The following is a 55,370-nucleotide window of genomic DNA, read 5'->3' on the forward strand; positions in this document are numbered from 1 at the left end:
GGGGTGTTCCAGCGGAGTGAGACGTCGGCTTTCCCTGGAGCACCCCTCATCCGGCCGCTTCGCGGCCACCTTCTCCCACAAGGGGAGAAGGGGAAGTCGGCGCCTCAGAGCGCCGCCGTCACAATGATCTCGACCAGATATTCCGGCGTGGCGAGCTTGGCCTCACCCGTGGCGCGGGCCGGTGTGTGGCCCTGCGGCACCCACTTGTCCCATTCGGCGTTCATCTCGGCGAAGGTCTTCATGTCGTCGAGCCAGATGATCGCCTGGACGATCTTGGTCTTGTCGGTGCCGGCCTTGGCCAGCAATTCGTCGATGGTCTTGAGGATGTCGCGGGTCTGCGAAGCGACATTGCCGCCGGGCTCGCCGACCTGGCCTGCCAGATAGACTGTGTTGCCGTGAATGACGATCTGGCTCATGCGCGGGCCGACATCTATGCGACGAATGCTCATTCGAGAGGTTCCTTCGTTTTTGGAGTCGCTGCTCTTTAGAGTCCGGGCCGGCTCCGGGCAAGGCCGGTGGGCGCGAAACCAATTGAGCCAATTGTATGACCGCTTCGGTATGCAACCGAGCTTTCCGCTGTGCCCGGTTGGAATTTCCGGCATGTCGGGCCTATTTGGCAGAGGATTCCTTCAATGCGGATTGCCGCCTCTCTCCCAGAGTGGCAAGACTGCCGCCAGAGAGATTGCGAGGACCACACCATGGAATACCGCCAGATCAGCGACGACTATTCGGTCTCCGGCCAGATTCAGCCGCAGGACATTGTCGCAATCAAGGATGCCGGCTTCAGAAGCGTGATCTGCAACCGGCCGGACGACGAACAGCCCGGCCAGCCTTCGGCAGACAGCGTCAAGGCGGCAGCCGAGGCTGCGGGGCTGGCATTCCGCTACATCCCGGTGATCAGCGGCCAGATCACGATGGACAATGTCGAGGACCAGGCGGCCGCGCTCCACGAGCTGGAAGGGCCGGTGTTCGCATACTGTCGGTCAGGGGCGCGGTGTACGAACCTTTATGGGCTGATCCAGCAGCAGAGAGGCTGAAGATTTGCGGCGAAAGTGTACCGAGATTCAGGTCAGGCCGACCTCACCTGAATATCGGCACACTTTAAATCGGCAGCGCGCCGGTTTCCTTCAGCGTCTCCAGCACTATAGCCGTCTTCACATGCTGCACGGATTCGTGCGGCAAAAGCACGCCGTTGACGAATTCCGACAATGATTTGAGATCGGGCGTCACCACCTTCAGGATGTAATCCATCTCGCCGGTCAGCGCATGCGCCTCCTGGACTTCGGGCAGCCGCGCTACCAGTTCGCCAAAGCGGCGGGCATTGTCGCGGTTGTGGGTGGCGAGCGTCACCGAGATGACATTGACCAGCGAAAAGCCGAGACGATCGCGGTCGAGCACGGCGCGGTAGCCCTTGATGTAGCCGTCGTCCTCCAGCCGCTGGCGGCGGCGCGAGCATTGCGAGGGCGACAGGTTCACGCGCTCCGAAAGGTCATTGTTGGTGTATCGCGCATCATCCTGCAGAAGCGCCATTATCTTGCGATCAAATTGATCAAGGCGCTCATCATTCATAAATTTTCCTCCAACCATGCACGATTTGCGCGCATGATGCGCATTTCAAGCGGTTGAATGCAAGCACCGTGCGAATGCTTCGCGCTATCTTGGTGGAAGTTGGCCAAGCACGGCCACAACCGCTTTCGGAGAACCGCAATGGGTCCCTTCCCGCACGACGCGCCGCCCGCCCGCATCAGCAAGCAAAACCCCGCCGGCACCGACGGTTTCGAATTCGTCGAATTCGCGCATGCCGAGCCTGCCAAGCTCGCCGAGCTGTTCACCCGCATGGGCTATGTCGCGGTGGCGAAGCACCGGAGCAAGGACATCACCGTTTGGCGGCAGGGCGACATCAACTACGTCGTCAATGCGGAGCCCGGGTCGCATGCGATGAAGTTCGTCGAAAAGCACGGCCCCTGCGCCGCCTCGATGGCCTGGCGCGTGGTCGACGCCAAGCACGCTTTCGAGCATGCCGTGTCGAAGGGCGCCACACCCTATGAAGGCGCCGACAAGGCGCTCGATGTGCCGGCCATCGTCGGCATCGGCGGCTCGCTGCTCTATTTCATCGACGCCTATGGCGAGAAGGGCTCGGCCTATGACGCCGAGTTCGAGTGGCTGGGCGAGCGCGACCCGAAACCCGAAGGCGTCGGCTTCTATTTCCTCGACCACCTCACCCACAATGTCTATCGCGGCAACATGGACAAGTGGTGGGATTTCTATCGCGACCTGTTCGGCTTCAAGCAGATCCACTTCTTCGACATCGACGGCAAGATCACCGGCCTGGTCAGCCGCGCCATCACCTCGCCCTGCGGCAAGATCCGCATTCCGCTGAACGAGTCCAAGGACGATACCAGCCAGATCGCCGAGTATCTGAAGAAGTACAATGGCGAGGGCATCCAGCACATCGCCGTCGGCACCGACGCGATCTACCAGGCGACCGACAAGCTTGCCGCCAACGGCCTGAAATTCATGCCTGGACCGCCGGACACCTATTACGAGATGTCGCAGACCCGTGTGAACGGCCATGACGAGCCGACCGAGCGCATGAAGAGGCACGGCATCCTGATCGACGGCGAAGGCGTGGTCGACGGCGGCATGACCAAGATCCTGCTACAGATCTTTTCCAAGACGGTGATCGGCCCGATCTTCTTCGAGTTCATCCAGAGGAAGGGCGACGAAGGTTTTGGTGAAGGCAACTTCCGTGCGCTGTTCGAATCGATCGAGCAGGACCAGATCAAGCGTGGTGTGATCAAGCTGGACGGCAAGGCGGCTTAGCCAGCGGAAAGAACAGACCGCCGGCTAGTCTAAAGGCCGGCGGCCTTCCGCAGAATATCGTTAATCCGGCTCTGCCAGCCGGGTCCGCCTTCACGGAAACGGGCGACCACATCGCCGTCGAGGCGCAGCGTCACCTGCTTCTTCGGATTATCGAGCGCCGGCCGACCGCGCGAGCGGCGAATGCTTTCTGCAAGATCCGGAAACACCTCGGCGAAGGGGCGGGCGTCTCTGAAATCCCCTTCAGTCCACTCAGGGTTGTCCGAGACGGCGTCCCAATCTTCCTTGGTGAAGCCTTTGCCTGACTGGAACCCCTTGTCAGGTTTCGCGACCTTCGGTTTTGCCATCGAACAATCTCCTTTCCGTCTGGTTGGCCGGCCGCATCGAAACAATCGAAATGCCCTCGGAGCCAAGCCGGGCAAAGACCACGGCAACGACACCGCCGACTATCCGGCCGATGGCCATGAAGCGGCCGGCCTTGGCTGGCCGGATTGTCGAACCAAGGAAGAATTCCTCGTCCAGCGCTGCGAAGTCCAGACCGTGCTTCTCAATGTTGGCCAACCGCTTTGGTTCATCCCAAACGATCTTCATCAGAATTTATGTACCTACAATAATTGAGTCAAGAATTTTCGTAGCTACAATAATTAGCCTTTACCGCTGATTGCCTGTCGCTCAACCTCCTCCTTCCTCACCTTCAAATCATAATCGAGCAAGAACTCATCCAGTTGCGGCGGCGGAACGGAAGTGCCCGACAGCATGGCGTGTACCTGGCCGCGATGGTGGATGTCGTGCAGGAAGACATGGGCGAGGATGTCGCCGATCTTTTCGGGGATCATGCCGTCCTCGCGACGGTCGGTGATGACGCGGCGGTCGAGGTCGGCTTCCGGCAGGCCGTCGCAGAAGGCGATCAGCTTGCGGTCGAAATCGGCCTGTGCCTCGGCCAAGCTTGCCGCATCGTCGAACGGTATGAAGTCGTCATGAGCCGCGGCGCCCAAACCGCCATCGGTCAGGAAATCGAGATAGAGATGGTCGACCGCGAGGATGTGGTTGAGCGTTTCCTTGATCGACGGAAAGAAGCTGACGCGCGCAGCCTCGAACTCGCCGGGCTGCAGCGCGAGCACGGCACGGTAGAGGCGGTCGTTCGACCACAGATTGTTGCGGGCCATACGGCGCAGATGTTCCAGAAGGGTCATGGCGCCATCCTGCCGGCTAGGCCGATGCCTGCCGCCGTCACAACGAAGCCGGCCACGACTATGAGCAGCAGCCGGATCATGCGCCACCGCATGACTTGCGTCTCCTCGTCAGGCGCGACGTTGATGTTGGCAATGGTGTGAAACAACATCGCCTTGCGCGGGTAGCCGCTGCGGTTGACAAGGCCGGGCGAGCGCGCCTCGATGCGATAGCTCAGCCGGACGGCCTGGACGAAGACCACCAGAATGGCGATCGCCCAGAGCCCGAACAGCATATAGACCGCTTCGCCCGGCATCGCCTCAGCCTGCGTATTTCTCGACCTTCTGCTCGATGGCGCCGAAGATCGAGTGCCCCGTCCTGTCCTTCATCTCGATGCGCACCGTGTCGCCGAAATGCAGGAAGGGCGTCTTCGGCTCGCCGCTCTCGATGGTCTCGATCATGCGCAGTTCGGCCAGGCAGGAATAGCCGGCGCCGCCGGCCGAGACCGGCTTGCCCGGCCCGCCGTCAAGCTTGTTGGAGACGGTGCCCGAGCCAATGACGGTTCCGGCGGCCAGCGGCCGGGTTTTGGCGGCATGCGCGATCAGCGCCGGAAAGTCGAAGGTCATGTCGAGGCCGGCGTTGGCGCGGCCGAACGGCTTGCCGTTGAGGTCGACCAGCAGCGCCAGGTTGACCTTGCCGCCGTCCCAGGCGTCGCCCAGTTCGTCCGGTGTCACCGCAACCGGCGAGAAGGCCGAGGACGGTTTCGATTGGAAGAATCCAAAACCTTTGGCCAATTCCGGACCGGTGATAGCGCGCAGCGTCACGTCGTTGACCAGCATGATAAGCCGGATCGCGTCCCGCGCCTCCTCCAGCGAAGCGCCCATCGGCACGTCGTCGACAATGACGGCGACTTCCGCTTCCAGGTCGATGCCAAAAGCTTCGTCGGCCATGCGGATCGGGTCGCGCGGCGGAAGGAACGAATCCGAGCCGCCCTGGTAGATCAGCGGATCGGTCCAGAAGCTCGCCGGCATCTCGGCGCCGCGCGCTTTGCGCACCAGCTCGACATGGTTCACATAGGCCGAGCCGTCCGCCCACTGATAGGCGCGCGGCAGCGGCGAATGGGCGTCATGCTCATGGAAACGCGCGGACGGCACAGCGTTGGTCTCGAGCGACTCCGCCATCGCCGCCAGGTGCGGTGCAATCCGACGCCAATCGTCGAGCGCAGCCTGCAGCGTCGGCACCAGGAAGGAAGCATCGGTGAACCGCGTCAGATCGCGCGAGACCACGACCAGTTTTCCGTCGCGCGTCCCGTTCTTCAATGTGGCAAGCTTCATACGGTTTCCTCTCCTGACGCGGCCTTCTGACCGCTTAGCCCCACAACAAGGCCGTCGCGGGCAATCGTCAAGTCGCCGGCCCAAGTTTTCCTCACCGCGGCAACCCAGTCCGCCTCGCCGATCGCCGGATCGTCGGCGGGAATGAGGTGGTTGAGCACCAGCCGCTTCACGCCGGCATCGCGGGCGATGTGGCCGGCTTCTTCAGCCAGGCTGTGACTGGCGAAGAGGTGCTCGCGCAGCCGCGCGCCATTGCCAGTCCTGGCGACCAGCCTTTCCACGCCTTCCTCCAGCATCGCTTCATGGACGAGGATGTCGGCTCCTTTGGCGAAGCCGGCCAGCGGTTGAAAGAACGCCGTGTCGGCGGAAAATACCACGCCTCTGCCGCCATGCTCGAAGCGCAGCGCAAAACAGTCGTTCACCGGTGGATGGTCGACGCGCAACGCCGTCACCGTGAGGCCGCCTTCCGCCAGGACGGTTCCCTCGCCGAACTCCTTGACGGAGACGAGGTCGCGGATATCCGGCCTGCCTTCGTCGACGATGCGGATCTCGATGTCGAACTCCATCGCCCGGCAAAAATGCAGCCAGCAATCGTTTGTGCCTGGCGGTCCATAGACCGTTACCGGCGTCGCCAGGCCCGCCGTCCAGCATGTGTGGATCAGCGGCCCGAGTTCCAGAACGTGGTCGGAATGAAGATGCGTGACGAAGATCAGGTCGAGCGCCTTGAGGCTCATGCCGGCATCGACCAGGCCGCGCGTGACGCCCAGCCCGCAATCGACGACGATTGCGCGGCCACCGAGTTCCAGCAACGACGAGCTCGGCCAAGGTCCACCCGGCCGCAACGCCGGGCCGCCCTTGGAACCCAGAAGCACCAGCCTGTCGCTCATCGGACGAGCCTCAAGACCAGTCGCCCTCGGGCGTGCCGTTGAAACGCTTCTTCAGGTCGGTCCAGCAGTCGATGTAGTTCTCCTGCAAGGTGCCGAGTTCGGCGGCGTAGCGCGTCAGCATCTGCGGGAATCGGGTCTCGAACATAAAGGCCATGGTGTTGTCGAGCTTGACCGGTTTCAAGTCCGCCCGCGTCGCCTTCTCGAAGCCGGACGCGTCCGGCCCATGCGCCAGCATCTGGTTGTGCAGGCTGATGCCGCCGGGCACGAAACCCTCTTCCTTGGCATCGTATTGGCCGTGGATCAGGCCCATGAACTCGCTCATGATGTTGCGGTGGTACCAGGGCGGTCGAAAGGTGTTTTCCGCCACCAGCCAGCGCGTCGGGAAGATGACGAAGTCGACATTGGCGGTGCCCTCCTCGCCGCTCGGCGCCGTCAGCACGGTGAAAATCGACGGATCCGGATGGTCGAACAGGATGGCGCCGACAGGCGAAAACGTCGCCAGATCATATTTGTAGGGCGCATAGTTGCCGTGCCAGGCGATGACGTCGAGCGGCGAATGGCCGAGTTCGGTGACGTGGAAGGCGCCGCACCATTTGACGATCAGCCGGCACGGCGTCTCCTTCTCCTCGAACCAGGCGCAGGGCGTTTTGAAGTCGCGCGGATTGGCCAGGCAATTGGCGCCGATCGGGCCGCGATCGGGCATGGTGAACTTGGCGCCATAGTTCTCGCAGACATAGCCGCGCGCTTCCTTGTCGGCGAGCTCGACCTTGAAGACTAGGCCACGCGGCAGCACGGCGATCTCGCCGGGCTTGAGCTCGATCACGCCCATCTCGGTGACGAAGCGCAGCGCGCCCAGTTGCGGCACGACCAGCAACTCGCCATCGGCGTTGAAGAAATGGTCGTCGACCATCGAGCGGTTGGCGACATAGACATGCGCGGCCATTCCGGACTGGCCGACCGCGTCGCCGGCCGTGGTGAAGGTGCGCATGCCGGAAATGAAGTCGGTCGGCTCGGCAGGCATCGGCGTCGGGTTCCACCGGTATTGGCCGAGCGCCAGTTCGTGGTCGCCAATATGGGGTCCGGTCTTCCACAAGGGATAGCTCGCGCCCTTGAAGCGGCCGGTGTGTTTCACGCTCGGGCGGATGCGGTAGAGCCAGGAGCGCTCGTTGGTGCCGCGCGGCGCGGTGAAGGGCGAGCCGGAAAGCTGCTCGGCATAGAGACCATAGGCCGGCCGCTGCGGGGAGTTGCGGCCCTGCGGCAGCGAGCCCGGCAGCGTCTCGGTCTCGAAATCATTGCCGAAGCCCGGCATGTAGGAAAAGCCCATCCGATCCTCCCTGATCCCGGTAAATCGGCCTCGCTAGGCGCGGCTTGCCGGTGATGTTGACCAAACTGGTTTCATTTGTAACCATCGAAAATGTAACTATCAACGGCCACGGTGTGCCCATGGAACAGGATATCCTCGTGCTGGAAAGCTTCCTGCCCTACCGGCTCTACCGGCTGGCCGACACCGTCAGTCGCGAATTCTCGCGCATCTACAAGGAGCGCCATGGGCTGACGCGGCCGGAATGGCGAACGCTGTCCGGCCTCGGCCAGCGCGGCACGATGACGGCGACGGAGCTCGGCGAGCAGTCGGCCATGCACAAGACCAAGGTTTCGCGCGCGGTGGCGGAGTTGGAGCGGCGGCGTTGGCTGGTGCGGACGGCTGACGAGAAAGACCGCCGTGTAGAGCATCTGGAACTGACCAAGGCGGGACTTGCCGCCTATCGCGAGATGGTGCCGTTCGCGAAGGCGTTTGAAAGGGAGTTGCTGGCGAGATTGAGCGCGGAGGAGCGCGCGGCTGTTGTCGGCGGGGTGGCGGCGCTGGAGGGGGCCTTGGAAGAAGAGAGCTGATAGGCTGGCGCGAGGCGCCCCTCTCTGTCCTGCCGGACATCTCCCCCACTTGGGGGGAGATCAGCCGTCGGCTTTCGCCAATCGCCAAGGTCGCAGGATTGAGCGGGGCGCCGAAGCTGCCAATCTCCCCCCTCGCGGGGGAGATGTCCGGCAGGACAAAGGGGGCGCGAAGCAACTCGACATCTCTATAGACAAAGACGCGGCTACCAATCCATCACCACCTTGCCCGAACTCCCGCTTCGCATCGCGTCGAATCCCACCTGGAAATCATCGATCCCGATCCGATGCGTGATCAGCCCCGACACATCCAGCGGGCCCTGCACCAGGGCGATCATCTTGTACCAGGTCTCGAACATCTCGCGACCGTAGATGCCCTTGAGATGCAGCATCTTGAAGATGACCTTGTTCCAGTCGATCTCGAAGCCGGTCGGGGCGATGCCCAAAATGGCGATCTTGCCGCCATTGTTCATGGTGTCGATCATGTCGCGGAAGGCGGGCGCTGCGCCCGACATTTCCAGGCCGACATCGAAACCTTCGGTCATGCCGATTGAAGGCATCACCTCGCGCAGCTTTTCCTTCGACGCATCGACGACATGCTGGACGCCGAGTTTTCGCGCCAGATCGAGACGAACCGGGTTGATATCGGTGATCACGACTTTTCGCGCACCCACGCATTGCGCCACCAGCGCACCCATGATGCCGATCGGCCCGGCCCCGGTGACCAGCACATCCTCGCCGACCAGGTCGAAGGACAAGGCGGTATGCACCGCATTGCCCAGCGGGTCGAAGATCGCGGCGATCTCGTCCGGCACATCGTCGGGGATCGGCACGACATTGTGCTGCGGGATGACCATGTATTCGCCGAAGGCGCCGGGGCGGTTGACGCCGACGCCCAGCGTGTTGCGGCAGAGATGTCCCCGCCCGGCGCGGCAGTTGCGGCAATGTCCGCAGACGATGTGGCCTTCGCCGGAGACACGCTGGCCGACCTTGTATTCGGTGACGGCAGCACCAAAATCAGCGACCGTACCGACGAATTCGTGGCCGGTGACCATCGGCACCGGCACAGTCTTCTGCGCCCACTGGTCCCAATTGTAGATATGAACATCGGTGCCGCAGATCGCCGTCTTCTTGACCTTGATCAGCACGTCGTTCGGGCCGATCTCCGGCACCGGCACCTCTTCCATCCAGATGCCCGGCTCGGCCTTGGCCTTCACCAGCGCCTTCATCATGTTCGACATTCTGTTGTTCCTTGAATCTCTTGATCCGGAATCGCTTTTCGCTGTCGGTCGTTCAGGAAATCACGCCCAGTTCCTTGCCGATCGCGCCGAACGCCTCGACCGCGCGGTCGATATCTTGTGTCGAATGGGCGGCCGACATCTGCGTGCGGATGCGCGCCTGGCCTTTCGGCACCACCGGGAAGGAAAAGCCGATGACATAGATGCCGCGCTTCAGCATGCGCGCGGCCATCTCCTGCGCGAGCGCCGCATCGCCCAGCATCACCGGGATGATCGGATGGTCGGCTCCGGCCAGCGTGAACCCGAGCTTGCCCATCTCAGACCGGAACCGCTCCGCATTGGCATATAGGCGCTGGCGCAACGCGTCGCCATGCCGGATCAGGTCGAAGACCTTGATCGAGGCGCCGGCGATGGCCGGCATCAGCGTGTTGGAGAACAGATAGGGCCGTGAACGCTGGCGCAGCCAGTCGACCACCTCTCTCTTACCCGAGGTATAGCCGCCGGAGGCGCCGCCCAGCGCCTTGCCCAGCGTGCCGGTGATGATGTCCACCCTGCCCTCGACGCCGCAATGCTCGGCCGAGCCACGGCCGTTTTTGCCAACGAAGCCGACCGCGTGGCTGTCGTCGACCATGACCATCGCATCGTATTTCTCGGCGAGGTCGCAGACGCCCTGCAGATTGGCGATGATGCCGTCCATCGAGAAGACGCCGTCGGTGGCGATCAGCCGGAAGCGGCAGTCCTTGGCTTCCTTCAGCCGGGCTTCGAGGTCGGCCATGTCGTTGTTGGCATAGCGGAAGCGCTTGGCCTTGGAGAGCCTGACACCATCGATGATCGAGGCGTGGTTCAACGCATCGGAGATGATGGCGTCCTCTTCGCTAAGCAGCGTCTCGAACAGGCCGCCATTGGCATCGAAGCAGGAGCCGTAGAGGATGGTGTCGTCCATGCCGAGGAAGGACGAGATCGTCGCCTCCAACTGCTTGTGCTCTTCCTGCGTGCCGCAGATGAAGCGCACCGAGGCCATGCCGTAGCCGTAGCGGTCGAGCGCCTGCTTCGCCGCCTCGCGCAGATCCTCATTGTCGGCAAGGCCGAGATAATTGTTGGCGCAGAAGTTCAGCACCTTTTGCCCGCCGACCTCAATCTGCGCCGACTGCATCGAGGAGATGACCCGCTCGGACTTATAGAGCCCGGCCGATTTCAGGCCCTGGAGCTCGCTGTCGATATGGGAGAGGAATGCTGCGCTCATGGTCCGGTCCTGTTCGGTTCGAGACCGGACTGTCGCGCCGCGCCTGAGAAAAATCCATCGCAAAAACGACCGCTTCGGTGGCGTCGCGAAAGCTTGCGCAATCCATCACGGCGGCGATGCGCGCAAAAATCCGCGCTGGGGAAAGGACATGATAACCATCTTGCCAGCTTTGTCGCGCCGGCGCAGTCGCCGCCTTGCCTGCTTGCCGACCTGTTAACCCTTTCAAGGCAAGCGTTTTCCCACAAAGAAACTCAGCAGGAATCCGTCTCCCGGAGGGGTCGCCCAGTTATGTCGCAGCAGCCAGTGCATAGCGTTTCGCGCAAGCTGATCCTGCTGATCAAGAGCGGCTACTGGCTGGCTCTGACGATCGTCGCCGCCATGGTGATGGCCTCCTTCCTGCTGCTGCAGCAATTGATGGCGCAGCAGCAGCATAACGACGCGCTGCTCGACATCGTCTCGACGCAAAAGGCGCTGTCGCAGCGTATCGTCTTCCTGGCCAGCGCCACGGGGGCCGCCTCGCGCGACAAACAGCTGGCGCTGGTCACCGCGCTAAAGCAGGCGACGCAGGAGTTCGAGACCAATTACGACCGGCTGCTCGACGAGACCGGCGCCGACCCGCTGTCGCCGGCGCGCAACGATCCCAAGTCGATCGAATATGTGCTGTTCAGCAAGCCGTTCCATCTCGACTATTTCTCCGTCGGCCTCGTCGCCAACGGCCAAAGGCTGATCTCGTCCTTCGAGTCGCAGCTCGGTATGCCGGGCGAAGGCTACAAGGGCGGCGGCGAGCGCGTCGGCCTCGACGCCTCCGTCGCCAATGCAACGATGTCCGGCTATGCCGCGCTTGGCCAGCGCATCAGCGCCTTCGCCGACGAGAAGTCGAACAATATGCTCGACCTGCACCGGACGCTGTTCTTCGCTACTATCGGCGTCATCGTACTGGTGGCGCTGTTCATCTTCCGGCCGATGTCCAACGCCATCCTGCGCAAGACGCGCGAACTCGTCGACGCGCGCAATTCGATGGCCTTCATCGCCGTGCATGACGGCTTGACCGGCCTGCACAACCGCACCTTCCTCACCGACCATTTCGACACGCTGATCAAGGGCGCGCACCGCCGCCGCGAGCGGCTGGCGGTGATCCAGTTCGACCTCGACCGCTTCAAGCAGATCAACGACACGCTCGGCCACGCCGCCGGCGACTATGTGCTGGTGGTGACGGCGCAGCGCATGCGCGATTCCTGCCGCGCGTCCGATCTTTGCGTGCGGCTCGGCGGCGATGAGTTCGTCATGATCCTCAACGGCGCCGGCACGACCGAGGACATCCATGCGTTGGCCAAGCGCATCATGGGCGAAATCAACGAGCCGATCATCTTCCAGGGCACGACCATCATGCCTGGCGCCAGCGCCGGCATAGCGGTCTACCCGGTCGACGCCGAGAACGCACAGGATCTGCTCGTCCATGCCGATCTCGCACTTTATTCGGCCAAGAAGCTCGGCGGCGGCACCTTCTCCTTCTTCTCCGAAGAGTTGAGGCGCGAGCTCGACTATCGCAAGCAGCTCGAACACGACATCCGCGCCGCGATCGCCGACAAGAGTTTCGACGTCTACTTCCAGCCGCAGGTGTCACTGGCCAGCGGCAAGATCAGCGGCATCGAGGCGCTGGTGCGCTGGAAGCACGCGACACGCGGCATGATCTCGCCCGGCGAGTTCATTCCCGTCGCCGAGAAATGCGGCTTCATGCCGGAGATCGGCCGCATCGTCATCGCCAAGGCGATCGAGGAGGCCGCCGAATGGGACCGCGCCGGCATCGATTTCGGGCGGCTGGCGGTCAATGTCTCGGGCACCGAGCTGCGCGAGCCGGATTTCGACAGCTTCCTGTTCGGCACGCTGGAGCGCGCCGGGCTGGCGCCGCAGAAGCTGTCGCTGGAAATCGTGGAATCCGTCATCCTCGACGACGAGAAGACCGGCATTGCCGCCAAGCTCAGGCACATCCGCGCCGCCGGCGTGCATCTCGAGCTCGACGATTTCGGCACAGGCTATGCTTCGCTCAGCCACGTCAATCCGAACGAAATCGACCGACTGAAGATCGACCGCCGCTTCGTGCAGAACATCAACGAGAACGGCGACAACACCAAGATCGTGCGGGCCATCACCGAGCTTGCCCGGGGCTTGGGCATCTCGATCGTGGCCGAAGGCGCCGAAACCGAGGCCGAGCTCGATTCGCTTATGGCGATCGGCTGCGACCAGGTGCAGGGCTATTCCATCGCCTTCCCGATGCCGCAGGAAAAGGCGCGCGAGTGGCTGATGGCGCGCAGCCCCAAGAAGGCGAAGCTGAAGGTGCTGCAGGGCAGCTTGGCTTAAGATGCGTCGCCACTACGCCGTCGGCGCCATCGGGCCAAAGCGGTAGGTGGCTCTCCATTCGAAGGCCCGTTGCGCGTCATCCGTCAGGCGAACATCAAATCCTGATGCCGAACCTTATGCCGTCGTAGATGGCGGCGTGGATGTTGCGTGACGCCACCGCATCGCCGATGCGTAGCAGCGCGAAGCCGCCTTCGGGATTGCGTGCCGGAAAAATGTCGCCGCCATTCACCAGCCGCTCGTAGTCGACCGCGCCGCCATTCTTGGAGATCGGCTTGAGCGCGATATAGAGATCGTCGAGCGGCGCCGTGCCGTGCTCGACCACCACCTGGTCGACGCGCCGCTCGCCGCGCCAGCCGTCGGCGAAATCGGACGCCAGTTCGGCGATCAGCTGGTTGCCCTCGCGCCGCACCGAGCGCAGCCTTGTGTTGATGGTGACGGTGACGCCCTTCTCATGGAAAGCGCGCATATAGGGCACATGGTTCATGCCGCCCATTTCGGGCGCGAAGAAACGCTCCGGCGAGACAAGCTCGAGCTTCGAGCCCGCATTGGCGATCAATTCCGCCGCGCCCATGCCCTGATGGCCGCCATTGTCGTCGTATAGCAGCACATTCTCGGCCGGCTTGACGCTTCCCGCCATGATGTCCCAGCTCGAGGTGACGAGATTGTCGCCGGCGGTCAGCGGCGGATTTTGCGGCACGCCGCCGGTGGCGACGATCACCACATCCGGCGACAGGGCCAGCACGTCGTCCTTCTCCGCCCAGGTGTCGTAGCGCAGCTCGACGCCCAACCGGTCGAGCTCGGCCAGGCGCCAGTCGATGATGCCGATCAATTCCTTGCGGCGCGGATTCTGGGTCGCCAGCCGAATTTGGCCACCCGCCTGGCTCGAGGCTTCGAGCACCGTGACATGATGGCCGCGCTCGGCCGCGACACGCGCGGCTTCGAGACCGCCGGCGCCAGCGCCGACCACCACCACGCGCTTGCCCGGTTCGTGAGCCCTGGCGATGATGTGCGGTATCGTCGCCTCGCGGCCGGTCGCGGCGTTGTGGACGCAGAGCGCCTCGCCGCCCTCATAGATGCGGTCGAGGCAATAGGTGGCGCCGACGCAAGGCCGGATTTCGTGCTCGCGGCCCTCCATCACCTTTTTCACGATATGCGGATCGGCGATATGGGCGCGAGTCATACCGACCATATCGAGCTTGCCCGTCGCGATGGCGTGGCGGGCGGTGGCGACGTCGGAAATGCGCGCCGCATGGAAGGTCGGAAACTTGGTTGCCGCCCTCACCTCGCCGGCGAAATCGAGATGCGGCGAGGACCGCATGCCGGTCACCGGGATGACCTTGGTCAACGATGCATCGGTCTCGATCGTGCCACGGATGATGTTGAGGAAATCGACCTTGCCGGAATTGGCCAACCGCCTGGCGATCTCGATGCCCTCTTCCTTCGAGATGCCCTTGTCGAAATCCTCATCCGCGACCATGCGGATGCCGACGACGAATTTTTCGCCGACCGCGGCGCGCACCGCATCCAGCACCATGTCGGTGAAGCGCAGCCTGTTGTCGAGCGAGCCGCCGAAATCGTCGTCCCGATGGTTGGTCAAGGGCGACCAGAAGCCGTCCATCAGGTGTCCGTAGGATTCGAACTCGATGCCGTCGAGGCCGGCGGCCTGGCAACGTTGCGCGGCGGCGGCATAGTCGGCAACGATGCGCTCGATGTCCCATTCCTCGATGGTCTTCGGGAAAGCGCGGTGCGCCGGCTCGCGCACCGGCGAGGCCGACAGCACCGGCAGCCAGTCGGCCTTGTTCCAGCCGGTGCGGCGGCCGAGATGGGTGATCTGGATCATCACCTTGCAGTCATGCTCGTGACAGGCATCCGCCAGTTCGGCCAGCCACGGCACGATGCGATCGTCATAGACATGCAGATTGCCGAAGGCGGCCGGGCTGTCGCGCGAGACGATGGCCGAGCCCGCCGTCATGGTCAGCGCCATGCCACCCCGGGCCTTTTCGGCGTGATAGAGCCGGTAGCGCTCTTTCGGCATCCCGTCCTCGGAATAGGCCGGCTCGTGGCTGGTCGACATCACCCGGTTCTTCAGCGTCAGGTGCTTGAGCTGGTAAGGTTGGAGAAGGGGGTCGTTGCTGGTCATCTTCTTCCTGCCGTTTCAAATTGCGCGAGAGCGCCCTGCCGCCACCGCTTCGATTTCACGCATCGGATTGATCCGAAAACCGCTGCGCAGTTTGCGGTCCGGTGCTAATGAGCGCGGCAAATCCAAGGAATCCGCGATGATCGACACCAAAACTCTCACCCAACTCGGCAAGCACGTCGAGGCGCCACGGAGCCCCGAAGAGGCGGTCCTGGAGACCGTTCCGTACCAGCGCGGCGACGGGCCGCCGGCGATCGTGCGCTTCACCTGCCCGGAGTTCACCTCGCTCTGCCCGGTCACCGGCCAGCCGGATTTCGCCCACATCGTCATCGACTACGCACCCGACAAGACGCTGGTGGAATCGAAATCGCTGAAGCTGTTCATGACCTCTTTCCGCAACCACGGCGCCTTCCACGAAGACTGCACGGTGATGATTGGACGGCGCATTGTGGCGGCGACCAAGCCGCTGTGGTTGCGCATAGGCGGCTATTGGTATCCGCGCGGCGGCATTCCGATCGACGTTTTCTGGCAGACCGGCGCGCCGCCCGAAGGCGCCTGGCTGCCCGACACCGGCGTCGCGCCCTATCGCGGCAGGGGCTGAGCGGGCCATTCTCATTCGCACTGGTATTGGCTGAGCGCCCATTCGCCGGTCACCGACAGAAGATCGGAGATCTTCCAGTTGCCGCCAACTTTTTTCAGCTTCCATTCGAGACGATGCTTGTTGCCCTCGACGACGAAGGCGACGACCACCTTGGCCTCGTCGCCATTGACCGCCTCGATGGTCCTGAGGCTCCTGTCGATGGCGAGCTTGTCGTAATCGGCATTGTCGAGCGCCATGTTGGGATCGAGGCATTCTCCCTCGCCCGAAGCGCGCAAAGCGTCGCTCTTGTCGAGGACCGTCTTGGCCGGATCGACGAAATTCTTGCGCTGGGCAGGATCGAGTTCCAGCCCGACATGGTCGTAGAAGGGCTTCACCACCGCCGTCGGCGATCCTGGCAGGACCGGCGCCGGCGGCGGCACTTCGGCCGGCGCGTCCTGCGGTGCAGGCGTCGCTGCCGGCGGGCTCGTGTCGTTGCCGCCGGGCGGCTGACTGTCGCTTGACGACGTATTCGGCGGCGGCGCGCCGAACAGGCCTTGCGCCAGCGCGCTGCCGTTCAGCCCCGCGACCAGCATCGACAAACTCGACAGCGCGAGGACGAGACGGCGAAGCACGGCGTCACTCCGTCGAGGAGCCGCATTCCAGCGCGCTGAGCTTCCAGTCGCTGGTCTTGGAGGTGATGTCGGCGATCTTCCACTTACCGTCCACTTTCTTCAGCGACCACACCATTTCGCGTTTGGAGTCATCGCCTTCCGGGAAAAGATTGAAGTTTGCCGTCACCTCGGCGGTGTCGCCATTGACGGCCTCGGTGAGTTTCAGCGTCTTGGACAAGGTCTTCTGATCGAAATCCTGCGCGTCGAGGCCAGGATCGAAATCCAGGCAGGACACCTCGTCGGGCTTCTCTTTCTGCGCCTTGTCGTTGGCTTCGAACAGCTTGACAACCGGGTCGGTGAAGCGGTCGCGGTACTTTGCGTCCCCTTCGAACTTTACTTCAGGTACGTAGAAGAATTTCACGGCATTGGACGCCGGGCCCGCAAGCGCGGCAGCGGGCAAGGCAATCGACAGGACAGCGGCAAGCACCATCAGTTTCATGCGAGGATCTCCGGATGTTCGGCGGCGTGGCGGCACGATCACCGCCACGCATCCTTGATACCGGCTTTTTCGCCGCGCATGAAGTCCCGCCGCGCTCAGGCATCCAGCCAGACGGTCTGGAAGTCCATCTCGTAGGTCTGGTGCATCGCGTAGTTCTTCACCTTCTTGTTCATGTGGCAGTAGAGCTTCTGCCAGAAGGGCTGGATGATGACGCCGGAGTCCTGCAGGATCGTCTCGACGTCCTTCATCACCTCCTTACGCTTGGCGACGTCGATCTGCGACAGCGCCTCCTTGAGCTTGGCGTCGAAATCCGGATTGGAAAAGGCCGTCTCGTTCCAGGCCTCGCCGCTGCGGTAGCCCAGCGCCAGCACCTGGACGCCGAGCGGGCGCATGTACCAGATGGTCATCGAATAGGGATACTTCGTCCAGTCGTTCCAGAAGGTCGAGCCGGGCAGCACGGTGCGCTTGACCTTGATGCCGGCATCGCGCAACTGGCCGGCGATGGCATCGCCGGTGTTCTTCTGCCATTCGTCCTCGACGGTGATCAGCTCGTGCTCGAAATCGGCCTGGCCGGCTTCCGCCATCAGCTTCTTGGCGCCGGCGGCGTCGCGCTCCTTCTTGGGCAGCGGATAATATTCCGGATGGATCGGGGCGACATGGTGGTTCTCGCCGACGGTGCCCAGACCGTTGTAGCCAAGCTGCATCACCTGGTTGTTGTCGACGGCCATCTGCAGCGCGTTGCGCACCCTTTTGTCGTCATAGGGCTTGTGGGTGATGTTGGTGCGGGCAACGAGCGTGGTCGCCGTCGCGACTTCGGATTTCACCAGGCCCATCTTATCCAGAGGATCGATGTAGTCGGCCGGCGTCTCGAAATCGAGGTCGATCTCGCCGGAATCGAAAGCGTTCAGCGTGGCGTTGAAATCGGTGCCGTAGTCGATGAATTCGATGCTGTCGAGCGGCGCTTCGCCACCCCACCACTTGCCGTTCTCGCGGCGCTTGACGACCGCCTTCGACCCGACCGCATAGGAAACCAGCTCAAAAGCGCCGGTGCCGATCGGCTTCTTGATCGGGTCTGCGCCGTCCTTGTCGAAGTCGCGGTGCACGACCAGCGCCGGATAGTCGGTGAGGCCCGGGATGATGGCGATATCGGCTTCGTTGAGCTTCAGCTTGACGGTGTGGTCGTCGACCTTGGTGATGGCGCCGTCCTTGGCCTTGCCGGTCTTGGCGTCGACCAGCGCGCCGACGCGGGCCGCCATCGAATTGCCGGAGGCGCCCTTCTCGCACCAGCGGTTCAGATTGGCGATCACGTCATCGGCGTTGAAGGCATCACCATTGTTCCACGTGATGCCCTTGCGCACATGCAGTGTATATTCGGTGGCGTCATCGTTGACGTCCCAGCTTTCGAGCAGCACCGGCTCGAAGGTGAACTGGTGGGTGTAGCGCACCAGCGGCTCCAGCCAGCAGCGGGTGACGTTCGCCATCTCCGTCCAGTCATAGGTGCGCGGATCCTTCTGCGCCTTGACCGACATCGCGACATGCAGCGTGCCGCCCTTCTTCGGCTCGTCGGCGAGCGCCTTGGTCGGCGCGGCAAGGCCGATCATGCCATAGGCGAAGGCCGTCGATGCGCCGAAGGCGCTGGCGAGAGCCAGGAATTCGCGCCGGTCGACGCGGCCGGCGCGCGCTTCCTCGGCCATCGCCTCGATCGCGGCCGGGACCCGGTCACCATTGCTTCTGAAAATCGTCATTGTCGTTCTCCCATTGTCTGGATCGGGTCTTCGCCCGTTGTTTCAACTCACGCTGTGGCATGTTTATCAACTAACACTGTCGGGCAGCTTTTCCTCACGCCGCGCGATCAAATCCTTGAGACCTTCGGCAACGCCCTCGTCGAGCTTCGGCTCCTGGTAATCGGCGAGCATGTTGCGCGCCTTTTCCTGGCCGCGCGTGTCGTGGTCCTTCGCCCCTTCGGCGCTCCACTGCTCGAAGGAATTGAAGTCCATGATGTTCGGCATGAAGAAGGCGCTCTCGAAATGCTCGAGCGTGTGCTGGGTGCCGAGGAAATGGCCTTGCGGGCCGACCTCGCGGATCGCGGCAAGCGCTTCCTTGAAATCGTCGAAGGGCACGCCGCCGGCATATTTGTACCAGCCGACCAGTTGCTCGCAGTCGGTGGCAAATTTCGAATAGCCGCAGGTCAGCCCCGCTTCCAGCCAGCCGGCGGAATGCCAGATGTAGTTGGCGCCGGAGAGGATCGCGGCATGCATCAGCATGTTCGCCTCGTAGCCGGCCTGGGCGTCGTTGAGCTTGGAGCCGACATGGAAGCCGGAGGTGCGCCAGGGCAATTTGTATTTCCTCGCCAGCGCGCCCATCAGATACATCATCTGGGCTGCTTCCGGCGTGCCGCCCATCGGCGCGCCGGTCTTCATGTCGACGGTGACCATGAACTGGCCGTAGAGCTGCGGCGAGCCCGGACGGATGAGCTGGGTCAGCGCCACCCCTGCCAACGCCTCGGCATTGACCTGCGCCACCGCGCCGACCGCCGAGGCGGAGGTCGAGGCGCCGCACAGCGCGAAGGGCGCCAGGATCAGCGGCTGGTTGTGGCTGGCATAGACCCGCATGGCATCGATCATGGTGGCGTCCCAGACCAGCGGCGAATTGCAATTGGTGATCGCCACCAGCACCGGGTTGTTGCGCACGAAGTCCTCGCCGAAGACGATGCCAGCCATCGCCATCGTGTCCTCGGCCCGCTCCTTGGAGGTGACGATGCCCATGAACGGCTTGTCGGAATGCTTCAGCGCGGAGTGGATGATGTGCAGATGCCGCTTCGGCACCGCGATCTCCATCGGCTCGCAGATGACCGAGCTCGAGGAATGCAGCGCCGGCGCCATATAGGCGAGCTTGTGGAAATTGTTGAGGTCGGCGAGCGTGCCGTAGCGGCGCTTGTTTTCGAGGTCGCGGATATAGGGCGCGCCATACATCGGCACGAAGATCGAATTCTTGCCGCCCACGCGCACCGTGCGCTCTGGATTGCGAGCGTTCAGCGTGAACTCCGGCGGAACCTTCGAGACCAGCTCCATCAAAAGCGCGCGGTCGATGCGGACGCGCGTGCCCCTGACATCGGCGCCGGCCGCCTTCCAGAGCTCGATCGCCCCGTCATCGCGGAATTCGCAGCCCACCTCCTCAAGGATCTTGAGCGATTCCTCATGGATCAGCTCCACTGCCTCGTCCGGCACGATCTCATAGGCGGGGATCTTGCGCACCAGTGTCGGGAAGGAGGCGATCGGCGCGCTTCTCAGCGCCTTGCGCCCGAGACGGCCGCCGCCGCGGCGGTGGGTCTGTTCGGTCAATTCAGCGGCTGGTGCGTTCATAAATCCTCCTTCGTCCCGCCAGCCAAATTAGCGAGGCGAAATATCACTGTGACGCTGGAAAATCCTGATCGCTTGTATAAGTTTCACTTATGCGAAGCCTGCGCCACCTCCTCCCCTCCGCCGGCAGCCTGATCGTCTTCGAGGCGGCGGGCCGGCTTTCGAGCTTCACCGCGGCGGGCCGCGAGCTCGGCATGACGCAGGCCGCCGTCTCCTATGCGGTGCGCGGGCTGGAGGAACAGCTCGGCGCACAGCTCTTCCAGCGCCGGCACCGGCAGGTGCTGTTGACGGAGGCAGGCGAGCGCTTCCATGCCGATGTCTCGCTCGGCCTGTCGCATATCCGCAAGTCGGCCGAGGATCTGCGGCTGCAGGCGAGCGGCGGCCATGTGACCTTGGCCGCCTCGACCGCCTTCGGCTCGTTCTGGATGATGCCGCGCCTGCAGCAGTTCCGCGACCAGTTGCCGGGCGTCGACCTGCGCATCCAGACCGCCGACCGCGACCTCGACATCATCGCCGAGGGCATTCCGCTCGGCGTTCGCGGCGGCATGCCGCGCGACTGGCCGGACTATCACTCGCTGTCGCTGTCCGAAGAAGAGATCTTCCCGGTTGCGGGACCGAGCTACCTCGCCAAATTCGGCATGCCGAAGACCGTCGCGGAACTGGCCACGCACCGGCTGATCCATCTGGAAGAGCCCTATCGCGAGGCGCCGAACTGGGACGAGTGGTTCGCATCCGCCGGAACCAGCCTGCGCAACGCCGAGCGCGGCCTGCGCATCAACGACTATGCGCTGGTGATCCAGGCGGTGATGGAGGGCCAAGGCATCTCGCTCGGATGGCGGCACCTGGTCGAGCGCCTGGTGGCGTCAGGCCTTCTTGTGCCGGTGACCGATCACGTGATGCGGACGGGCATCGGCTTCCACGTCATCTGGCCTAAAAACCGCGAGCTGCGCGACAATGCGAGAAGGGTCCGGGACTGGCTGGTGGCGCAGGCGTGAAGTTGCCCCTCCCCCACGCCATTCGAATCCGCCTATAATCGTCGGATGCCCATTCGCCAGCTTTCCGAAACGATGATCAACCAGATCGCCGCCGGCGAGGTCATCGAGCGTCCGGCTAGCGTGGTGAAGGAACTGGTCGAGAACGCGCTCGACGCCGGCGCCTCGCGTATCGAGGTGGTCACGGCGGGCGGCGGGTTGAGCCTCATCCGCGTCACCGATGACGGCTCAGGCATCGCCGAGCCGGAGCTTGCGCTGGCGGTGGCCCGCCATTGCACCTCCAAGCTCTCCGACGACATCCACGACATCCGTTCGCTCGGCTTCCGCGGCGAGGCGCTGCCTTCGATCGGATCGGTGGCGCGGCTGTCGATCCGCTCGCGCACCGCCGGCGGCGACGCTGCTGCCGAGATCGGCATCGAAGGCGGGCGCGTCTCGGCGGTCAAGCCGGCGGCAGCCAATCGCGGCACTACGGTCGAGGTGCGCGACCTGTTCTTCGCCACGCCGGCCAGGCTCAAATTCATGAAGGGCGAGCGCGCCGAAAGCTCGGCGACCAGCGACGTGGTGAAGCGCATTGCGATTGCCTTCCCCGGGGTGCGCTTCACGCTTGCTGGCGCCGACCGCTCGACGCTGGAACTGCCGGCGACGGCCGACACGCCGGAAGGCCGGCTGGCGCGCGTCGCACAGGTGATGGGCAAGGATTTCCCGGACAACGCGATTGCGATCGATGCCATGCGCGATGGCGTTCACCTCGCCGGCCATGTCTCGATCCCGTCCTACACGCGCGCCAACGCGCTGCAGCAATATGCCTATGTCAACGGGCGGCCGGTGCGCGACAAGCTGATCGCTGGCGCAATCCGGGGCGCTTTTGCAGACGTCTTGCCGCGCGACCGGCATGCGGTGACGGTGCTGTTCCTGTCGCTCGATCCGGCCATCGTCGACGTCAACGTGCATCCGGCCAAAGCCGATGTGCGCTTCCGCGATCCCGGCTTGGTGCGCGGGCTGATCGTCGGCGCCATCCGCGAGGCGCTGGCCGGCGCCGGCATCCGCGCCGCGACCTCAGGCGCTGCCGGCATGATGGCGGCGTTCCGGCCGGGTGCGCCCTCCTATTCGCATCCTGGCCCGGCCAATGGCCATCGCAGCTACGAGGCGACCTATCGCGCCTCCGGCCCCGGCGGCTTCGATCCGATGCGTTCGCCGCAGCGGCCGCTCGACATGAGCTATGGGGAGGCAAGGCCGCGATCCGGTGGTTTTGCCGAGAACCACCAGGCCGCCTTCGACACCGGGCCGCTGGCCAGCGCCGATGTGCGCGCAGGCATGGCCGAACCGGCCGAGGCGCTGCTCGGCATGGCGTTGGGCGCGGCCCGCGCGCAAGTGCATGAGAACTATATCGTCGCGCAGACCAGGGATTCGCTTGTGATCGTCGACCAGCATGCCGCGCATGAGCGGCTGGTCTATGAGGCACTGAAGAATGCGCTCAATGCCCGCGCGGTGCCCTCGCAGATGCTGCTCCTGCCCGAGATCGTCGACCTGCCGGAAGACGATGCCGAGCGGCTGGCCATGCACTCCGAGACGCTGGCCAGATTCGGCCTCGGGCTGGAGCGCTTCGGCCCGGGCGCGGTGGCGGTGCGCGAAACGCCGTCGATGCTCGGCGAAACCAATGTGCAGCAGCTGATCCGCGACCTTGCCGACGAGATCGCCGACAACGACACGGTCGAGACGCTAAAGGAGCGCCTGGACAAGATTGCCGCCACCATGGCCTGCCACGGCTCGGTGCGCTCGGGCCGTCTGCTCAAGGCCGAGGAGATGAACGCGCTGCTGCGCCAGATGGAGGCGACGCCGGGATCCGGCACCTGCAACCATGGCCGTCCGACCTATATCGAGCTCAAGCTCGCCGATATCGAGCGGCTGTTCGGCCGGCGGTGAGCGCTTTCCACAAAGCACAGGATCAGAGCGATCAAAGCAGCCCGCTCAGTTCACCAAGCGGTGATACGTTCCTGTTTTGGGAGAGAAGCCGTACTCGGTCGTGTAGCCGCCGTTTCCACCGCGAAAATTCACGGAGATAATCTCTTCGCCCTGCTTTTGAACATTCAAATAAATGGGCGTCATCAACATGCCCGCGTTGCAGTCCTCGTCGTCGAACCGGATGCTCTGAACGGCTTTCCTCGTCTTCTTGCTGATGACCTGCAGCTTGGTCATGCAGATGCCGGCGTCGGTTTTGGTGTAAACACCGGCCAATCGATGAGTGGCCGTCTGCACCCAAAACGGGATCTCGACGATCCCGTTGATCTTGGCCTCGGCCGTATCGTCAAGGGCGGCAACTTGCTTGAGCACGACCGGGACCTTCTCCGAACCCTTGACCCAGATTCCTGTTGCGCCGCTTTCGTGGAGGTCGAGCGAAAGCGGGCATCCCGTTGCGTCGATGGGCGTCTTTGACCCCATCACCAACACACGATCCAATTCCTTATCGTCCGCGATCTCGCAAAGCGTGAGTTTGGTTCCCTCTGATTTGCCGTAGAGCGCGATGGGGCTCTGCTTGGCATCGTAGAAGTAGCTTCCCTCGACCGTAATGCCGCTGCCGAAGCTGTCATAGCGCTGCAGCGACAGGTGAACCGGACTCGGTCCGACGGAGCCTTCGAAATTCTTTACCTGGTACCAGCCCGCAGCAGCTTGCCCGGTCAGCGCCAGCATGCAGAAAGCCAGCGCTACAAAAGATCTTCCCATTCCGTCCCCCAGCAAAGGCAGCTCACCATAGCTGCGCTTCTGCAGGGTGTCCTCATGCTGGTGGAAGGTTCGTAGTTAGAGTCCGGAGATGTCTCCAACCTTTTGTTTTACCGCTTCAAATTCACCACGATCACACCGCCCAGAGCGAGCGCGCCGCCGACGACACCGAGCAGCGAAGGCACTTCGCCGAGCCAGAAGAAGCCGATCAGCGCGGAGGTTGGCGAGACCAGGTAGAGGAAGTTCGAGGCGCGGGCGGCCGGCAGGCGCGAGAGCGCGGTCGCCCAGGCGGCGTAGGCGATCAGGCTGGGCACGATGCCGAGATAGATGACGGCGCCAAGGCCGGCGGTGTTGGCGACGGCGGCCTGCGAAAAGGCTTCCGGCAGGAAGGGCGACAGGCAGAGCGCGCCGAGCACCATGTTGGAGGCGGCGATGGTCAGCGGATGATGGCGGGCAAAGAGCGGCTTCTGGACGATGGTGTTGACAGCCGAGCAAAGGGCCGAACCCAGCACCAGCAGCGCGCCGGCGTTGAAGTGCAGGCCGTTGCCGTCGGCCACCGCGATGATGCCGATACCGGCGAAGGAGATCACGGTGCCGAGCCAGGCCAGTCGCGAAAAGCGCTCGCCGAGCAGCGCCATCGCCATGATCGCGGTGAAGATCGGGCTGACATTGATGATGAAGCCGGCAGCACCCGCCGAGACGGTCAATTCGCCGAAATTGAGCATGGCGGTGTAGAGCGCGACGAAGATCGCGCCGCCGAAGCCGAAGCGCCACAATTCGTCGATCCTGGGCAACGCTGGGCGCTTGACCGCAAGGAAGATCGCCGCCGGCACGGCCGCGATGGCGAAGCGCAGCGCGCCAAGCTCCAGCGGCTGGAAGGCGGCAAGGCCGGCGCGGATCGCCGGGAAGGCCGACGCCCAGCCGATCACCGTCAGCGCCACGGCGACCGCTGCCGTGGTGTCGATGCGCTGTGTCTCATTCAACGTGCCGGTGTAAGCGCTCATGGCCGTGTCCTCGTTTTTCTCCGTCATAAACACAGGAAACGCCATTGCCGGGTGATTGACAAACGACCAATTCAAGGGTCAGCTGTGAGCATGGATCACAGCTCGGACCAGATACTGCCGCTCGAGACCTTGCGCGCGTTCGACGCGGCGGCGCGCACCGGCAGTTTCTCGGCGGCGGCCGAAAGGCTCAACCTCACCCATGGCGCGGTCAGCCGCCAGATCGCCAAGCTGGAGGATTGGCTGGGCCTGAAAGTGTTCGAGCGCAATGCGCGCGGCGTGACGCTGACCAATGAGGGCAACCGGCTGCATCTGCGCACCACGGAAGCCTTCGCGCTGATCTCGGTCAATTCCGACCGCTGGATCGAGCCGCGCGGCACCGCCGTGGTGCGGCTGGCCTCCATCCCCTCGGTCAGCGGGCTGTGGCTGATGCCGCGCATGGCGGCGTTGGAGAACCATCCGACCAGGCTGCGCATCGTGCTCGACGTCGATAACCGTCAGGCCGACCTTGCCGACGAAGGCATCGACCTGTCCGTGCGCTGCGGGCGCGGCCGCATCCCGGGCCGTGTCTCGGTGCAGCTTTTCGAGGAGCATATTTTTCCGATCGCATCGCCGGACCTCGCCAAGGAGATCGGCCAAGGCGATCCGACGCGCCTGCTCAAATTCGCGCTGATCAACGATTCCGACGCATCCGGCTGGCGCGCCTGGTTCGCGGCGCAGGACATCGACTATCGCCCGCGTCCGCAGGACCGGCGCTTCGAGGATTACAATCTGGTGCTCGATGCGGCGGCGCATGGCCTCGGCATCGCGCTGGCGCGGCCGCCGCTGACCAAGGATCAGCTCGGATCCGGGCGGATCGTCCCGGTCGATGACCGCACGGCGCTCAATCCGGTGTCCTACTGGCTGGATCGTCCGGTGGGCCGGCCTCGCGCCGCAGCCGCCGACCTCGCCAGGCGCATCGCGGAGCAAGCGAAGCTTGCGCCGGAGAAGCTTGAAGCTTTTCTGCGGGAAGACGATTGAAATCCGCCTGAAGCCTGCCTCAACAAGTCAGCGAAGCAGCAGCACCATGATCGTGGCGGTCACCGCCGAAACGACGCCCGTGACCACCGAAATCGTCCACAGCGATATCGGGGCCGGCTCGGATCGCGGCGCATGGCCGGCTGGCCGGGCGGCTGCGCCTCTCGGCAGCGGCGCGTTGGCGTTGGCTGCGACCAGCGCCGGTGAAGACAGCGCGGCGGCAGCGACCGACTGCGGCTGCGGCGCCACGGCAGCGGCCCTGGCGGTGTTGTCGGCGGCGGACGGCTGGGCTGGCCCGGCAGCGCGCGGAGCCTGGTCGGCTTCGGCCGCTTGCCGGCCCGGCGTCCTGGCCGGCCTGTCTTCCGCCTCGTCGTCGGGTTCCATCATCGCTCTGTAAGCGTCTTCGACCGCATTGGAGGACAGATGCTGCGCCGACCGGGCCGGCGGCGCCTGCAAGGAGCCGCTCAGCGCCTGCGCCGCGAATTGCGCGGCTTGCGCGCCGGCCGGCGCCGGCGGCTGGACCAGCGCCTTGATCAGCGCGGTCGTCGCCGGATCGGCCTTCGCCGAAGGCACCGGCTGCGGGGTCAGCGCATCGGTGATCATCGCGTTCAAACGGGTCGATGTGACGTCCATGCCGGGCTTCCGGAAACCATTGTGCCAATCAAGCCATAGTGCACGAACATTGCGCCAAGCTTGACCGCGCCCCAGATTTGTGGCGATTGGACCGCAATGAAGCCTAGCGTCACGCCATGATGAACCGTTTTGAAGGCCCGGGCGGCCGGGAAGCCAGGATCCGTTACCTCGACGGCGACTTCCAGGTCACCAGCCCGGGTTCGTTCGTGCGTTGCGCGGTGACGGGCGAGAACATCCCGCTGGACGAGCTCAAATACTGGAGCGTCGCCCGCCAGGAGCCCTACGCCAACGCGACCGCCTCGCTGCGCCGCGAAATCGAGATGCATCCGGAACTGCGCAAGCGCGGCTAGGCCCTCTTCCTCGCCATCGAACGGAAGATCACCCACGCATCTTGCGCTGGCGCCAGGCGTCGAGCGTCTCGTCGATGATCCGTTCCGGCACATGGTCGAGCTCGAACTTTGCCTCGATGTCGAGCACGTCCAGCTGCTCCAGGAAACCTGCCGGCGTCGTGCCGTGGCGCAGCCGCGCGGCGTCCTTGGCGGTTGTGACGAGACGCAGGCCCTCGCGCCGCGCCAAAGCCAACAGGTCGCCGAGCTCGTCTTGAGCGTAGAAATGATGGTCCGGGAAGGGTCGCGACAGCACTACCTCGCCACCGGCGCCGCGCACCGTGTCGAAGAATTTTTCCGGATGGCCGATACCGGCAAAGGCCAGATAGCGGCCGCCGGCAAAGCGCGCGGCATCCGCCGGCTCGACATGCGCGAGAAAGATCGGCCGGCCGGCGCGCGCCGCCTGGCGCACCACGCCGTCGGCGGCTGCCCCCTCGCCCATCTTCAGCATGCCGCTGGTGAAGACCAGCTGGTCGACGACCTTGGCCCTGAGCGGCCCGCCCGGAATGACGCGGCCATTGCCGACGCCGAAGCGGGCATCGACCACGACCAGCGCGTAGTCGATATGGATGCGCGCCGACTGGAAGCCGTCATCCATGATCAGGAAATCGCAGCCATGCTCTTCGATCAGAAGCCTGGCGCCGGCGGCGCGGTTGGCCGTCACCGCGACCGGCGCATGCTCGGCCAGCAGCAGCGGCTCGTCGCCGACATGCTTGGCGGCATCGTGATGCGCATCGACGACATGCGGCCTGGCAAACGAGCCGCCATGGCCGCGCGACAGGAAGCCGGGGGTGAGTTGCATGCGTTTGGCCTGCCTGGCCAGGGCGATCGCCACCGGCGTCTTGCCGCTGCCTCCGACGGTGAGATTGCCGACGCAAAGCACGGGTGCTGCGACCTTCTCGCGCGGCGCATGCCGCATGCGGCGGCCGGCAACCATGCCGTAGACCGCCGATACGGGCGACAAGGCGAACACGCGCCAATCCGGCTTCTCCCACCAGAAGGGGGGCGCCTCGCTGGTCATAGCGCGGTGCCCGCGCGCCCTGGTTCGGCGCATGATCCTTTCCAAAAATCGGGTCCGATTTTTGGGGTCATGCGCTAGCGTCCGTTGGCGCCCTTAAGGCGCGACTTGACGACCAGCGGCTGGATGTAGGGCTCGAGCGATTTCAGCGTGCGGGCAAGCGCGCCGCGCATCTCGTCGACCGTGGCGGCACCGGCCGCCATCATCTCATGGCGCGCCGCCTCGTTGGTCAAAAGGAAATTGACGGCGCCGGTCAGCATGTCGCGGTCGCGCACCAGCTTGGCGCCGCCGCTGTCGAGCAGGCGCTGATAGGCCTCGCGGAAATTCTGGACGTTGCGGCCGGCCAGCACCGCGGTATCGAGCATCGCCGGCTCCAGCGGGTTCTGCCCGCCTTCGGAGGTCAGTGAGCGGCCGACGAAAGCGATCTCGGTCAATCGGAGATAGAGACCCATCTCGCCGATCGTGTCGCCAAGGAAGATATCGGTGTCGGGCGTGATGCGCTCGCCCTTGCTGCGCCGCGCGACCTTCAGCCCCATGCCGGAAATCTCGGCGGCAAGGGCGTCGGCGCGGTCGGGGTGACGCGGCACGATGATGGTCAGCAAGCCGGGGTGGCGCCTGTGCAGGCTGGCATGGACCTCGGCCGCCACGACCTCCTCGCCGTCATGGGTGGAAATCGCCGCCCAGGTCGGGCGCCCGCCGACCTGGCGCTGCAGGCCGGCCAGAGCGCGTTCGTCGACCGGCGGCGGGTTGGTGTCGACCTTGAGATTACCCGACACGGTGACGGGACGCGCGCCCAGAGCGCGAAAACGTTCGCCGTCGACATCCGACTGGGCAATGACATGGGCGAGGTTTTCGAACAGCGCTTCGGCGACCCCGGAGCGCTTCTTCCAGGAGGTGAAGGAGCGGTCGGAAAGCCGACCGTTGACCAGTACCTGCGGCACGTTGCGGGCGCCGAGCTCCAGAATGGTCATCGGCCAGATTTCCGATTCGGCGATGATCGCCAATTCCGGGCGCCAATGGTCGAGGAAACGGCTGACCGCCGGCTTGAGGTCGAGCGGCACATATTGGTGGATGATGCGGTCGCCGAGACGTTCGTCTGCGACCTTGGCCGACGTCACCGTGCCGGTCGTCAGCACGATGTTGACGCCATAGTCGAGAATCGATTCGACCAACGGCACGACAGCAATCGTCTCGCCGACGCTCGCGGCATGGATCCAGATCACCGGCCCTTCCGGGCGCGGCCGGCCGGCGACGCCGTAGCGCTCGCGGCGGCGGACTCGGTCCTCCTTGCCGCGCGAGGCGCGCCAGGCGACATAGGGGCCGATCAATGGATAGGCGGCGGCCCCGGCATAGCGGTAGGCCGTCAGCGCGGCACGCGCCCAGCGCTCGCTCATTTGTCGCCATCCACGAGGCGATAAGCCTCGGCCGTGGCGGCGTTGAGCGAATCGGTCACCTCCCGGCGCTTGCGCTCCATCTCTTCCTCGCCGGCGTCGGCCGGTACAAAGACCGGCGTGCCGACAACGACCGCGGAGCGGCCGAAGGGCAGGTTGATGGTGGTCTTGTCCCAGCTCCTTTCCAGCACCTTGCGGCGGCTGGTGGTGATAGCGGCGGGCAGGATCGGCCGGCCGGACAGCCGTGCCAGGAGCACGATGCCCAGGCCGGCGTCGCGCGGCGTGCCGTGCGGAATGTCGGCGATCATCGCCACATTCTTGCCGGCCGTCAGCGCTTTCTTGAGCGCGATCAGGGCCTTGGCACCACCCTTGTCGAGATGCCTGGCGTTTTCGCGCCCGCCCGAACCGCGCACCGCCTCGATGCCGAATTTTTCGATCATCAGCGCCTGAAGCTCGGCATCGGCGCTGCGCGAAACCATGGCGACCAGCGGCCGGCCCTTCGGGTAGTAGGCCGGGGTGAGAAGATGCTGGCCGTGCCAAAGCGCGATGATGCCGGGTTCCAGATGCGCATAGGCGCCGCCGGCAACCTGGGTCGAGCCTTTGACCAGCGGGCTGGTCACGCGAATCAGACGCACGAACCAGGCGAACAGGCCGGCGATGAAGCTCTTGACGAAACCCGACTGCGCCAACGGCTCGCGGATGCGGCGCCACCAGGTGCGCGTCCCGCCGCTCCTGGCGGAACGAGTTGTCGCCCCTTTCACCGCGTCATGCTCCATCGAGGTCAACCGGAGGCCTTCGATTCTGGATCGAGCAGACGATGCAGATGAACGACGAAATAACGCATATGAGCATTGTCGACGCTGGCCTGCGCCTTGGATTTCCAGGCGGTGAGCGCCGACTGGTAGTCCGGATAGATACCGACAATGTCGAGCGCGTCGAGATCGCGGAACTCGTTGTCGCCAAGCTTCTTCAGCTCACCGCCGAAAACCAGGTGCAAAAGCTGTTTCTTTCCGTCTTCCGCGGCCATGCCGATCCTTCGCACACTCATGAATTCGTGACAGGTCTAGACCAAAGCGGCCGGTTTTGGAACTGCCGACCGCCTCACCCTTCGTCAAGCCCGGCAAGGACGCCGGTCAGCACGCCGAGCAGTTCGCCGCTGCCGGCCGCAAGTGCGCCGTGGTTGATCACCTCGCCGGCATAGCGCGGCCGCTTGCCGGTGCGGTCAAGCAGGGCGCCGCCCGCTTCGTTGAGGATCAGGTCGGCGGCCGCGATGTCCCAGTCATGCGCGCTCGGCTTGACGAAGGTGGCATCGAGCTTGCCGGCGGCGATCATCGCCAGCCGGTAGGCGAGCGAGGGAATGTAGGCGGTGCGGCGCAGCCTGCTTTGCCAGGGTTCCGGCACAAGATCGACCAGCGGCTTCGGGCCGCCGATGTCGACGTCCGGCCCAAGCGGCCGCACATGGATCGGCTTGTCGTTGAGATAGGCGCCCTCGCCCGGCAGCGCCCAATAGGTCTCGCGTTTCGCGGGGCATTCCAGCACGCCGGCCAGCGAACGGCCGTCCTCGACCACGGCGACGCTGACGCACCAGGAATGCAGGCCGTCGAGAAAGCCGCGCGTGCCGTCGATCGGATCGACGACGAAAGTGCGGCGCGCCGAAAGGCGGGCATGGTCGTCGGCGGTTTCTTCCGACAGCCAGCCATAGTCCGGGCGCGCCTTGAGCAGGGTTTCGCGCAGATAGGCGTCCGCCGCATGATCGGCCTCGCTGACCGGCGAGGTGCCGCCCTTCATCCACACCTGCGGGTTATTGCCGAAATAGCGCATGGCGATGAGGCCGGCTTCGCGGGCGGCCTCGCGCAGCAAGGCAAGGTCCTCACGGGCCTCGGTCAGGTTGATTGCATCAAGCTCCGGCAAGGGTCATCCCCTCGATGAGCAGCGTTGGCGCGGCGGTGCCGAAATTGCGGTCAAGATCGCTTGCCGGCACCATGTTGAGGAACATGGTCTTCAGGTTGGAAGCGATCGTCACCTCGGCCACCGGATAGGTGAGCGCGCCGTTCTCGATCCAGAAACCGGAAGCGCCGCGGCTGTATTCGCCGGTCACCATGTCGACGCCCTGGCCGAACACTTCGGTGACGTAGAAGCCGCTCTTCAGCGAGCCGATCAGGTCCTCCGGCGCGCGCTCGCCGGGTTCGATGGCGAGGTTGGTGGAGGACGGCGAAACGGACGAGCCGCTACGCGAGCCGCGCCCGTTGGTGACAAGGCCGAGCTCGCGCGCGGCTGAAGTCGACAGGAACCAGTGGTTGAGCACGCCCCTCTCGACCATCAGAAGTTTTTCGCCCTCGACACCTTCACCATCGAAGGGCCGCGAGGCCTGGCCGCGACGTCGCAAAGGCTCGTCGGTGACGGTGATGGCGGCCGAGGCCACCCGCTTGCCCATCATGTCGCGCAGAAAGCTCGTCTTGCGGGCGACGGAGGCGCCGTTGATGGCTCCGGCAAGATGGCCGGCGATGCCGCGCGCGACGCGCGGATCGAACACGACGTCGACCGGCCCGGTCGCGGCCTTGCGCGCGCCAAGGCGGCGCACGGCGCGCTCGCCGGCCTTGCGGCCGATGTCTTGCGGCGTGTCGAGGTCGGAAAAATGCTGGTGGGAGGAATATTCATAGTCGCGCTCCATGCCGGTGCCCTCGCCGGCGATGACGCTAGTCGAGCGCGAGAAGCGCGAGGCGACATACTGGCCGACGAAACCCGCCGAGGTGGCAAGCACCAGGCCGCCAAAACCCGCTCCCGCGCTGCTGCCTGCCGAGTTGGTGACGCCCTTGACCGCCAATGCAGCAGCTTCGGCGGCAAGGGCCGCGTCCTTCAGCTGATCGGCCGAAATCTCGGTCGGATCGAACAGGTCGAGATCGCGCAGATTGCGGGCCAGCAGCGCCGGATCAGCAAGGCCCTGGAACGGATCTTCGGGCGAAACCCTGGCCATGGCCACGGCGCGCCCGGCGAGCGCCTTCGGATCGGACGCGGCGGTCGCCGAGACGCTGGCGACGCGCTGGCCGACGAAGACGCGCAGCGAGACATCCTCGCTCTCCGCCGATTCGGTGGCCTCGACCTTGCCCAGCCTAACCGAAACGCCGGCCGAGCGGCCGCGCACGGCGACGGCGTCGGCGGCATCGGCGCCGGCGCGCTTGGCGGCCTCGACGAGGGCTGCGACGCGATCGGTCAGTTTCGCTGCGTCGAGCTTATCGGTCATGCGGTTGTTCCTGTTTGTTCGAGCAATCGGTCAAAGCGAACCCTGCCGGCGCGATCTATCGATGCCCTCGCGGCACCATCTATTGTTCCCCCAACGCTAGTGCAATGGCGGATGCGGCAATCTCAAGGCAATCGCGGTGGTTCGAGCTAGATGCTTATCGCAGCGGCATCAAATCGAAGGGAGGTTAGCCCGCGACCGGCGCCCAGATGACGTCGTCGATCCTGGCGGCGCCGGTCGCCAGCATCACCAGCCGGTCGAAACCAAGCGCCGAGCCGCTGGCCTGCGGCATCACAGCCAGGGCGGCGAGGAAATCCTCATCGAGCGGATAGCGCTCGCCATAGACGCGCTCCTTCTCGTCCATCTCGGCCACGAAGCGGCGGCGCTGCTCGCTCGCGTCGGTGAGCTCGCCAAAGGCATTGGCGAGCTCGACGCCGCAGCAATAGAGCTCGAAGCGCTCGGCGACGCGCGGATCGTCCGCGCTAGGCCGGGCGAGCGCGGCTTCCGAGACGGGATAGCCATAGAGGATGGTCGCCCGCCCCTGCCCCAGTTCCGGCTCGACCTTTTCCACCATCACGCGGCTGAAAAGGTCAGCCCAATTGTCGTCGGGCGCGGTGCGCAGGCCGGCCCGGACCAGACCGGCATGCAAGGTCTCGCGATCCGTGCTGCCGTCGGCGGAGACGGTCGCCAGAAGGTCTATACCGGCGTAGCGGGTAAAGGCTTCCGCGACGCTCAGTCGCTCCGGCTCGGCGAATGGATCGGCCTCGCGGCCCCGAAAGGCGAAGCTCTTGGCGCCGGCCTTTTCCGCCGTCAGCGCCAGGAACTGCCCGCAATCGGCCATCAGGCTCTCATAGGTCTCGCCGACCCGATACCATTCGAGCATGGTGAATTCCGGATGATGCAGCGGGCCGCGCTCGCGGTTGCGGTAGACGGCGCCGAGGCTGAAGATGCGCTTCTCGCCGGCGGCGAGCAGCTTCTTGCAGGCGAATTCCGGCGAGGTGTGGAGATAGAGCGGCCAGCGCGACGCATCAGACGCGATCGCCTCGGTGGCGAAGGCGGCAAGATGCGCCTCGTTGCCTGGCGAAACCTGCAGCGCGGAGGTCGTCACCTCGACGAAATCGCGCTCGGCGAACCAGCCGCGCAGTGCGGCCGCGATGGCGTTGCGCGCCATCAGCCGGGGCCGACGATCGGCATGGATATCGGGCGTCCACCAGGGTGAAGCGGCGGTCATAGGCAGGAAAATCGCGCGCAAGACTGGCGGTTCGGCGCGAGATGCGCTACGGCGCACGCGATGGCCGCCGTCGCCGCTTCGTGGAAATCGACGCTCGCAGGCCGAAAAACTCGAACGGGATCGAACATCGTGGTCAAGGTCATCGCCAGCTCCTTACGCAAAGGCAACGTCGTCGATAAGGACGGCAAGCTCTATGTCATCCTCTTTGCCGAAAACATCCACCCTGGCAAGGGCACGCCGGTGACCCAGCTCGATATGCGCCGCATCGGCGACGGCGTGAAAGTCTCGGAACGCTACCGCACGACCGAAATGGTCGAGCGCGCCTATGTCGAGGAGCGCGAGCACACCTTCCTCTATTCCGACGGCGAAGGGTTTCACTTCATGAACCCGGAAAGCTACGACCAGGTCGTGGCTTCGGAAGCCGTGGTCGGCGACTTCGCACCCTATCTGCTGGAAGGCATGGCCGTGCAGCTGGCGCAGTTCAACGGCGTGCCGATCTCGCTGGTGCTGCCGCAGCGCGCCACCTTCGAGGTGGTGGAGACCGAGCCGGTCACCAAGGGCCAGACGGCGTCGTCATCCTACAAGCCGGCGATACTCTCCAATGGTGTGCGCACCGCGGTGCCGCCGCATATTTCGGCCGGCACGCGCATCGTGGTGATGACGGCCGACGGCTCCTATGTCGAGCGCGCCAAGGACTGATCCGCGCTACTGGGCGCTCGGGTGGCGTGCCGCATTGAGGTCATTCAGACCTCGCAACGCGTCGTGGTTGCCGGTCGCGGCCGCGGCGCGGAATATCTGCTCGGCATCGGCGAAGCGGCGAAGCTTCAGGTAGGCGTAGCCACGCAGAACCATCAGTCCAGTGCGTTCGGGCGCGATGCGCGAGCGCTCGTCGAGCGCCAGGATCGTCTCGTTGTAGCGCCCTTGATCGAAAGCCGTGTTCGCCTGTGTCTCCAAGAGCGCCGTCCTGATCTCGACAGCGCGGTCTGAATCCATTGGCGCCTGCGAGGCCGAGATCGCGGCGCGATCAGTCAGGCCAGCGCGCAGATAGGCGAGGCTCTGGCCATAGGCGGCATCGGCTCGCGTCTTGCCGGACCCGCCGCGCAACGCGACCTCGAAGGCGGCGGCAGCCTCGACCGGACGGTTCACCTGCATCAGACACCAGCCGCGCGACAGCGCCACGACCGGTAGCAGCGAGGACGGGTCGAGCGTGGTCGAACAACCGCGGGGCACCGGCTGGCCCCTCCCCGATCTTGCCACGCGCGGGCTTTCCACCTCGCCTTGGCTTGCTTCTTCCTGGGCCGCAGGGCGCCGCCGCACCGGCTGATCCTCGGACGTGTCGTCTGGTGCTGCTGCGCGCGTCCTGCGCTTGCCCAACGCCGCCGTTTCGATGCTGCGCTCGCCGACCGTCGGAATCCGCTCAGAGCGGCCGGCCCAGGCGGTCTGGATCTCCTTCACGCCCGCCTTGTCGCCGATCTTCCAGCGCGTCAGCGCCAGGCCATAGGCGGAAGGCTCGTCGTCCGGCTTCCAGTCGAGCGCCAGCTTGAACCATTGTGACGCGGTCTGCGGCTGGTTGAGGGAATCGGCATACCAGCCGAGCTGCTGCGCCGAGGCGGCGTCCTTGTTGGCATAGACCTCCTGCACCATGCGCTGCAGCACTTCAGGCTTGATTGGCGGCGGCGGCGTTACGGCGAGCAGATTAGCGATCGATGCCAGATAGACTTTGCGTGTGTCGTCGTCGGTGTTGCGCCACTGGTAGAGGATATCCTCGGCCTCAGCCGGCCGGTTCTCGTTGATCAAAGCGAGCGCCAAGCCTTGCGACGCTTTTGCGGTGTTTTCCTTGTCGCGTGCCTTGCGGAACCAGGTTTCGGCGGCTTGCGGATTGTCGCGCCGGACATAGTACCAGCCAAGCAAGAGGCTATCCGAAGCAAGTCCACCGTCCTTGGCCAGTTGCTCGACCATTGCAATATCCGCGGCCGGGATGACCAACTTGGCATCGGCGTCGGCATTGGCAACGCTCTGCCTGGCGATATCGCCACGCAGAGCCGCGAATTCGCCCTTGCCGTCCGGCGTCTTCTGCTCGGTCGCCAGGAGCAAATCGAGGTTCTGCCGCGACAACAGCGGCAGCGCCTTCTGGACGGTGGCGTAGCGCTCTTCGGGCTTCTTGCAATTGTTCAGGATGTAGAGATAGGCGTCCTTGGCGCGGTCCTCGCGCTTGGTGCTGGCGAAAGCCTCGGCGACGCGCCACAGCACATCGACATCGCCGCAGGTGAGCAGGCTGGGATTGGTCGAACCGACGCGGATGACCGCATCGTACTGCTTCAGGTTGGAGGCGTTGACCAGTTGTTCGCGCGCTTCGGCCACGGCCAGCCGCTGCATCAGGTCGGCCGGCGGCTGCCAGCCGGCCTGGGCGGTCTGCCGGTCGGCGATCGCCTTGCGCAGCTCCGGCAACTTGCCGTCGGAATAGAGCTTCCACATCTGGTCGAGTTGCGGATCGCCTTCCTTGCGCACGGCAAGTGGATTCTCTGGCGGCGTCCAGTCCGGATAGAGCGCCTTCAGCCGCGCGATCTCGGCGTTGAGCCGTTTGGTGTCGCCCTTGGAGGCGAAGTAGCGCAGCGCCGTCTCGTCTACTTTTTGCGACGAGGCAGGCACCGTGGATTCCGCCGCGGTCGCGGCCGGAGCTGCATCCGCCTTGGCCGGCAGATCGTCGCGATCGGCCACCGCGATTGGTTTCGGATAGCCATCCTGCCGCGCCTGGGTGCCGGCCGGCTGCGCAACATTGGGCAAGGTAACGGGGGGCAAGGTGACGGGGCTCGAGAAATAGCCGCCCTGATGCAGCACCACCGCGCCGAGCAACGCCGTTCCGGCGGCTATGAAGACGGTGGGCTTCATAAGCACTCCGGATGGTGGCGGCGCGCATAGGCCAGCGCCAGCAGTTGCAAGGTCGACGGATAGTAGTCGGTCGGCTGGAAAGTCCTCAGGTCGTCGGCCAGCGGCTTGCCGTCGAGGACGCAGGAAACCAGCGCCGGGATTATGCGATAGCCGGTGTCGGTCAGCAGTTCCCTGGTCTCACCGGTGGCGATGTCGACGACGCGGACGCGCCCCTGGTCGTCGGTCATGCCTGCGGCGAAGGGTGCAAGCAGGCCGCGGTCACGAATGCCGGCCCGCACCAGATAAAGCGGGACCCGAACCGCGTTGTAGCTGAATTCCTGCGGAAAACCGTCCGCGACTGCCGGCTTGGTTTTCAGCGAGACCCAGTCCGGCGGCAGGCTCGACGGTCCAATCTTCATGGCTGCGGCGAGCAGAAGCTTGCCGTTGGCGGCAAGCTGGTCCCACGGTCCCTTCGGCGCGAGTTCCGCCATGACCGGAAGCGCCTCGAAGACCCAGTAGGACGGGTTGACGACGGGACCGTCGGCGCGATCGCCGGAGCCGAAGCCGGCATTGCCGGGTTTCAGAAGCACGAGGTCGCCGACCGTATCAAGGCTACCTGCGGCAAGCGCCATCGCGATAGCGGTCGCCCCCTGCTTCAGGTCCGGGCGGCGCCAGGCCTCGCCGGCAAGCGCTAGGCCATAAGCGATGAGAATATCGCCGTCTGTGGCGTTGTTGGTGTCTCTGATATGCGGCTTTGTGGCGGGATCCCATTTCCAGGCCGCAAGGCCGTCGTCGCGGACCATCATCTCCGTGCGCGTGAACGCCCAGATGCGGTCGAAATCACCCCGGTTGCCGGCAAGATAGGACAAAAGCAGTCCGTACCCCTGACCTTCGCTGTGACTAATCCCTCCATTGGCGTTGTCGACGATTCGTCCGACCGGGTCGAGGAACTTTTCCTTGTAGGCCGACCACTCCGCCGGCGTGATCGCCGCAGCCGCAAGGCCCGGCCGGACCGGCGCGAGCAGCGCGAAGAGCATGGCAAAGGCGAGAAGAAGCGCGTGGTTCGAAATGCTCACCTGCGACGCCCCAGTGATCTGAGCAGTCCCGCCGTGGCGAACCCCAGAAGGATAGACAGCACGGTCAGCACCACCGCGTAGGACAGCGCGTTCGCCGACAGCCAGTTGGCGACGATGAGGCGGTAATTGGCTAGCGAGAACGGCTGCGTCTCTATGAAGCTGAAATGCGTAACCGGCAGCGTGACGACCTTGTCGTCGGCGGAATCGACAGTCGTCAGATGGCCGCCCAGCTGCCGCCAGGTGCGTTGCTGGGTCAAGGTGCGCACACCTTCACGCAAGGCGGCGGCGCTTGGCGCAGTGATCAGCGTCCAGGTGCCGCCGGCGGTTGGGCTGGCCTCTTGCGCGACGAGCAGGCTGGCGCTGCCTTGCGGCGTGTATTCGGCCGGCCTGCCGGGGAAGATGCTGAAAGAGTCCGTCGAGATGTTGAACGTCCGGGTCATCCAGTCTTCGAAGGAGCCGATCTGCCCGCGCCAGCCGCTGCCGCGCAACTTCTGGCGCCACTCGTCGAAGGTGGCATCGGTGCTGGGCTTGATCGACGCGACCGCCTCGCCCCAGCCCGAGGAAGAGTTGGCGGAGACCCCGACCTGCGCCAGCACGGTCGGCGGAACCTGCGACAACGAACTGAGGAAGACGGCGTTGCGTTCTGCCACCGCGGTCGGCGCGGTCGAAGCATCGACCGGGATCAGACGGCCGGCGGCGACCGACATGCGCGCCAGCAGCGTCACGCCCGCCGAGACCGTCTCCGATTGGGCGCGGTCCATGATCAGCGGCAGCGGATAGTCTACCCGGCTATAGGGAAAGCCGGTGCCGCTAATGGCGGCGAGGTCCGGGGTTCGCGCCACCCGGGCGAAGTCGGGCATGACGAATTCAGAGGTGTCGAAGACCACGAAGCGTTGGCCACCCGACGCCGTGGCGCCGGGGGCACAGACCGCGTCGGCCTGGGTGAGTAGCACCGCCTCGATGGCGATATTGTTGTCGCCCGGCCGGAAGTGCCGCATCGTCACCTTGATCGGCAGATGGCGCAGGATCTCGCCGCCCGCCGTGGTGATCGGCACGGTGGCGGCGATGTTGTCGTTGACATAGATGTCGATGTGGCTGCCCGGCAGCACATCCTGCGAGTAGGCGGCGTCAAGCAGGATGGTGGCCTGGCCATAGGACCGGGCATAGAAATCGGCCGGCACGCCGACGGCGAAATCGGCGCGCACCCGGCGCCCCGAGAATTCCAGCGTGCTCACGCCGAGGTCGGAGAATTTGAGATTGTTGGCGCCCTGCAGCATCGGCACGTCGGGTGTGCGCCAGTTGCGCGTGCCGAGGCTGGTGCGCAGGCTGCCGACCGGCCGATCGACCTGCTTGGCGATGTCGTCGATCGCCATGTCGACGGCCTGCCAGGTCGGCCCGCTGATCACCAGGGTCGAAGGGCCGAGCTTCGGATCGTCGACGACCGTGGCAACCGGTCCTGCCTCAGCGCCCTGGGGCAGCGCGGAAAGCACCTTGGCGACATCCGCGGCCGGACCGAGCACCACATTGGCGACGCCGGGACCAGCCTCGGGGGAATCGTCCTCGCTGACTTCGAAGGCCTGGTTCGGCATGTTGGCCATCAGCGCCAGCGCCTCGCCAAGCCGCACCGTCGACGGTGTCGAGACGGCCTGCGCCATGGACGGCACGATGAGGTTGAAGGTCGTGGCACCGCTTTCGTCGACGCCGATGGCGCGCAAATCCTCGACCCGCTTCCAGCGGCCGGCGTCCACCCCTTCGAACGCCAGGAAGGTGCGGGCAAGATCGATCTGTGTCCACAATTCGTAGGTCGATTGGATGCTGCAGTCGGTGCGGTGCCGCTGCACCGCGGAGATGACGATATCGTTCAACCCGGCGTGCAGCACCTTCGGCGGTACCGTGGCGACGATGTCGGCTGGGTTGTCCGACGCCGCTATCGGCTCGTCGACGACTGCGATGCCGTTGATCGACACGGCCATGCGCGAGGACTCCGGCGCCACGACGATAGCGTTCTGGTAGCCGAGATGGAGCTCGCTGGCGGCAGCCGCCTGTTCGGGCGTGAGGAAGACCGACCAGGAGCGTTGCGCATATTCGCCGGCCAGCACCAGTTCGGTGAAAGGCACGAGATAGCGTCTCGATGGCTCTGCAGCAGCCGTCGGTTCGACCGGCGCCGGATTGCTCGCGGCCGGCAGTGTTGCCCCAAGCGGCGTGGATGAAACCGGCGGCGTGACGGCAGGCGGGGTACCCGACTGCATGGAGGGAGGCGTTGCAGATTGCGGCACGGGCGCGACGGCAGGTTTGTCGCCCGACATGTCGAACGGCGTCTGCGCCACTGCCGGCGACGCCGCAAGGAGCAACAGAAGCAGGCAGGCGCTTCTCATGGCCGCTTCTCCGCGAGTTGCCCGACCGGCGCCTGTGCCTTCCTGCCGCTGATGTCGCGCCAGAAATAGACCAGCCCGCGATAGGTCTGGTAGATCGCCAGCCGCAGGAACCAGGCGGTGCCGCGCAGCAGGCCCGGATTGCCGCGGCGCGACAGCTGGAACTGCTCCCACTGTTTGGAATTGGCGAAGATCAGATCGGCGACCAGCCGGTGATGCACGGCTTCGCTCGGCTGGTAGAGGCAGCCCACCGCGATGCCGTCGGTTGTCCGCTCGAAATTGCGGATGGTAACCGGCAGCACGGCCTCGGTGCCGTCGGCAAACATCTTGAAGCGGATGCCGGCCCTGGCGTCCTTGGCCAGATCCTCGAGTTCCGCGCCGAGAACGGTGAGGCGCGCGCCGAAGGCCGAGACATTCTCGATCGTGCCCTTGAACCACTTGCCGTTGATCTCGAAATCGGCGCGCCGGCTGACCTTGACGCGCCTGGTGGCGGCGCGCTCGCCGCGCTCGGAGACGACCCCCAGCGCGCAGCCGGCCATGATGAGGTTGAGCAGGTTCCAGCCGCCGACGACCAGTGTGACGTCGGCCTTGTAGGGCTCGGCATAGACCTTGTAGACGGTCATCGCCACGCCGATCAGAAGCACGCCGAAGATGACGAAGAACGGCTTGCCGATCTCCGACAGCCGGCTGGTCGAGATCGACTCGTCCTTAGCGGTCACCTTGAAGGTCGGCTTGCGCGGATTGAGGATCACCGAAATGACGGCCGGCAGAAGATGCACGGTCTGCACATATTCGTAGAGCTCCGATATCCACGGCCAGCGGAAGGCGCCGTAGAGGTAGTTCTGCATCATCAAGTTCACGATCATGTAGCTCAGCGTGTAAGCCATGAACTCGCCGCCGGAGGCGGTGAATATCTGCAGGTCGAAGAACAGGTAGAAGAGCGGCGCGACCAGGAAGATGGCGCGCGGGAACGGGAACAGCCAAAACAGCGTCGACGACATGTAGCAGAGGCGCTGCGGGATCGAGAGGCCCCGCTTCAGCGGCGGGAAGCGGAAGCGCAGGATCTGCATCATGCCCTGCGCCCAGCGGCTGCGCTGGCCGATGAAGGAGGCGAACGTGGCAGGCTGCAGGCCGGCGATCAGCGGCTTGTCGACATAGACGCTGTGCCAGCCGCGCGCGTGAAGCTCGACCGCCGTCTCGCAATCCTCGGTGATGCTGACGCCGCTGAAGCCGTTGGTCTCGACCAGCGCCGAACGCCTGAGCACCGCCGCCGAGCCGCAGAAGAAGGAGGCGTTCCACTTGTCCAGCCCGCGCTGGATGATGCCGTAGAACATCTCGTTCTCCGACGGCATCTTCTCGAAGGTCCGCAGATTGCGCTCGACCGGGTCAGGGTTGAGGAAGAAATGCGGCGTCTGCACCAGGAACAGGCGCGGATCCTCGTCGAAATAGCCGACGGTCTCCTTCAGGAAATCGCGCGCCGGCGCGTGGTCGGCGTCGAAGACGGCGATCAGTTCGCCGGTCGATTGCGAAAGCCCGTTGTTGAGGTTGCCGGCCTTGGCGTGCTCGTTGCGGTCCCGCGTCAGGTAGTTGACGCCGAGATCGGCGGCGAGCTTCTGCAGTTGCGCGTTGCGGCGCTCGGCATTGTTGGCGTCGACGATGCGGTCCGAGTTGCGCTTCTGCAGCGTACCGCCGTCGTCGAGCAGCCAGACGGTGAACCGGTCCGGCGGATAGTCCATGCCGCGCGCCGCCGCCATGGTGTTGGCAAGCAGTTCGGGGTCCTCGTTATAGGTCGGGATGAAGACGTCGACGGTCGGCAGGCGGTCGTTGGAATTGGCGCGCGACGGGCGTGAGGGCAGCGGTAGCGCGACGACGAAAAGGCTCAGCGCCAGCATCATCACGCTGTAGAGTTCGGCGAGATAGAGCAGCACGCCGGGGATGAAGTTTTCGAGCTGGTTGATCGGCGGCAGCGTCGAGGTGGTGCGCCAATAGACATAGCGCATGACGATCGCGGTACCGAAGGCAAGCGCGACCAGCCGCCAGATACCGTCGGGCCGCACCAGCTTGAGGATCATCATGGCGACGAGCACGCTCATCGAGGCGACGAGTTGCGTCTCCAGGCTGATCGGCAGCGACACCATGGTCAGCACGCAGATCGATGCCAACGCCCATTGCAAAACGATCAGGAACTTCCGCATTCAAGTGCCCCTGCAATCGGCATCGGCCACTAACGCCGCCGCGTGTCATACGCGCACTCTAAAGCGACCTCCCCTCGCCTCATCGCTGCCGTGTTCCGGTTTGGCGCTAAACCCACAACGCCCGCCCAGATTTCCCATTTCGGCCAGTTTTGCCTTGGGGATGGTTAACGAGTTGTTTCTCCCGGCTACTGATTGCAACCGGACGCGCCGGAATGTGCGCAAGGCGGCGGCGGAACGACCGTCGCAGGGCCCCCGGCCGCCGCGGAATCGGGTGGCGCTGGAACGGGCCCCGGCGCTTGCGAATCGGCCGTCTGTCCGCCCGGCGGCGGCGGCACGGTGGGGCCGATCGGCTGGTCCGGGTCCGGCGTCGCGGGAGCCTGCTCGGCCATGACACGCGGACGCGCGATTCGACGCACGGTTTTCGCCGGCGCGGCCTGCGGCGCGGTGACTGTTCCGAACTGCGTGGCGCCGAGCGGATAGATCGGATGCCCGGACTTGCCGATCGCATCGTCAGGCGCCGGCGCGTTGCCGTAAGGGTTCCAGTTGCGCGTCTTGAACGAGGAGGAAATCGTATAGCCGTACATGACGTCAAGCAGATGCTGCTCTGATGCATTCTGGTCGCAGAGTCGCAGCCTGACCTGAACCGAGCCCTTGTTGCCGATCAGGGTCTCGGTCGAACCGGTCGAGGTAATGCGCTGCCAGCCATATAGGCAGGTGTCGCCCGAAGCGCTGCGGCCGACCGCATAGCCGAACGGGCCGTACTTGTTCTGCACGTAGAAAGGCGAGCGCTGCATGCGGACACCGGGCAGCAACTGGCGCATCTCGGAGCCGACGTCGCCGATCGGCAGATAGCCGTCGCGCAGCCTGCTCTCGCCGGCAAGCGAAGCGTCGACCGGGCCGAACATCTGTACGCGAAGCATGTTCTGGCCGGGCGTGCGCGCCGAGGTCGACAAAAGGATGTCCTGCTCGGTGGCGTTGGCATAGCGCCGTTCCAGGACCGTCGTCACGACGGGTCCCCCAGGAGCCGGGTAGGCAAAGGCGGTTTCGGACGAAACGATGCTGGTGCCGGTGGAATTGGTGAGCGGCGGCGGGGATGCGCAACTCGCCAGGAAAAGAGCCGACGCGAGGCCCGCAAGCCCGAGAAAAACGCCAAGCGATCCGCCTGCATGGTGGCGGGCAGCGAAGATTTGGCGAGCCCCGGCAAATGTCATGCGCGCGAAGCTAAGAGATTCGCCTTGATTAACGAAGGACAAATGGGGTTCGCCCGATCAATGTGCGCGACAACCATGATACCGAGTCAAAAAGGTCACAGTGGGCTCCAAGACTGTCCCGAAAACTTTCGAACGTCTAATATGCCCACATGCAGGGGAGTCGCATCGCCTTCGGTCCGTTCGTACTCGATCCCGATTCGGGGACGCTTCTTAAAGAGCATATCCCGATCGCTGTTGGGCATCGTGGGCTGATGCTGCTTGCCGCGCTTACGGCACGACCCGGTGATATCCTGAGCAAGGCAGAGCTGATGGATGCTGCCTGGCCGGGCACCGCCGTTGAGGAAGGCAACCTTACCGTCCAAATCGCGACACTAAGAAAGGCTCTCGGTCCGGCTGACAACGGCGGTGAATGGATCGCCACCGTGCCTCGCGTCGGCTATCGCTTCACTGGGGCTGTCGAGCCAGCGGCGAGCGGGTCTGGCAGACCGACGCCTCCGTCCGGCAAGCCGTCGATCGCGGTGCTGCCTTTTGCCAACTTGGGCGGCGATCAGGACCAGCAGTATCTCAGCGACGGCATAACCGAGGACATAATCACGGAACTGGCCAGGTTTCGCTCTCTCCTCGTCATCGCGCGCAATTCATCTTTTCAGTTTCGCCATCCGGAATTGAACATTGCCGAAGTAAAGCGCGAACTCGGGGTTCGCTACCTCGTCCAAGGCAGCGTACGAAAACTAGGTGATCGCATTCGGATCACCACACAATTGATTGACGCCGCCACCGGCACCCACCTGTGGGCCCAACGGTACGACCGGGCCACCGACGACATCTTTGCATTGCAAGACGAGATTGCCGCTCTTATCGCCTCGATCGTCGAAGGCCAGACGGAGGCCGATTCGGCGAACCGCACCAGACGCAAGCCCCCAGCCGATTGGGACGCATACGATTACTACCTGCAGGGGCGCGCGCATTTCCACCGATATGAATTGGACAAGTCCGAGCCTCTGTTCGTTCGGTGTGTCGAGCTCGATTCGACATTCGCTCAAGGCCACGCCTTCGTGGCACAGGCCCTTGTCGGCAGATTTTGGTATGACAACGACCCGCGGACGCTGCACAAGGCCTGGGACTCGGCGCGAACGGCGCTCGCGCTCGACAGAAGCGACGGCGTCTGTCACCAGAGCATGGGGCTGGTCCTTACGCACATGCGCCAGCACAGCGATGCGGGAGCGCATTTCGAGCGAGCACGCTCGCTGAACCCGCTGGACGTGAACATCGCAGGGGATTACGCGAGCTGGCTCAACTACGGCGGACGGGCCGAGGCGGCGCTCAATGTGCTCGACAGTGCGCTGCTGCGCGACCCCTTACCTCCGATATGGTTTTGGGAGGTGAAGGGCAGCTCCCTTTTCCTGCTTGGAAGGTACTCGGAAGCAGTCGGTTCTTATCAGAAGGCCGGCGACCACTTCTTCATTCATGCGTTCCTTGCAGCGTCATACGCACATCTGGATGAGATGGAGAAGGCGCGCGCCGAAGTCGAGAAAGCGCTGACAAGGAAACATGACATGACTGTTCGATTGATTTCAGGTCTCCCGTTCGCCGACGAAGTCGCTCTCTCGCTTTTCACTTCAGGCTTCAAAAAGGCCGGCTTTCCTGCGTGAAGTCCTCTTCCGGCGGCGATAGCGAGACGCGTGCAGCCGCCGCGCTGCTGGCGTCAGGCGATGGTTAACGCCGGCCCCGCACAAGGTTTCCGTTTACGATAGCGTAAGCTTGTTGCTGCGAGGCATTCGTCGGTCCGCTACAATTGCGGCAGTGGAATTTCCTCGAGATCGCGCATGAGCAACCCGAACCGCATGCCGTGGGTGGACACGGCCAAAGGCCTGTCCATCATCCTGGTAGTGATGATGTATTCGGCCTACAACACCGGCGAACATACGGGCGAAGTGGGGTTCATGCACTATGTCATCGGCTTCGCGACGCCCTTCCGCATGCCGGAATTCTTCCTCATCTCGGGCCTGTTCCTGTCGCAGGTGATCGACCGGCCGTGGCGCCGCTACATCGACCGCCGCGTCGTCCACTATCTCTACTTCTACGTGCTGTGGGCGATCATCTCGATCGGCTTGAAGATCGGCATTTTCAGCGGCGATCCCGCCGGCATGCTGCATGATCTCGCAATGGCTGTCGTTGAGCCCTATGGCGTCTTGTGGTTCATCTACATGCTGGCGATCTTCGGCATCGTCATACGCGTGCTGCGCGAGCTTCGCGTGCCACACTGGGTTGTCATCCCGCTCGCCGCCGCGCTGCAGATGTGGGCGCCGAAGCCCGACAGCTACGCTCTGGAGCAGTTTGCGGCCTATTTCGTATTCTTCTATCTCGGCTTCGTCATGGCGCCGCTGGTGTTCCGGCTCGTCGCGTGGACGCAGGACCGCTCGGCGATAGCCATCGCCGGCCTGCTCGCCTGGGCGATCATCAACGGGCTGCTGGTCTATTCGCCCGGCTATGTGGTCGAACCGGTCGACACCAGGATGGGGCTGGCGGCATGGCCGCCGCTGCATCTGACTTTAGCCGTCGCCGGCGCGGTGGCGCTTTGCGTGCTTGGCGGCTTCCTGTCGAAATTCTCGTCCATGGAATGGCTGCGGTGGCTGGGCGAGCATTCGCTGGTGGTCTATGTCGCCTTCACCATCCCGATGTCTATCGTGCGCGGCGTTGCCCTTTCGACCGGGCTCATCACCGACACCGGGATGCTCAGCCTTGTGGTGCTGGTGTCCTCGGTGATCAGCCCGGTGATCCTCTATTTCGTCGTCAAATGGACCGGCTTCGGCACCTTCCTGTTCGAACGCCCGGCCTGGGCGCATGTCGATGGCCCGAAGTCCCCGCAACGCGCCGACAAGACCATGTCGCGGCCGGCGCGCGAGGCCGCCTGATCACCTTAAGGCTCTTGGTCTCTACGCAATTCCGGACGGAAAACCGCCAGGCACTTTTCCTGGAATTGCTCAGTCGGATCATTTGCCGGCGCCAGGACGGCGCACGGCCTTGATCTTGCCGCTGCCGCCGCCACCGCAGAAGAAGCAGCCGGCGCCATCGGATTCCAGGCCCGACACGCCGGACGGCATCTCCAGTTCCTGGAGCAGGTCGCCCGTCTCGGGATCGATGCGCAAGAGATCGCCCTCGTCGTCTTCCCAGGTCGCATGCCAGAGTTCGCCGTCAACCCAGGTGACGCCGGTGACGACGCGCTTGGATTCGATGCTGCGGATCACCTTGCCCGTTTCAGGATCGATCTGATGGATTTTCTGGGCCCGGTATTCGCCGACCCAGAGCGAACCTTCGGCCCAGGCCATGCCTGAGTCGCCGCCATTGCCGGGAGCCGGAATGGTGGCGACGACTTTGCCGGTGTTGGGATCGACCTTGTGGATGCGGTCCTCGGCGATCTGGTAGAGATATTCGCCGTCGAAGGCGGTGCCGGCATGCGCGGCGACATCGATCGAGCGCACGAGCGCGCCGCTTTCCGGATCGAGCGCGTTCAGCTTGTCGTCGCTCGCGAACCAGACATTCTTGCCGTCATAAGTGACGCCGTTGACGCGCTCGATGCCCGGAAACGGTCCGTATTCACGCAGGATCTCGGCGGCCGCTCGTTTCATTTTTCTCTCCATCAATTTCTACAAGGCGCCGAACAATCGGTTCCGCGCTTCCGGAGACATGCTTAGTCGCTCGGCAGCGGACCCGGGAGTAACAAGACAGTCGGGAATCCGGTGACCGGCGGCATCATCCAGCGGCGCGCCCGGCCGCGACCGACAGCCTGAACCTTTTCCTGGCTCGAAAGATCCTCCAGCGCCCGCTGCACGGTGCGCGCGCTGGCGCCGAGCGCGATCGCTAGCGCCGAGCTCGACCAGGATTCGCCGTCGGCGAGGAAAGCCAGCACCGCGCCATGCTCCTCCTCGACCGGTGGCGCCAGCACGACGACCTCACCGGCGCCGAGCGGCGTCAGCGCGAAGCCGACCGCCGTGGCGTTGATTTCCGCCACAGCGGCGAGCTCGGCGCGCAGCCGGCCCATCTCGACCCTGAGCCGCGCGCGATGCGATTCATCGGCGTGCCTGGCGCGGAAGGCGCGCTTGAGCAGCGTCTCGCGCGAGGCGTCCGACGGCCAGGCTTCGGCCAGCGTGCGCGCCAGCGCGAACAGCACCGGCCGGCTGGCCAGTGGCACCACCATGTCGGCCTTGCGCACGACATTGCGGCAAGCGTCGACGACCAGCGTGCCGGAGGCGAACAGCGCCTCGACCTCGTCGAGCAGGAGCGGTTTTTCCGAGCCTCGCGCGATCAGCCGGCCGACCGGCGTGTTCAACACAAGCGACGCCGCTTCGACCTCGGCCTTCAGCGCCGCAATGTCAGCCTGGTAAGCCGCAAGCGATGCCCGGCCGAAGGCCGAGCGCGCCGCCTTCGTGCGCAGGCGCCGAACCGCGATTCCCGCCGCCGCAAGCTCATGCGCGACCCGCGCCACCGGCGGCAGGGGCGCCGGATCTAGGCCGGAGAGCAGGCGTTCGGCTTCGCCCAGCCGGCCGATCAGGATCAGCCGACGCGCCTCGAGGCTGCCGGCATAGGCGGCATTGATGCGGTCGCCATGCGCTGCAAGCGTCGTGCGCGCCGAACGCAGCGCTTTCTCCGGCCAGCCGAGGTCGCGCGAGACCAACGCGATCTCGGCCTCGGCGACGACGCAGCGGGCGCGGGCGACGGCCTCCCGCGAAGTGAAGGCACGGGCAGCGCTTTTCAAAAGCATCTTCGCCTTGGTGAAATCGCCGAGCTGCGCCATGGCGATGCCGCGCAGCGCCAGCGCCGGCGCATCCTCGCGCAGCGCGACGCGCTTCAGCGCGCCGAGCGGATCGCCCAAGGCCAGCGCGCGGCCGGCAGCGTTGATCAGCGAATCCATGCGGCTCCGGTTTTCGCACCCGTCGAGAAAAATCCCGTCACAGTTGTAACTCCCGCCACGGCGCCATCCGGCCCTAGCTTAGTCCTTGTCACCCCCAACCAAACCCAAGAACGGGACAAGAGCAATGACCCAGCAGATGAAGACACCGCCGATCGTTTCGCAGGAGGCCTGGGAAGGCGCCTATGAAGAAATGCTCGTCAAGGAAAAGGCGCTGACCCGCGCCCGCGACGCGCTGGCCGCCGAACGCCGCCGCATGCCTTGGCTGCTGGTCGAGAAGGACTATGTATTCGAAGGTCCGAACGGCAAGGCGAGCCTCGCCGACCTGTTCGAGGGCCGCCGCCAGCTGGTGATCTACCGCGCGTTCTTCGAACCGGGCGTCTATGGCTGGCCGGGGCATGCTTGCCGCGGCTGCTCGCTCGGCGCCGACATGGTCGGCAACCTCGCTCATCTCAACGCCCGCGACACCACGCTGGCCTACGCCTCGCGCGCACCGCAGGCCGACATCGGCCGGGTTAAGGAGCGGATGGACTGGAAGATGCCCTGGTACACCATCACCGACAGCTGGGATAAGGATTTCGGCGTCGACGAATGGCACGGCCACAACGTCTTCATCCGCGACGGCAACCGCATCTTCCGCACCTATTTCGTCAACAATCGTGGCGACGAAGCGTTCGGCACCGTCTGGAGCTATCTCGACGTCACCCCGCTAGGCCGCCAGGAGGTGTGGGAGGATTCGCCGCAAGGCTATCCGCAGACCCAGACCTACAAGTGGTGGAACTGGCACAACAATTACGAAGAAGGCGCCGCCCCCGACCAGCGCTGGGTCGAGGTCTCGGATGCCGGCGAAGCGGCGTTCCGCAACAAGGACGCCTGAGCGAGAGGCGGCTTTGGCGGCGCAGGTAGCGCCGCCAAAACCGAGTTCTTCAACGCGGCAACTTCAAAAAGGTCGAAGAGATGAGCATCGACAACCCTGCCCCTCGCCTGAGCGGCTTCGGCCTCGCCGACTGGCTCTGCCTCGCGGCAGCGCCGACTTTTGCGATGATGGCGCTTCTGACGGCGGCTTATGGTCAGGACATGACGTGCATGTCCGGCGCCGGCGCCTCGATGCTGAGCGGCATGGTGCCTATGTATCTCTTGATGGCGGCATTTCATCTGGCGCCGTGGCTAAGGGTGGTGGCGAGGCGGGCTTGAGCCGCTCCTTCAAACCTGGACCAATGCCGGCTGAGCGCTAGAGGCGGTCATTTGTCTCCGTGGCCTATTGGTCTCGGTCAGACGAATGGCGCCTTCACGGCGTCGAGCGTTTCCCGGCCGGCCTGCTCCCATGTGCGCGGCACAAATTCCGACGCTCTGGCCTCGTAAGGCGCTCGCGCCTGCGAATCCGTCATCCATTGGCGCATGGAGCTCTCCCAACCGTCGACGTCGTGCGGATCGAGGCAGAGCCCAAACGATCCGACCACTTCGGCGATCGCGCCGCCGGTCGAAGCGATCAGCGCCTTGCCGTAGGCCAGCGCCTCGACCGGCGGCAAGCCGTAGCCTTCGTAGAGCGAGGGGTAAACGCAGAACGCGCTGTTTCCATAGAGAGCGGTGAGCGTGGCGTCGTCTACATTGTCGAGGTGAATGAGACTCCCGCCATATTCGGGGTGGCCATGCAGCTTCTCCAGCACCCCGTCGACCAGCCAGCCGCTGCGTCCGGCAAAGACAAGCTGAAAATCGCTACGCTTCACCGTCCCATCCTCAGCGAGGCGTCGCCACACCTCCATCAGCAGCGCATGGTTCTTGCGCGGCTCAATGGTTGAAACGAACAGGATGTAGCGGCCGGCCTTAAGCTTGTCCGGCAGATCGGCGTTCGTTTGCGATTTGCGGACCACATCGCAACCAAGGGGCACATGCTTCAACTGCGGCAGGCGAATGCCGCGCCCGGCGGCGTATTCCTCGACATCGGCACTCACTCGTTTTGACGTCAGGATGAAGCGGTCGGCCAGCCGCAGCGCCAGGTCGACATAGTCGGCGAACCGCTTGACGTCATGCGGCTTGTACCAGTCGGGAAACTGGATCGGGATGATGTCGTTGAGCAGAACGACCACCTGCGCCCCAGCGGCGCGGCTCTCCCTGGAAATGATTTCAATGTCCGTGTGCTGCCAGTCATTGTTCATCAGCAGGATGCGGTCGTCGTTCGACAGCTGAAATTCATCGCCTGCTATCGTCCTCAGCGGCACGATCTGGACACGCGAGCCATCGCCGCGCGCAATCAGTCGCCGCTCCGCGGGTTTCATCAAGCGGTTCTCGATCCGGTCCAGCAATGGCATAGAAATCCTGTGCGGATTGCGCCGGCGCAAAGCCCCGATCTCCGAAATCAGAATCCTGCGCGGTTTTATGATCGCCATCAGCATTTGCCGCGCCCGGTTCGGCCAACGGTCATAGAACCTCGTTTTGATGCGGGCGGGGTCCGGGTAGAAACTCATGTCGCAAGAAATGCTTCCGGCGACGATTTCAGCGGCAATCTCCGGAGGAACTTGCCTCAGAACCCGCTTGACCGGATCAAAAACCGTGAAACTTACTTCAGACGCCGGCAGAGCTTCCGCCACGGCCCCGTAACGCCGTTGAACCCTCACCAGGCCGACCGGCGGTCCCAGCCAGCGCACCATGCTCGAAAGATCTATGACCAGTCGCATCAGGCCTACTTTCTTCCTGCTCGATCAACACGGCGATCGGACAGCTTGGTGGCCAACCTATGCCAGGCCAGCCGTGATCCGAGCGCAAAGGTCTTAAGGGGCGGCGCGCCGGTCATCCCGAGGGAGAGCACCCTGCGCGTGAGGGCAGCGGAGATGCCTGGGGTTCGCAGCAACAATTCGATATCGCGGCACTCATCGCCGTCGATGCCATGTCCCTGACCGGCACGCCACAGCAGAAAGGATTTGATCGCATCCTCGGCCGGGCCATCCGCGTCGAACGGCTCGGAGCGAAGACGACGCAGCGCGGCCGCTTGCCTGACGAGAGCGGCTGCGGCTTTTTGCCGATTGCGCTTTGTCTTCGACGTCTGAGCCGAATGGGTGCGCAGCCTGACGAGCTTTTCTGCCATGTTGGCCAGTTGCCCAATTTCGGAAAGCCGCGTCCACAGGTCGTAGTCCTCGGCATAGGTGAAGGCGCGCCGATAGCCGCCGACGCGGCGCGCGGGCGCGGCGCGAAACATGGTCGTAGGATGAAGCATTGGATTGTGCTTCAGCAGCGCATCGCGGATCTGCCCGCCTTCCAGGGGAACCTCGATCGTTCCCGTCTCCCTGTCGTTGCTGTCGATGCTCGTTCCCGCGCTGCCCAGAAGCAGCAATTCCTGGTTTGTGCTAAATCGCTCTACCTGCAACCGCAATCGGTTGGGCATGGAGACGTCGTCGCAATCCATGCGCGCAAGCAACGGCGCCTCGGCGAGAGAAATCCCCGCGTTGAGTGCGTCGACGATGCCGCTTCCCGGGTTTGTGACGATCTTCAACCTGCCGTCATGCTCGCCGATCCGCCTCGCGATGGCGACGCTGCCGTCCGACGACCCGTCATCGACGACGATGATTTCGATGTCGGCAAGGTCCTGATTCATCATACTTTGCAGGGCATCCGCGACATAATCCTCGCCGTTTTTCATCGGCATGATGACACTCACTGTCGGCAAAGCGGAATCCCTTGCGCGGTTTGCGAGGCATGGAGCGCGGGCTGCAGAAGCCGCTTCACCGCCTCGCGTTTCCTCAACTTCAGAGACAAGTCGCCGTCGAGACCGACCTCATGCAGCCAGCTGCCCCTCCATTCGCAGTAGGCTCGCCTTAGCTCGATGTCGGGCAGGACCGCAAACGCGGTGATTGGTCTTTGAGGCACGGACTGCGGATCGGCATGCCGGTAGAGCACATCCCAATTGGCGCCGCCGGTATCCAGGCCGGCGAACCAATCCAGACCGAAATCCAATGGCTTGCCAATGACCGCATCATAGCGAAAGAAGCAATAGCCGGCCCACAGATACCAACGAGATCCGGCATGGCGCATATCCCCATGGAAGTCCGCGCGACCGAGCGGCTCGAACGGATCACAGGGCTGCGTCGGGAAGAGATCCTGGTCCAGGAAGCCGAAAGCCGCGGGAGCCGCCGGCTTCAAGACACGATGCCACACCCAATTCAGCGCGGCGCCATGCGAGCGGCTGGGGTTTTTCCGGGTCCATGGGTTGTCCGGAAGCCTGATGTATGAGGCTCCGGCAGTCAGGCTCGCCAACTTGTTTTCGTTTGCGGCGCCGTCATCGACACTGTTGTCGGCGACAATGTGGAGATCGTGACGAACCAGCCCTTGCGTGAGCCGCAATTGCAGCTCCAGGCACCCTGGATCGCCAAAAGCTACGGTGACGAGCACCTGGCGACCGCCAACCGCGCGGCGTATGGCCGCAACATCGCCCTCCCTTGCCGGATGCTGCAGATAGCGCCCGTCAATCTTTCTATAGCGAATAGTTTTGATCGCGTGTAAGAGCGGCTGAAGATGCAACCATTGTCGCAGCTCGTATTCCCACAAGGCCTTTGGCATTTTTCTCCATGCGTGTTTTTATGGAATCGAAATGGCGGCGGAAGACTAACTTTCTTCGATCAGCCGCCTACTTTCCACCTTAACAACAGCTTGCGTATAGGTTAAAAATCCTCCAGTGGAAATGGATTGCTTGGGGGCTCGCAAATTGCCGGTTGCGGGTGTGCATCGGCTTCCACGTTCGGGGTGAAAATGGAGATCGCGATCGCTGTCTTCGATCTCGCCAAAGCAGGCGGAATCGAACGTGATGCAGCAAGAGTTGGGCGCGCGCTGGCCGCGCGCGGCCATAATGTAAGGTTGATCAGCACCTCGAGCAGCCCGCTCGCGGACGGTATCCCGCTTACGAAACTGCGGGCGCGCGGCTTGACCAATCATGGCCGCATGACCTCGTTCTCGCGCGATCTCGAGGCCATTGTCGACCGCCGCAAGAGCATTGTCGTCGGCTTTCAGAGATTGACCGGTCTCGACGTCTTGTATTGCGGGGATTGGCGCGTCCCCACCGGTTTTCTAGCCGGCCTGATGCCTCGCTATCGTGCTTTGCGGCGGTTGGAAGAGGCCTGTTGCGGACCCGATTCGCATACAGCCCTGCTTATGCTCAGCCAAGCGCAGGCCGATGCTTATCGAAAGGCCTGGTCGATCGATATCGGGCGGATTACCGTCTTGCCGCCGACGCTCGACCCTCGCCGCCTCATCCCCTCGCCGACCGAACAGGAGCGGTTGGGCCTGCGCCGTTCCTTCGACATCAAGGATCACCAGTGCGCGTGGCTATGGATCGGCCTGCAGCCCAAAGTGAAAGGCCTGGAACGGGTAATAGCCGCACTTGCCATGTCCAGGAACGCACGGCTTCTCATCGCCGGCGTCGATCCCGGGGACAAGCGCTTGGGCCGGCTTCTCGAAAGAGCGGGCCTTGAAGGCTATCTCGACCGCATCACGACCTTGGGCATGGTCGATCATGATATGCTCGATCGCCTTTTTGGCGCATGCGACGTGCTGGTCCACCCGGCTCGACTGGATGTGACCGGGACCGTGATCGTTGAAGCCCTGGGAGCGAACGTCCCTGTCGTGACGACCGAAAACTGCGGTTACGCCGTGCATGTCAAATCATCCGGCGCCGGGTCTGTGTTGCCGGAGCATGCCTCGCCTGCGGCGATCGCCAAGGCGGCTGCCGCTGCCGTCGAGAGCCGCGCAAGCCTCACCAGGCTGGCGCACAGCTACGTCGCCGCAAGCCAGCTCACCGGCGGCATTCAGCTTGCGGTTGCGAAAATCGAAGAGATTGCAAACCTGGCATCCTCGAAATCGCGCATCGCGCCGCAATCACCATCGGCCCGGCGGGTGGTCGTGCCGTCCGATGGTGGGCTCGCTGTAGAACAATAGCGATCCCGTCAATCGCGCTGATGCGCGCCCCTGTGCTTGCAGGGACACCCGCATTGCCTTTCCGCCCCGCCTCCCCCAATAGTCCCAGCAATGCTTGACGCAATCGCGAGTCACTGGTCGCTGCTCATCCTGATCCTGTCGATGGCCATGGCCGCTGTCGGGATCGTGCATGCGATCATGACGAAGGAGGATGTGCGCGCCGCTACCGGCTGGGTCGGCGTCATGCTCTTGTCGCCCTTCCTCGGCGCCATCATCTACGCCATTGCCGGCATCAACCGCATCCGCCGCGCGACGATCAGCGCCATGCGGCCGGTCTCGCCTGAGGCGGCCGCCGCCAGGCATGACCGCGACGTCGCGCTCGAAGCGCTGATCAGCGCCGAATTCGGGCAGCGCTTCATCGGCCTGAAGACGCTAGGCGACAGGGTGGCGCGGCGGCCGCTGACCTCCGGCAACACGATCGCGGTGCTGCGGACCGGCGACGAAGCCTATAGCGCGATGTGCCGGGCGATCGACGGCGCGCAAAAAAGCGTGCTGCTCGAAACCTACATCTTCGACAATGATGCGGCCGGCGCGATCTTCGTCCAGGCGCTCGGCAATGCCGTGAAGCGCGGCGTTGCCGTGCGCGTTTTGATCGACGCCGTCGGCGTGCGCTATTCGGTGCCGAGCATCCTGAAGCAACTGAAGGAAGCGAACGTCACCGTCGACCTCTTCAACGGCAACATCGTCATGGGGTTGAGACTTCCCTATGCGAATCTGAGAACCCACCGAAAGATCCTGATCGTCGACGGCGCGGTGGCGTTCACGGGCGGCATGAACATCCGCAAGGGTTTCTCGGCCGAATTCACCGGCTCAGACAGTTCGCGCGACACGCATTTCGAGGTCACCGGGCCGGTTGTGGCCGACCTCTTCGCCGTCGCGGCCGAGGATTGGCGCTTTGCCGGCAACGAGGCCCTGAAGGGCGATGCCTGGCCGGTCGAACGGCCTTCGCCGCCGCCCGGACAGCCGATGCTGGTGCGCGCGGTGGCGACAGGGCCGGACGCGTCCAACGAAACCAACCACAAGCTTCTGATGG

53 protein-coding genes (1 of these 53 running past the window's edge) are annotated in these 55,370 nt (G+C 64.3%); 16 read left to right on the forward strand and 37 right to left on the reverse strand.

Translation table 11 applies throughout. The features are described 5' to 3' along the window. Positions 1-104: 104 nt before the first annotated feature. Positions 105-449 (reverse strand): RidA family protein, encoded by a 345-nt coding sequence (locus FJ988_RS16405; RefSeq protein ID WP_112098006.1) that lies wholly within the window; start codon positions 447-449, stop codon positions 105-107. Positions 450-698: 249 nt separating this feature from the next. On the opposite strand from FJ988_RS16405, the gene FJ988_RS16410 reads away from it, so the two are divergent. Continuing rightward, a complete protein-coding gene (locus FJ988_RS16410) occupies positions 699-1,037 on the forward strand; it encodes a TIGR01244 family sulfur transferase (protein ID WP_140819392.1) in 339 nt (112 codons plus the stop codon). A 64-nt stretch (positions 1,038-1,101) separates the two neighbouring features. Here the strand turns inward: FJ988_RS16410 and FJ988_RS16415 are convergent, their stop codons facing one another. Next, entirely contained in the window at positions 1,102-1,569 is a 468-nt protein-coding gene (locus tag FJ988_RS16415) for an Lrp/AsnC family transcriptional regulator (RefSeq protein WP_140819393.1), read from the reverse strand. Positions 1,570-1,707: 138 nt separating this feature from the next. Here FJ988_RS16415 and hppD point away from each other — a divergent pair, with 138 nt between their 5' ends. Beyond that, positions 1,708-2,823, forward strand: a complete 1,116-nt coding sequence (hppD, locus tag FJ988_RS16420; RefSeq protein WP_140819394.1) for a 4-hydroxyphenylpyruvate dioxygenase — start codon at positions 1,708-1,710, stop codon at positions 2,821-2,823. A gap of 29 nt (positions 2,824-2,852) precedes the next feature. Here hppD and FJ988_RS16425 read toward each other — a convergent pair whose 3' ends face one another. From FJ988_RS16425 to hmgA, 7 genes are read right to left on the reverse strand one after another with little or no spacing between them, the layout of a single operon-like run. Continuing rightward, the gene (locus FJ988_RS16425) at positions 2,853-3,167 is read right to left on the reverse strand and encodes a BrnA antitoxin family protein (RefSeq protein ID WP_140819395.1); all 315 of its coding nucleotides are present in this window, start codon (positions 3,165-3,167) and stop codon (positions 2,853-2,855) included. Further along, positions 3,139-3,411 (reverse strand): BrnT family toxin, encoded by a 273-nt coding sequence (locus FJ988_RS16430; protein WP_140819396.1) that lies wholly within the window; start codon positions 3,409-3,411, stop codon positions 3,139-3,141. The genes FJ988_RS16425 and FJ988_RS16430 overlap by 29 nt, the downstream gene beginning before the upstream one ends. 53 nt (positions 3,412-3,464) lie before the next feature. Beyond that, entirely contained in the window at positions 3,465-4,013 is a 549-nt protein-coding gene (locus FJ988_RS16435) for a DinB family protein (RefSeq protein ID WP_140819397.1), read from the reverse strand. Beyond that, the gene (locus tag FJ988_RS16440) at positions 4,010-4,306 is read right to left on the reverse strand and encodes a hypothetical protein (RefSeq protein WP_140819398.1); all 297 of its coding nucleotides are present in this window, start codon (positions 4,304-4,306) and stop codon (positions 4,010-4,012) included. The genes FJ988_RS16435 and FJ988_RS16440 overlap by 4 nt, the downstream gene beginning before the upstream one ends. Positions 4,307-4,310: 4 nt before the next feature. After that, positions 4,311-5,324 (reverse strand): fumarylacetoacetate hydrolase family protein, encoded by a 1,014-nt coding sequence (locus FJ988_RS16445; protein ID WP_140819399.1) that lies wholly within the window; start codon positions 5,322-5,324, stop codon positions 4,311-4,313. Next, complete coding sequence (locus FJ988_RS16450; RefSeq protein WP_140819400.1) at positions 5,321-6,208, reverse strand: MBL fold metallo-hydrolase; 888 nt, start codon at positions 6,206-6,208, stop codon at positions 5,321-5,323. Before FJ988_RS16450 ends, FJ988_RS16445 begins: the two co-directional genes overlap by 4 nt. 10 nt (positions 6,209-6,218) lie before the next feature. After that, positions 6,219-7,532: a homogentisate 1,2-dioxygenase gene (gene hmgA, locus FJ988_RS16455; RefSeq protein ID WP_140819401.1), complete on the reverse strand. Its 1,314-nt coding sequence runs from the start codon at positions 7,530-7,532 to the stop codon at positions 6,219-6,221. 119 nt (positions 7,533-7,651) lie between these two features. On the opposite strand from hmgA, the gene FJ988_RS16460 reads away from it, so the two are divergent. Continuing rightward, positions 7,652-8,098: a MarR family winged helix-turn-helix transcriptional regulator gene (locus FJ988_RS16460; protein WP_140819402.1), complete on the forward strand. Its 447-nt coding sequence runs from the start codon at positions 7,652-7,654 to the stop codon at positions 8,096-8,098. 203 nt (positions 8,099-8,301) lie between these two features. On the opposite strand, the gene tdh is transcribed toward FJ988_RS16460, so the two are convergent. Then, on the reverse strand, positions 8,302-9,336 hold the full coding sequence (gene tdh, locus FJ988_RS16470) for an L-threonine 3-dehydrogenase (RefSeq protein WP_140819403.1): 1,035 nt from the start codon (positions 9,334-9,336) through the stop codon (positions 8,302-8,304). Between the two features lie 52 nt (positions 9,337-9,388). Then, a complete protein-coding gene (locus FJ988_RS16475; protein ID WP_140819404.1) occupies positions 9,389-10,576 on the reverse strand; it encodes a glycine C-acetyltransferase in 1,188 nt (395 codons plus the stop codon). 288 nt (positions 10,577-10,864) lie between these two features. On the opposite strand from FJ988_RS16475, the gene FJ988_RS16480 reads away from it, so the two are divergent. After that, the gene (locus FJ988_RS16480) at positions 10,865-12,934 is read left to right on the forward strand and encodes a bifunctional diguanylate cyclase/phosphodiesterase (protein ID WP_140819405.1); all 2,070 of its coding nucleotides are present in this window, start codon (positions 10,865-10,867) and stop codon (positions 12,932-12,934) included. Positions 12,935-13,028: 94 nt separating this feature from the next. On the opposite strand, the gene FJ988_RS16485 is transcribed toward FJ988_RS16480, so the two are convergent. Both FJ988_RS16485 and FJ988_RS31385 read right to left on the reverse strand, forming a co-directional pair. Further along, positions 13,029-15,074 (reverse strand): FAD-dependent oxidoreductase, encoded by a 2,046-nt coding sequence (locus tag FJ988_RS16485; RefSeq protein ID WP_140819406.1) that lies wholly within the window; start codon positions 15,072-15,074, stop codon positions 13,029-13,031. Positions 15,075-15,089: 15 nt separating this feature from the next. Beyond that, a complete protein-coding gene (locus FJ988_RS31385) occupies positions 15,090-15,221 on the reverse strand; it encodes a hypothetical protein (protein WP_281407748.1) in 132 nt (43 codons plus the stop codon). Between FJ988_RS31385 and queF the strand changes: the two genes are divergently transcribed. Continuing rightward, the gene (gene queF, locus FJ988_RS16490; RefSeq protein ID WP_140819407.1) at positions 15,211-15,672 is read left to right on the forward strand and encodes a preQ(1) synthase; all 462 of its coding nucleotides are present in this window, start codon (positions 15,211-15,213) and stop codon (positions 15,670-15,672) included. The two genes, FJ988_RS31385 and queF, sit on opposite strands and share 11 nt — an antisense overlap. Positions 15,673-15,683: 11 nt before the next feature. Here the strand turns inward: queF and FJ988_RS16495 are convergent, their stop codons facing one another. From FJ988_RS16495 to FJ988_RS16510, 4 genes are all read right to left on the reverse strand, one after another. Beyond that, positions 15,684-16,283, reverse strand: coding sequence for a hypothetical protein (locus tag FJ988_RS16495; protein WP_140819408.1), 600 nt, complete (start codon positions 16,281-16,283; stop codon positions 15,684-15,686). 4 nt (positions 16,284-16,287) lie between these two features. Next, positions 16,288-16,761 (reverse strand): DUF3828 domain-containing protein, encoded by a 474-nt coding sequence (locus FJ988_RS16500; protein ID WP_140819638.1) that lies wholly within the window; start codon positions 16,759-16,761, stop codon positions 16,288-16,290. A gap of 95 nt (positions 16,762-16,856) precedes the next feature. Then, entirely contained in the window at positions 16,857-18,506 is a 1,650-nt protein-coding gene (locus FJ988_RS16505; RefSeq protein ID WP_140819409.1) for an ABC transporter substrate-binding protein, read from the reverse strand. Positions 18,507-18,572: 66 nt separating this feature from the next. Then, positions 18,573-20,123 carry a trimethylamine methyltransferase family protein gene (locus FJ988_RS16510; RefSeq protein ID WP_140819410.1) on the reverse strand — a complete coding sequence of 517 codons (1,551 nt, stop codon included), beginning with the start codon at positions 20,121-20,123 and terminating at the stop codon, positions 18,573-18,575. Between the two features lie 89 nt (positions 20,124-20,212). Here FJ988_RS16510 and FJ988_RS16515 point away from each other — a divergent pair, with 89 nt between their 5' ends. Together FJ988_RS16515 and mutL are read left to right on the forward strand one after the other, a co-directional pair. Next, positions 20,213-21,115 carry a LysR substrate-binding domain-containing protein gene (locus FJ988_RS16515; protein ID WP_140819411.1) on the forward strand — a complete coding sequence of 301 codons (903 nt, stop codon included), beginning with the start codon at positions 20,213-20,215 and terminating at the stop codon, positions 21,113-21,115. 45 nt (positions 21,116-21,160) lie between these two features. Beyond that, the gene (gene mutL / locus FJ988_RS16520; protein ID WP_140819412.1) at positions 21,161-23,035 is read left to right on the forward strand and encodes a DNA mismatch repair endonuclease MutL; all 1,875 of its coding nucleotides are present in this window, start codon (positions 21,161-21,163) and stop codon (positions 23,033-23,035) included. 45 nt (positions 23,036-23,080) lie between these two features. On the opposite strand, the gene FJ988_RS16525 is transcribed toward mutL, so the two are convergent. Both FJ988_RS16525 and FJ988_RS16530 read right to left on the reverse strand, forming a co-directional pair. Continuing rightward, complete coding sequence (locus FJ988_RS16525; RefSeq protein WP_140819413.1) at positions 23,081-23,800, reverse strand: hypothetical protein; 720 nt, start codon at positions 23,798-23,800, stop codon at positions 23,081-23,083. Positions 23,801-23,940: 140 nt separating this feature from the next. After that, a complete protein-coding gene (locus FJ988_RS16530) occupies positions 23,941-24,834 on the reverse strand; it encodes a DMT family transporter (RefSeq protein WP_140819414.1) in 894 nt (297 codons plus the stop codon). 90 nt (positions 24,835-24,924) lie between these two features. Between FJ988_RS16530 and FJ988_RS16535 the strand changes: the two genes are divergently transcribed. Beyond that, on the forward strand, positions 24,925-25,851 hold the full coding sequence (locus tag FJ988_RS16535) for a LysR family transcriptional regulator (RefSeq protein ID WP_140819415.1): 927 nt from the start codon (positions 24,925-24,927) through the stop codon (positions 25,849-25,851). A 27-nt stretch (positions 25,852-25,878) separates the two neighbouring features. Here the strand turns inward: FJ988_RS16535 and FJ988_RS16540 are convergent, their stop codons facing one another. Continuing rightward, entirely contained in the window at positions 25,879-26,481 is a 603-nt protein-coding gene (locus FJ988_RS16540; RefSeq protein WP_140819416.1) for a hypothetical protein, read from the reverse strand. Positions 26,482-26,597: 116 nt separating this feature from the next. Here FJ988_RS16540 and FJ988_RS16545 point away from each other — a divergent pair, with 116 nt between their 5' ends. Continuing rightward, the gene (locus FJ988_RS16545) at positions 26,598-26,831 is read left to right on the forward strand and encodes a DUF2093 domain-containing protein (RefSeq protein WP_140819417.1); all 234 of its coding nucleotides are present in this window, start codon (positions 26,598-26,600) and stop codon (positions 26,829-26,831) included. Between the two features lie 28 nt (positions 26,832-26,859). Here the strand turns inward: FJ988_RS16545 and lpxK are convergent, their stop codons facing one another. The 7 genes from lpxK to epmA form a co-directional block, all read right to left on the reverse strand. After that, a complete protein-coding gene (gene lpxK, locus FJ988_RS16550; protein WP_140819639.1) occupies positions 26,860-27,888 on the reverse strand; it encodes a tetraacyldisaccharide 4'-kinase in 1,029 nt (342 codons plus the stop codon). 74 nt (positions 27,889-27,962) lie between these two features. Beyond that, positions 27,963-29,279: a lipid IV(A) 3-deoxy-D-manno-octulosonic acid transferase gene (gene waaA / locus FJ988_RS16555; RefSeq protein WP_140819418.1), complete on the reverse strand. Its 1,317-nt coding sequence runs from the start codon at positions 29,277-29,279 to the stop codon at positions 27,963-27,965. Then, positions 29,276-30,052, reverse strand: a complete 777-nt coding sequence (locus FJ988_RS16560) for a lysophospholipid acyltransferase family protein (RefSeq protein ID WP_140819419.1) — start codon at positions 30,050-30,052, stop codon at positions 29,276-29,278. The genes waaA and FJ988_RS16560 overlap by 4 nt, the downstream gene beginning before the upstream one ends. A gap of 5 nt (positions 30,053-30,057) precedes the next feature. Beyond that, the gene (locus FJ988_RS16565) at positions 30,058-30,303 is read right to left on the reverse strand and encodes a DUF4170 domain-containing protein (RefSeq protein ID WP_140819420.1); all 246 of its coding nucleotides are present in this window, start codon (positions 30,301-30,303) and stop codon (positions 30,058-30,060) included. 74 nt (positions 30,304-30,377) lie between these two features. Further along, positions 30,378-31,187 carry a 3'(2'),5'-bisphosphate nucleotidase CysQ gene (locus tag FJ988_RS16570; RefSeq protein WP_181183554.1) on the reverse strand — a complete coding sequence of 270 codons (810 nt, stop codon included), beginning with the start codon at positions 31,185-31,187 and terminating at the stop codon, positions 30,378-30,380. Continuing rightward, positions 31,174-32,517 (reverse strand): TldD/PmbA family protein, encoded by a 1,344-nt coding sequence (locus tag FJ988_RS16575; RefSeq protein WP_140819421.1) that lies wholly within the window; start codon positions 32,515-32,517, stop codon positions 31,174-31,176. Before FJ988_RS16575 ends, FJ988_RS16570 begins: the two co-directional genes overlap by 14 nt. A 184-nt stretch (positions 32,518-32,701) precedes the next feature. Then, entirely contained in the window at positions 32,702-33,745 is a 1,044-nt protein-coding gene (gene epmA / locus FJ988_RS16580; protein ID WP_140819422.1) for an EF-P lysine aminoacylase EpmA, read from the reverse strand. A 129-nt stretch (positions 33,746-33,874) separates the two neighbouring features. Between epmA and efp the strand changes: the two genes are divergently transcribed. Beyond that, positions 33,875-34,444: an elongation factor P gene (gene efp / locus FJ988_RS16585; protein WP_140819423.1), complete on the forward strand. Its 570-nt coding sequence runs from the start codon at positions 33,875-33,877 to the stop codon at positions 34,442-34,444. 6 nt (positions 34,445-34,450) lie between these two features. Here the strand turns inward: efp and FJ988_RS16590 are convergent, their stop codons facing one another. The 5 genes from FJ988_RS16590 to bcsN form a co-directional block, all read right to left on the reverse strand. Next, on the reverse strand, positions 34,451-36,634 hold the full coding sequence (locus FJ988_RS16590) for a lipopolysaccharide assembly protein LapB (protein ID WP_140819424.1): 2,184 nt from the start codon (positions 36,632-36,634) through the stop codon (positions 34,451-34,453). Further along, entirely contained in the window at positions 36,631-37,650 is a 1,020-nt protein-coding gene (locus FJ988_RS16595) for a glycosyl hydrolase family 8 (protein WP_140819641.1), read from the reverse strand. The genes FJ988_RS16590 and FJ988_RS16595 overlap by 4 nt, the downstream gene beginning before the upstream one ends. Before the next feature lie 35 nt (positions 37,651-37,685). Further along, positions 37,686-40,064 carry a cellulose biosynthesis cyclic di-GMP-binding regulatory protein BcsB gene (locus tag FJ988_RS16600; RefSeq protein WP_140819425.1) on the reverse strand — a complete coding sequence of 793 codons (2,379 nt, stop codon included), beginning with the start codon at positions 40,062-40,064 and terminating at the stop codon, positions 37,686-37,688. Beyond that, entirely contained in the window at positions 40,061-42,256 is a 2,196-nt protein-coding gene (gene bcsA / locus FJ988_RS16605) for a UDP-forming cellulose synthase catalytic subunit (protein ID WP_140819426.1), read from the reverse strand. Before bcsA ends, FJ988_RS16600 begins: the two co-directional genes overlap by 4 nt. A gap of 185 nt (positions 42,257-42,441) precedes the next feature. Continuing rightward, complete coding sequence (gene bcsN, locus FJ988_RS16610) at positions 42,442-43,467, reverse strand: cellulose biosynthesis protein BcsN (protein ID WP_140819427.1); 1,026 nt, start codon at positions 43,465-43,467, stop codon at positions 42,442-42,444. A gap of 149 nt (positions 43,468-43,616) precedes the next feature. Between bcsN and FJ988_RS16615 the strand changes: the two genes are divergently transcribed. Continuing rightward, complete coding sequence (locus FJ988_RS16615) at positions 43,617-45,119, forward strand: winged helix-turn-helix domain-containing tetratricopeptide repeat protein (protein WP_140819428.1); 1,503 nt, start codon at positions 43,617-43,619, stop codon at positions 45,117-45,119. Positions 45,120-45,293: 174 nt separating this feature from the next. Then, entirely contained in the window at positions 45,294-46,382 is a 1,089-nt protein-coding gene (locus tag FJ988_RS16620; RefSeq protein WP_140819429.1) for an acyltransferase family protein, read from the forward strand. 78 nt (positions 46,383-46,460) lie between these two features. Here FJ988_RS16620 and FJ988_RS16625 read toward each other — a convergent pair whose 3' ends face one another. Both FJ988_RS16625 and FJ988_RS16630 read right to left on the reverse strand, forming a co-directional pair. Beyond that, the gene (locus FJ988_RS16625) at positions 46,461-47,096 is read right to left on the reverse strand and encodes a DUF5074 domain-containing protein (protein WP_140819430.1); all 636 of its coding nucleotides are present in this window, start codon (positions 47,094-47,096) and stop codon (positions 46,461-46,463) included. A gap of 62 nt (positions 47,097-47,158) precedes the next feature. Next, on the reverse strand, positions 47,159-48,379 hold the full coding sequence (locus FJ988_RS16630) for a helix-turn-helix domain-containing protein (RefSeq protein ID WP_140819431.1): 1,221 nt from the start codon (positions 48,377-48,379) through the stop codon (positions 47,159-47,161). Positions 48,380-48,503: 124 nt separating this feature from the next. Between FJ988_RS16630 and FJ988_RS16635 the strand changes: the two genes are divergently transcribed. Together FJ988_RS16635 and FJ988_RS16640 are read left to right on the forward strand one after the other, a co-directional pair. Next, positions 48,504-49,253: a DUF899 domain-containing protein gene (locus FJ988_RS16635; protein ID WP_140819432.1), complete on the forward strand. Its 750-nt coding sequence runs from the start codon at positions 48,504-48,506 to the stop codon at positions 49,251-49,253. A gap of 80 nt (positions 49,254-49,333) precedes the next feature. Then, positions 49,334-49,570, forward strand: coding sequence for a hypothetical protein (locus FJ988_RS16640; protein ID WP_140819433.1), 237 nt, complete (start codon positions 49,334-49,336; stop codon positions 49,568-49,570). Between the two features lie 77 nt (positions 49,571-49,647). Here the strand turns inward: FJ988_RS16640 and FJ988_RS16645 are convergent, their stop codons facing one another. From FJ988_RS16645 to FJ988_RS16655, 3 genes are read right to left on the reverse strand one after another with little or no spacing between them, the layout of a single operon-like run. Further along, positions 49,648-51,051: a glycosyltransferase family 1 protein gene (locus FJ988_RS16645; RefSeq protein WP_140819434.1), complete on the reverse strand. Its 1,404-nt coding sequence runs from the start codon at positions 51,049-51,051 to the stop codon at positions 49,648-49,650. Positions 51,052-51,056: 5 nt separating this feature from the next. Beyond that, complete coding sequence (locus tag FJ988_RS16650) at positions 51,057-52,016, reverse strand: glycosyltransferase (RefSeq protein ID WP_140819435.1); 960 nt, start codon at positions 52,014-52,016, stop codon at positions 51,057-51,059. An 8-nt stretch (positions 52,017-52,024) separates the two neighbouring features. Then, entirely contained in the window at positions 52,025-52,927 is a 903-nt protein-coding gene (locus FJ988_RS16655) for a hypothetical protein (RefSeq protein WP_140819436.1), read from the reverse strand. A 189-nt stretch (positions 52,928-53,116) separates the two neighbouring features. Between FJ988_RS16655 and FJ988_RS16660 the strand changes: the two genes are divergently transcribed. Next, positions 53,117-54,298, forward strand: coding sequence for a glycosyltransferase family 4 protein (locus tag FJ988_RS16660; RefSeq protein WP_140819437.1), 1,182 nt, complete (start codon positions 53,117-53,119; stop codon positions 54,296-54,298). Between the two features lie 90 nt (positions 54,299-54,388). After that, positions 54,389-55,370, forward strand: partial view of a phospholipase D-like domain-containing protein gene (locus FJ988_RS16665; RefSeq protein WP_140819438.1) — the 5' portion only. Its footprint extends 479 nt past the window's final position; 982 of the gene's 1,461 nt are visible here — the first part of the coding sequence; the start codon lies at positions 54,389-54,391; the stop codon falls past the right edge of the window.

It is taken from the genome of Mesorhizobium sp. CU3 (genome assembly GCF_006442965.1).
Lineage (GTDB): Bacteria > Pseudomonadota > Alphaproteobacteria > Rhizobiales > Rhizobiaceae > Mesorhizobium.

Excerpts from the sequence above, each read along its gene's own strand:
- FJ988_RS16405 (WP_112098006.1), bottom strand. The coding sequence starts at position 449 with ATGAGCATTCGTCGCATAGATGTCGGCCCGCGCATGAGCCAGATCGTC.
- FJ988_RS16410 (WP_140819392.1), top strand. The coding sequence starts at position 699 with ATGGAATACCGCCAGATCAGCGACGACTATTCGGTCTCCGGCCAGATT.
- FJ988_RS16415 (WP_140819393.1), bottom strand. The coding sequence starts at position 1,569 with ATGAATGATGAGCGCCTTGATCAATTTGATCGCAAGATAATGGCGCTT.
- hppD (WP_140819394.1), top strand. The coding sequence starts at position 1,708 with ATGGGTCCCTTCCCGCACGACGCGCCGCCCGCCCGCATCAGCAAGCAA.
- FJ988_RS16425 (WP_140819395.1), bottom strand. The coding sequence starts at position 3,167 with ATGGCAAAACCGAAGGTCGCGAAACCTGACAAGGGGTTCCAGTCAGGC.
- FJ988_RS16430 (WP_140819396.1), bottom strand. The coding sequence starts at position 3,411 with ATGAAGATCGTTTGGGATGAACCAAAGCGGTTGGCCAACATTGAGAAG.
- FJ988_RS16435 (WP_140819397.1), bottom strand. The coding sequence starts at position 4,013 with ATGACCCTTCTGGAACATCTGCGCCGTATGGCCCGCAACAATCTGTGG.
- FJ988_RS16440 (WP_140819398.1), bottom strand. The coding sequence starts at position 4,306 with ATGCCGGGCGAAGCGGTCTATATGCTGTTCGGGCTCTGGGCGATCGCC.
- FJ988_RS16445 (WP_140819399.1), bottom strand. The coding sequence starts at position 5,324 with ATGAAGCTTGCCACATTGAAGAACGGGACGCGCGACGGAAAACTGGTC.
- FJ988_RS16450 (WP_140819400.1), bottom strand. The coding sequence starts at position 6,208 with ATGAGCGACAGGCTGGTGCTTCTGGGTTCCAAGGGCGGCCCGGCGTTG.
- hmgA (WP_140819401.1), bottom strand. The coding sequence starts at position 7,532 with ATGGGCTTTTCCTACATGCCGGGCTTCGGCAATGATTTCGAGACCGAG.
- FJ988_RS16460 (WP_140819402.1), top strand. The coding sequence starts at position 7,652 with ATGGAACAGGATATCCTCGTGCTGGAAAGCTTCCTGCCCTACCGGCTC.
- tdh (WP_140819403.1), bottom strand. The coding sequence starts at position 9,336 with ATGTCGAACATGATGAAGGCGCTGGTGAAGGCCAAGGCCGAGCCGGGC.
- FJ988_RS16475 (WP_140819404.1), bottom strand. The coding sequence starts at position 10,576 with ATGAGCGCAGCATTCCTCTCCCATATCGACAGCGAGCTCCAGGGCCTG.
- FJ988_RS16480 (WP_140819405.1), top strand. The coding sequence starts at position 10,865 with ATGTCGCAGCAGCCAGTGCATAGCGTTTCGCGCAAGCTGATCCTGCTG.
- FJ988_RS16485 (WP_140819406.1), bottom strand. The coding sequence starts at position 15,074 with ATGACCAGCAACGACCCCCTTCTCCAACCTTACCAGCTCAAGCACCTG.
- queF (WP_140819407.1), top strand. The coding sequence starts at position 15,211 with ATGATCGACACCAAAACTCTCACCCAACTCGGCAAGCACGTCGAGGCG.
- FJ988_RS16500 (WP_140819638.1), bottom strand. The coding sequence starts at position 16,761 with ATGAAACTGATGGTGCTTGCCGCTGTCCTGTCGATTGCCTTGCCCGCT.
- FJ988_RS16505 (WP_140819409.1), bottom strand. The coding sequence starts at position 18,506 with ATGACGATTTTCAGAAGCAATGGTGACCGGGTCCCGGCCGCGATCGAG.
- FJ988_RS16510 (WP_140819410.1), bottom strand. The coding sequence starts at position 20,123 with ATGAACGCACCAGCCGCTGAATTGACCGAACAGACCCACCGCCGCGGC.
- FJ988_RS16515 (WP_140819411.1), top strand. The coding sequence starts at position 20,213 with ATGCGAAGCCTGCGCCACCTCCTCCCCTCCGCCGGCAGCCTGATCGTC.
- mutL (WP_140819412.1), top strand. The coding sequence starts at position 21,161 with ATGCCCATTCGCCAGCTTTCCGAAACGATGATCAACCAGATCGCCGCC.
- FJ988_RS16525 (WP_140819413.1), bottom strand. The coding sequence starts at position 23,800 with ATGCTGGCGCTGACCGGGCAAGCTGCTGCGGGCTGGTACCAGGTAAAG.
- FJ988_RS16530 (WP_140819414.1), bottom strand. The coding sequence starts at position 24,834 with ATGAGCGCTTACACCGGCACGTTGAATGAGACACAGCGCATCGACACC.
- FJ988_RS16535 (WP_140819415.1), top strand. The coding sequence starts at position 24,925 with ATGGATCACAGCTCGGACCAGATACTGCCGCTCGAGACCTTGCGCGCG.
- FJ988_RS16540 (WP_140819416.1), bottom strand. The coding sequence starts at position 26,481 with ATGGACGTCACATCGACCCGTTTGAACGCGATGATCACCGATGCGCTG.
- FJ988_RS16545 (WP_140819417.1), top strand. The coding sequence starts at position 26,598 with ATGATGAACCGTTTTGAAGGCCCGGGCGGCCGGGAAGCCAGGATCCGT.
- lpxK (WP_140819639.1), bottom strand. The coding sequence starts at position 27,888 with ATGACCAGCGAGGCGCCCCCCTTCTGGTGGGAGAAGCCGGATTGGCGC.
- waaA (WP_140819418.1), bottom strand. The coding sequence starts at position 29,279 with ATGAGCGAGCGCTGGGCGCGTGCCGCGCTGACGGCCTACCGCTATGCC.
- FJ988_RS16560 (WP_140819419.1), bottom strand. The coding sequence starts at position 30,052 with ATGGAGCATGACGCGGTGAAAGGGGCGACAACTCGTTCCGCCAGGAGC.
- FJ988_RS16565 (WP_140819420.1), bottom strand. The coding sequence starts at position 30,303 with ATGGCCGCGGAAGACGGAAAGAAACAGCTTTTGCACCTGGTTTTCGGC.
- FJ988_RS16575 (WP_140819421.1), bottom strand. The coding sequence starts at position 32,517 with ATGACCGATAAGCTCGACGCAGCGAAACTGACCGATCGCGTCGCAGCC.
- epmA (WP_140819422.1), bottom strand. The coding sequence starts at position 33,745 with ATGACCGCCGCTTCACCCTGGTGGACGCCCGATATCCATGCCGATCGT.
- FJ988_RS16590 (WP_140819424.1), bottom strand. The coding sequence starts at position 36,634 with ATGAAGCCCACCGTCTTCATAGCCGCCGGAACGGCGTTGCTCGGCGCG.
- FJ988_RS16595 (WP_140819641.1), bottom strand. The coding sequence starts at position 37,650 with ATGCTCTTCGCGCTGCTCGCGCCGGTCCGGCCGGGCCTTGCGGCTGCG.
- FJ988_RS16600 (WP_140819425.1), bottom strand. The coding sequence starts at position 40,064 with ATGAGAAGCGCCTGCCTGCTTCTGTTGCTCCTTGCGGCGTCGCCGGCA.
- bcsA (WP_140819426.1), bottom strand. The coding sequence starts at position 42,256 with ATGCGGAAGTTCCTGATCGTTTTGCAATGGGCGTTGGCATCGATCTGC.
- bcsN (WP_140819427.1), bottom strand. The coding sequence starts at position 43,467 with ATGACATTTGCCGGGGCTCGCCAAATCTTCGCTGCCCGCCACCATGCA.
- FJ988_RS16615 (WP_140819428.1), top strand. The coding sequence starts at position 43,617 with ATGCAGGGGAGTCGCATCGCCTTCGGTCCGTTCGTACTCGATCCCGAT.
- FJ988_RS16620 (WP_140819429.1), top strand. The coding sequence starts at position 45,294 with ATGAGCAACCCGAACCGCATGCCGTGGGTGGACACGGCCAAAGGCCTG.
- FJ988_RS16625 (WP_140819430.1), bottom strand. The coding sequence starts at position 47,096 with ATGAAACGAGCGGCCGCCGAGATCCTGCGTGAATACGGACCGTTTCCG.
- FJ988_RS16630 (WP_140819431.1), bottom strand. The coding sequence starts at position 48,379 with ATGGATTCGCTGATCAACGCTGCCGGCCGCGCGCTGGCCTTGGGCGAT.
- FJ988_RS16635 (WP_140819432.1), top strand. The coding sequence starts at position 48,504 with ATGACCCAGCAGATGAAGACACCGCCGATCGTTTCGCAGGAGGCCTGG.
- FJ988_RS16640 (WP_140819433.1), top strand. The coding sequence starts at position 49,334 with ATGAGCATCGACAACCCTGCCCCTCGCCTGAGCGGCTTCGGCCTCGCC.
- FJ988_RS16645 (WP_140819434.1), bottom strand. The coding sequence starts at position 51,051 with ATGCGACTGGTCATAGATCTTTCGAGCATGGTGCGCTGGCTGGGACCG.
- FJ988_RS16650 (WP_140819435.1), bottom strand. The coding sequence starts at position 52,016 with ATGCCGATGAAAAACGGCGAGGATTATGTCGCGGATGCCCTGCAAAGT.
- FJ988_RS16655 (WP_140819436.1), bottom strand. The coding sequence starts at position 52,927 with ATGCCAAAGGCCTTGTGGGAATACGAGCTGCGACAATGGTTGCATCTT.
- FJ988_RS16660 (WP_140819437.1), top strand. The coding sequence starts at position 53,117 with ATGGAGATCGCGATCGCTGTCTTCGATCTCGCCAAAGCAGGCGGAATC.